The following is a 57,671-nucleotide window of genomic DNA, read 5'->3' on the forward strand; positions in this document are numbered from 1 at the left end:
CTAGAAGCTAGAAGCTAGAAGCTAGAAGCTAGAAGCTAGAAGCTAGAAGCTAGAAAAGCAAAAGGCTTGAACTCTATGAGTCCAAGCCTTTTTTGTATCTATAGGATTTGAAATGTTACTGCCAGAGGCTTTTTACAAGCACTTAGGCTTTACTTCTTAGACTTTGCTTACAGCGCAGCGACTTGTGGGCGAACACCTAGCGTATGGCAAAGTGCGTAAGTCATTTCTGCACGGTTTAGCGTGTAGAAGTGGAAATCTTTCACACCTTCACGGCTCAGCGTACGAACCATATCAATCGCTTGGCTAGCACCTACTAGCTGACGAGTGGTTGGATCATCATCCAAGCCTTCGAACTGCTTCGCCATCCAGCCTGGTACTTTTACGTTGTTCATCGCTGCAAAGCGCGACGCTTGCTTGAAGTTAGAAACCGGTAAGATGCCCGGAACAATCTCCACATCCACACCAGCCGCTACACAACGGTCACGAAAACGTAGGTAGCTTTCTACATCGAAGAAGAACTGAGTGATTGCACGGTTAGCACCCGCATCCACTTTACGTTTTAGGTTAATAAGGTCAGATTGAGCGCTTTTTGCTTCAGGGTGAACCTCAGGGAATGCCGCTACTGAGATATCAAAATCGTGGCGAGATTTAAGTAGCTCAACTAAATCAGATGCGTACATCTCTGGCGCGCCGCCGCCTGCTGGAATATCACCACGCAGCGCAACAATACTCTCGATACCATTTGCCCAGTAATCGTCGGCAATTTGAATCAGCTCTTCGCGGCTCGCATCAATACACGTTAGGTGCGGTGCTGCTACTAGACCAGTTTGGTTCTTAATTTCTTTAATGATTGAGTGGGTACGGTCACGTTCGCCCGAGTTTGCACCGTAAGTTACCGATACAAATTTTGGTTGAAGTGTTTTAAGACGGTGAACAGAGTTCCACAGGGTCTCTTCCATCTTCTCACTGCTTGGTGGAAAAAACTCAAATGACACATTGATGTTGTCAGAAAGCTCAGCGACATTCTGATTTAAAGCGTCGATATGACTAGCGTGTGTGTATCCCATCTTACTCTCCCTGTGGCAAAAGCAACCACTAAAAACTCAAATCCTTAAACGACGTTTAGACGTCTATATGTCTGTAGAATGTATTGAATACGATTTAATGTCAACAGATCCATTATGAATTTTTCTCAAGTAGATCGTGAGTAAAACTCAAGTCGTTAGATGAGTCGCAAAGCAGAAATAATGTAGAAAAAAGGCTGAAAAACACATCGTGCTTTCAGCCTTATTTATCTTAGTGAATAGTATGCCATTTACGCGCTAAACCAATTGATCTGAGTATTAAACCAATCGATCTGAAAATCAAAACAGGCTAGACATTCTATTTAGGTCAGATTGAATTGCACCCGCTGTGACTTCACGTCCTGCACCTGGGCCACGAATCACCAATGGATTATCTTTGTACCATTTGCTCTCAATCGCAAAGATGTTGTCGCAAGGCAACAAGTTCGCCAGAGCATGTTCTTTAGATAGGGCTTCAACGCCTACGGTTGCCTTACCGTTCTTCTCCAAACGCGCTACGTAACGCAGAACCTTCTGTTGAGAGTGCGCTTTCTCTAAACGCTCGGCCAACTCTTCGCTCAGTACAGAAGCTTTGTCGAAGAAGTCATCCACTGATAGCTCTTGCAGCTCTGCAGGCACGAGCGATTCCACTTTTACGTTTTCAGGTTCGATATCCAAACCCGATTCACGCGCCAGAATCACCAACTTACGCATGACATCTGAGCCATCAAGGTCAGCACGCGGGTCCGGTTCAGTTAGACCTTGTTGCCATGCTAAGTCAACCAACTCACTGAATGGTACCGTGCCATCAAACTGCTGGAACAACCAAGACAGCGTGCCTGAGAAGATGCCTGACAACGCAATAATGTCATCGCCGCTTTCACGCAGGTCTCGTACCGTGTGGTTAATCGGCAAGCCTGCACCCACTGTCGCGTTGTACAACCAATGACGGCTGATCTTCGCGAAAGCATCTTGTACTTGATGGTAATACTCGCTCGATGCAGAACCTGCCACCTTGTTCGCCGAGATCAGGTGAATACCTTGTTGTGCGATTTGCAGATACTTTGCTGCAAGCACTGGGCTCGCAGTTACATCGAGTACTACTGCTTCATCGTAACCCTGAATAGAACCCAAACGCTCTAACCAGTCGTTACCGTTGTTGGCAATCGCTTCATCGTCAAAACGCTTGCTCACTGAGGTCGCATCAATGCCTTGATCGTCGAACCAATAGGTTTGGCTATCAACCACCGCAACCAATTCAAAGTTCATTCCACGGCGCTTTTCAAGTTCCGCTTTTTGTTCAGCAAACAGGCTTAACCAACTTGAACCAATATTACCCTTACCACACAAGGCAATCGCAACACGCTTCTGCGCTTGGAATAGTTGAGAATGAATGCCTTTCACTAGGCTTGATGTTTCGCTCTTACGAATCACAGCCACCAAGCTTAAGCCTGAGTTCGCTTCTGAGATGAACTCAACCGGTGAGCTCTTAAGCTGCTGGTAGAAGCCGTAGCAATGGTTCGGGTTCTTAGTGACACCCGCACCCACTGCAGCAATCAGAGAGAAGCCTTCTTTGAGCTTAATCTCAGCTTCAATCGCATGGTCTTGTAGATATTCTAATGCACCACCAGCGATCTCTTCCGTGTAGGCAAGACGCAAACAGTGTTGATCTGGTTCAAGCTCATAGGCAAGCGGCTCAAGTTGAGCACGCTTAAGCCCTTCAAGCACTTCACTCTCTAGACGGTCGAAATCATGGCCGTGACCAAAGGTCAGCTGCACGATAAGCACTTCATCCAGAGAGGTAATGATTTTTGCGCCACGACCCGATGCCAGTACACGCTCTATCTGTGTAGAGCCCGCCTCCGGCTGATAGCTGCAGCGTAAGCTGAGATCCATAGCACTTTGAGCCACAGGCTGTAGCGTTCGGCTGTGAAGCACTGGAGCCGCTAGACGAGCGAGTTCACTCGCTTCATCAAGGCGAAGTAGAGGCAGTAGACACGCATCTGAAACCAGACGAGGGTCAGCGCTGTAAACGCCCGCCACATCACTCCAAATCGTCACGCGTTCAACTTCAGCTAAAGCACCGATCACAGTTGCTGAGTAATCCGAACCATTACGGCCAAGCAATACGGTTTCACCCTCGCAGTTCTGAGCCATAAAGCCCGTAATCACCACGCGGCAATGTGCATGCTGCGCCAAGGCTTCTTTGATCAGAGGGTAAGAACGTGCGCGGTCGACTTCAGGCTGAGCGCCTACTTCTGCACGTAAAAAAGCACGCGCATCTTGAGCAACCGCTTGTAAGTCATGCTGGCACAACAAAGCAGCGAGTAGACGTGAAGACCAAACCTCACCGTGTCCAAGCACTTTTGCTTTTTGTGCTTCGCTCAAGGGAGCCGTTAGCTCACCCAAAGCGGTAAATTCTTGTTGAATGGTTGCAGTAAGTTGTGCGGCTGATTCACCCTCAAGCAGTGCTTCAATCAGATCGAGTTGGAACTGACGAAGTGCTTGCAAACATTCATGGGCAATACGACCATCTTTGTCGAGCGCTTCAACGAACTCAATTAAGCGGTTGGTTGTTTTGCCTGCTGCCGATACCACCACCAAATCAGATGCTGATGAGTATTCTCTAAGAATGTTGACCACACGTTGGTAACATTCAGGATTTGCTAAACTGCTGCCACCAAATTTATGTAACTGGCGAAAGGTTGCCATTATTAACCCTCCCCTTCAGCGATAAAGCGTTGTGTTCTTTCAAACGCTTGCTTGAGGTCATCGATTAGGTCTTCTGCATCTTCCAGGCCAACAGATAGACGCAGTAGTTGCTGAGAAACACCCGCTTCTGCTAAGGCTTCTTCACCCATCGCACGGTGAGTCATCGACGCTGGATGACAAATCAGGCTTTCAACACCGCCCAATGATTCTGCCAAGGAGAATAGCTCTAACTTATCAACAAAGTATTTAAGCGCCTCGAATGAGCCCGCAAACTCAAAGCTGAGCATTGAGCCAAAGCCCGATTGCTGTTTCTTCGCGATATCATGACCCGGATGTTCAGGAAGGCTTGGGTGATAAATAGTGCCGACGAGATCTTGTTGCTGTAGAGACGCCAGAATCTCACGTGAGCTTTCTTCGTGAACTCGCATACGCGCACCTAGCGTACGAATACCACGTAAAGTCATGTAGCTATCAAATGGTGTGCCGGTCGCACCAATACAGTTGCCCCACCATGCTAGCTCTTCAGCGTGCTCTTCTGTCTTAGTGACCACAACGCCACCAATCACATCTGAGTGTCCATTGATGTACTTGGTTGTAGAGTGGATAACAAAATCCGCACCCAGCTCTAAAGGCTTTTGGAACACAGGCGTCAAAAACGTGTTGTCGACAGCAACCAGAGCACCAACCTCTTTCGCTTTACGGCAAGTTTCTGCAATATCAACCACACGAACCAGTGGATTCGATGGGGTTTCAATTAAGATCAATTTTGGCTTAAGCGCGATCGCTGCATCCAGTGCCGCTTGATCCGATTGATCAACGAACAGAACTTTGAAGTCACCTTTTAGCGAGCGAGTGTTAAACAGACGGTACGTACCGCCGTAGCAGTCGTGCGGTGCAATAATAAGATCATCGCCGCCTAAGAAAGCCGAAACCCATAAGTTAAGCGCCGAAGTACCACAGTTAGTCACAACCGCACCTTTGCCTGATTCAAGCTCAAACAGTGCCGTTTCTAATAAACCACGGTTTGGGTTACCAGAACGGGTGTAATCGTACTTTGGCACTTCACCAAAAGCGGGAAACCCATAGTTAGTCGAAAGATAAATGGGTGGGACAACGGCATGGTGTTGCGTGTCTGACTCGATACCAGTACGTACTGCGATTGTTGCTGGCTTCCGGCTGCTCATAGGTGCTTCCTTACAAGTTTTGCGTCTGAGAATCACAGCTGCTTGTCGGCATTTTGCGGCTGTGTTAGATATATGTTATTCACTTTACTTTCATAAACGTGAGACGTCAACACTTCTAGACGTCTATATGTCTTTGCTTATGGCAGTAAATCCCGCTAAAATCACCACTATTAATTTATTCTAACAACTAAAGTGATGAAGGTACGCAATGGCCGACTGGAATGGTGAATACATAAGCCCATATGCTGAGCATGGAAAGAAAAGCGAACAAGTAAAGAAAATTACAGTTTCTATCCCTCTAAAAGTGTTAAAGGTTCTTACTGACGAGCGTACTCGCCGCCAGATTAATAACCTACGCCATGCAACAAACAGTGAGCTACTGTGCGAAGCCTTTCTACATGCGTACACAGGCCAACCACTACCAACGGATGAAGACCTTCGTAAAGATCGTCCTGACGATATCCCTGCTGAAGTGAAAAAACTGATGACAGAAATGGGTATCGAGTTCGAAGCGTTTGACGAAGAATAAAGACAACTCAGTCACTGCCTTCATTATTGATTCGCTATAGCTGACCCTATTTATCACATCACGCATTGCGTTTTTATGACTGCGCTGTGAATGATAGACATAAAAAAACCGACTCCTATGAGTCGGTTTTTTATTATTCTTTTTCGTCTCGATAACGAAACGACGATACCAGACGACTATGTCATCCAGTATCTATGTCTCTATGCCATATAGTTAGCAGGCATCTCGATACGAGCTACGCCAGATTCAACAGCCGCTTCCGCAACTGCTCGTGCTACACGAGGAAGTAGACGTGGATCCATTGGCTTAGGAATGATGTAACCCTTACCGAACTCCAGTGCAGTCTCGCCCGCAGCTGCTAGTACTTCAGCTGGAACTTCTTCTTTCGCCAGTTCACGAATCGCTTTAACCGCCGCCAGCTTCATTTCATCATTAATTTCGCTCGCACGCACGTCTAGTGCACCACGGAAAATGAATGGGAAACAAAGTACGTTGTTTACTTGGTTAGGGTAATCACTACGGCCTGTACCCATGATTAGGTCAGAACGAACTTCGTGTGCAAGCTCAGGCTTGATCTCTGGATCTGGGTTTGAACATGCAAACACAACAGGCTTATCAGCCATCAGCGTTAGTGCTTCAGCAGGCAGTAGGTTAGGACCCGATACACCCAAGAACAGGTCAGCGCCTTCGATAACATCTTCAAGCGTGCGCTTGTCAGTGTTATTTGCGAACAGCTCTTTGTATTCGTTTAGGTCATCACGACGAGTGTGGATCACACCTTTACGGTCAAGCATGTAGATTTTTTCACGCTGAGCGCCACACTTAATCAGCAGTTCCATACAAGCAACCGCTGCTGCGCCAGCACCTAAACAAACGATCTTACACTCTTCAAGTTTCTTACCTTGAAGCTCGATCGCGTTCAGCATACCCGCTGCAGTTACAATCGCTGTACCGTGTTGGTCATCGTGGAATACCGGAACATCACAACGTTCAATCAGGCGACGTTCAATCTCAAAACAGTCTGGTGCTTTGATGTCTTCTAGGTTAATACCGCCGAATGTATCTGCAATATTCGCAACCGTATCAACGAACTCATCGATTGTGCGGTGTTTTACTTCAATATCGATAGAATCTAAACCAGCAAAACGCTTAAACAGGAGCGCTTTACCTTCCATAACTGGTTTAGAGGCAATAGGGCCAAGGTTACCTAGGCCAAGAATCGCTGTACCGTTAGAGATAACTGCAACCATGTTGCCTTTACCTGTGTACTTATAAACGTTATCAACGTTCTGTGCGATCTCGCGAACAGGCTCAGCCACGCCTGGGCTGTATGCAAGTGCTAGGTCTTCTGCAGAGTTTGCAGGCTTCGTCAGTTCTACGGCAATTTTGCCTGGAATTGGGAACTCATGGTAATCAAGAGCTTGCTGACGGAATTGTTCTTGAGGTGATAATTCTTGAGAGGATTGAGCTTGGCTGCTGTCTTCAGACATAGGTGTAGGTTCCTAGGATATTATTATTTGGGGGATCTTGTTCATGTTAATGGATGTACTTCAAAGTTCCTAGGTGGTTGAAGCCTCTGTCTCATTAAAAAACGAGATTTCACTACTAATAAGACCAGTGAGCAGTTGAAATTACTATCGCTTGTTGAACTTTCGTGCGGAATTTTGGTGCAGAGAGATACGCAAGGAATTGCCCTGCAATAGAAAGGTAGACAACTTATCGTTAGAGGGGATTGAAGCTTGAATGAAAGTCAGTGCTTTCTCAAATTACATGCAACAAAAAAGGACACCGAAGTGTCCTTTTTCATGTCTAAATAGCGAGAATTACTTCTTGCTAGAAAGAGCACCGAAACGCTTGTTGAAGCGATCAACACGGCCGCCAGTATCTACGATACGTTGCTTACCAGTGTAGAACGGGTGACATTTGTCACATACGTCTAGGTGGATTGATTCTTTTGCTAGCGTTGAGTTGAACTCAAATGTGTTGCCGCAAGAACAAGTTGCAGTAACTGCTTTGTATTCTGGGTGGATTCCAGCTTTCATGGGATAACCTCAAGTAGGCCGTGTCGCTATACGATTCTAAGCCGCACACCACACGTAGTTTAAAAAAAGAAATAAAGACACCGCATCGACACAAAAGAGTGATGAAGCCATACCTTTAAGGCGCAGTATAGTAATGAATCTATAAGGCAGGATCAACCGATTTGATACATTTTTCACCAATTCTCTCTTTATTTCCTTTATCGGCCTGAGATTTCGGGCTGTCGTTGTCGGTATACGCTAACTCGCCGCCTTCATCCAAACTGCTTCTCGAATTTAACCGCCTTATCCTTTAGACTGTTCGCTCTCGTCAACTCAGATAAAGCCGTCCCTTTATGCGTCCAATGATTGCCCGCGTGGCACTGCCTGTTCCACTCGACAAGCAGTTCGATTACAAGATTCCAAGCCACCTATTTCCGATTATTGGTGGACGAGTCTCTGTGCCTTTTGGACGACAAACCTTAACCGGCATTGTCACGGCTCTGGTTAACGAATCTGAATTCGAGCTAGACAAGCTCAAACCCATTAAAGCCTTATTAGACAATCAGCCTGTTTGGCCGGAATCTGTCTATTCACTGTTAATGTGGTGCAGTCAGTTTTATCAGTACCCTCTTGGCGAAACCTTTGCTAACGCCCTTCCGAGCGCTCTAAGAAAAGGCAAAGCCGCCGACTTCGCGACGCTGGTTGAGTGGCAGTTAACGCCATCAGGCAAAGACCAACTGATGCAAGGTTTTGGTCGCGCGGTAAAGCAAGCCAAAGTAATGCACATGCTTGAGCACGGCCCCGTTCCTCATCAAGAATTCATTGATGAAGAAGTTGGCAGCGCCGTACTCAAGACACTAGAAGAGAAAGGCTGGATTGAATCGGTAGAGAAAAAGCCGAAACGTCAGCCGTGGCCAGTTGATCTTGAAAACGACCAAGACAAACCTAAGCTCAATGCCGAACAAGCCATCGCGATTGCGACCGTAAATAGCCAAACCGACTTCGGTTGTTTCCTGCTAGAGGGCGTTACTGGTTCAGGTAAGACCGAGGTTTACCTGAATATGATTAAGCCGATTCTCGACCAAGGTAAACAAGCGTTAGTGCTTGTGCCTGAAATTGGCCTCACCCCTCAAACGATTAACCGCTTTAAGCGGCGCTTTAATGTGCCTGTTGAGGTTATCCACTCAGGTTTAAACGATTCTGAGCGACTGAATGCTTGGTTATCGGCGCGCGATAAAATAGCGGGCATCGTGATTGGTACCCGTTCGGCTCTGTTCACGCCATTTGCTGACCTAGGCATTATCATTGTCGATGAAGAGCACGACGCGTCTTATAAACAACAAGATAGCCTGCGCTACCACGCTCGTGATGTGGCGATCATGCGTGCTCATAAAGCGCAGATTCCAGTAGTGTTAGGCTCGGCGACTCCGGCCTTTGAAACACTGCACAACGCTCAGATCGGTAAATACAGTTATCTCACCCTCACTTCACGTGCGGGTGTCGCACTGCCGACCACCAATAAGGTGTTGGATGTTAAAGGTGAATATCTAGAAAGTGGTTTGTCTGCGTCGTTAATTGCAGAGATGCAAAGACACCTCAAAGCAGGCAACCAGGTGATGCTGTTCCTCAATCGCCGAGGGTTTTCTCCCGCATTGATGTGTCACGATTGTGGTTGGACTGCCGAGTGTAAACGTTGTGATGCTTATTATACTTATCACCAATACAGTAATGAGATGCGCTGCCACCACTGCGGTTCTCAGCAGCATATCGTGCACAACTGCCAAGGTTGTGGGTCTGCGAACTTAGTGACAGTGGGTGTCGGTACCGAGCAGTTAGAAGCTCAGCTTGGCCAACTATTCCCTGAATACAAAACCATTCGTATTGACCGCGACAGCACCCGCCGTAAAGGCAGCTTAGAAAGCGCACTAGAGTCGATTCGTAAAGGTGAATACCAAATTCTTATCGGCACTCAGATGCTTGCTAAGGGTCACCATTTCCCTGACGTGACACTTGTGGCGTTATTGGATGTGGATGGCTCTTTATATAGCAGTGACTTCCGAGCGTCTGAACGTCTTGCCCAGCTATTCATCCAAGTAGCGGGACGCGCAGGACGAGCAAGTAAACCCGGTGAAGTGATCTTACAGACTCACCATCCAGAACATGGGTTGCTGCAAGCCTTGCTGCACAAAGACTATAACCACTTTGCTCAGACGGCACTGGCAGAGCGTAAGCAGGCAATGTTACCGCCTTATACCTTTATGACGCTGTTTAGAGCAGAAGCCAATGACACACGCTTGGTGGAGGAGTTCTTGCGTCAGGTTCGTCACACATTGGAATCACATCCACTGTTTGACCAATATTGCATGGTGTTAGGGCCAACCCCGGCTCCGTTAGCAAAACGAGCGGGCAAATCACGCTGGCAGTTAATCTTACAAACTCAGACGCGCTCGTTAATGCAGAAACTATTAATGAGTGCCAAGCCGGCCATCAATATGTTACCTGCTGCGAAAAAAGTCCGCTGGTCACTCGATATTGAGCCGCAAGATTTGAGCTAAACCCACTTGGGTTAAAACTAATGATAAGTTTGTTCACAAATATTTCATATTTCTCGTGAGCAACTTCACACTAGTCATGTGATTTTTGTTAATCTAGCCGTAACTTTACACGGATTAAACGAATAAAATATTGCAATAAAAAAAGTGTTAGCAACACTTTCATAATATCTATTCGATTACATTTATTATTCACGCCTTAGATACTTAGGCGACAAAGGAACTTAAAAGAGGGTTTAATTTATGGCGACAATGAAGGATGTTGCCCAGCTAGCAGGCGTCTCAACAGCCACGGTATCACGTGCATTGATGAACCCTGAGAAAGTCTCAGTTTCAACTCGCAAACGAGTGGAAACAGCAGTACTTGAAGCTGGATACTCACCCAATACATTAGCTAGAAATTTACGTCGCAACGAATCAAAAACCATCATCACTATTGTTCCTGATATCTGTGACCCTTATTTCGCCGAGATCATTCGTGGTATCGAAGATGCCGCGGTAGAAAATGATTACCTTGTTCTGCTAGGTGATAGCGGCCAGCAAAAGAAGCGCGAGTCTTCATTTGTTAACTTAGTGTTCACCAAACAAGCTGACGGTATGTTGCTGCTGGGCACTGACCATCCGTTTGATGTCAGCAAACCTGAACAAAAGAATTTACCGCCAATGGTGATGGCGTGTGAGTTTGCCCCTGAGCTTGAACTGCCTACGGTACACATCGATAACCTGACCTCTGCCTTTGAAGCGGTTAACTACCTAGCTCAGCTGGGTCATAAGCGTATTGCTCAAATCTCAGGCCCAGTATCGGCAACGCTGTGTAAGTTCCGTCAACAAGGCTACCAACAAGCGCTGCGTCGTGCCGGTGTCTCAATGAACCCAGCCTACAGTACGGTTGGTGACTTCACCTTTGAAGCGGGCGCTCAAGCGGTTCGTCAATTGCTGGCTCTGCCTGAACAACCAACCGCTATCTTCTGTCACAACGATGCGATGGCGATTGGCGCGATTCAAGAAGCGAAGAAACTGGGCTTACGCGTTCCTCAAGACCTATCGATTGTCGGCTTCGATGACATCCAATTCGCTCAATACTGCGATCCACCGCTAACCACCATTTCTCAGCCTCGTTATGAGATTGGACGCCAAGCGATGTTGATGATGCTTGATCTACTGAAGGGCAACGATGTGCAAGCAGGTTCGCGTCTGCTTGAAGCTAAATTGGTGGTTCGAGGCAGTACAGCGCCACCTCGAATGTAACCCTCAGAAATACCCTTACAAATCTGCGGCACATTTTGATGTGCCGCTTCCATTTCTGCACTATTATCCTCGCGCAATCTGGATTACCATGAGGGCAGAATCAGCAACTATTGAATTGTCTTGTGGCTAATAGAGATTATGTAAAGCGTGGTCGTGGCACGAAAAAACCAACCAAAAAACAAGCCCCTCGCCGTAAACCTTGGCGCAGTGGTCTTTTGGCGATCCTCCTTGCCGGTGGTTTTGGTTACGGACTTTACCTATTGAGTAATGACCCTGAGCCGCCAGCACCAACGCCTGTGGCAACCAAACCAAAACCTAAGCCAAAACCAGCGAAAGTGATTCCGCCGCCTCCTGAAGAGAAATGGGACTACGTTGAAACGCTGCCAAGCCGCGAAATCGAAGTGAAAGCCAAAGAGCAAGAGATCTCGAAGATCCCTTACATCATGCAGTGTGGCGCTTACAAAACCTCGTCGCAGGCAGAAGCTCGTAAGTTGGATATTGCCTTCCAAGGTATCTCGAGTGAGATCCGCAAGAAAAATGGCAGTAGCTGGTACCGTGTGGTTCTAGGTCCATACAAGTTGAAGCGTGACGCAGAGCGAGATCGCCATAAGCTGCAACGAGCGAAAATCGAACCTTGTGCTATTTGGAAAGACACCGAGTAATTTAGATTCAACGGCAGTCTCGGTCTTAGTAAAAGCCGAAAACCAAACACCGAAAGCCTCCCACTGTGGAGGTTTTCTTTTATCCCCCTCCCCTTTAACCAAATTTCCTTACAACTTCCGCCGATAAGTTTGCACGACATCACTCACCCTTCCTTGAATTATCCGAGCACCATCCTCATATACTTTTTATACCCAAAGATAAGAAATATTAAGAGGCCCTACTCGTGACTACCATTGTATCTGTACGTCGTAATAATAAAGTCGTCATCGCGGGTGATGGACAAGTATCTCTAGGCAATACTGTAATGAAGGGCAATGCCCGTAAAGTACGTCGCCTATACAACAACAAAGTACTGGCAGGTTTTGCTGGCGGTACCGCTGATGCTTTCACGCTATTCGAAAAATTTGAAAGCAAGCTGCAAATGCACCAAGGCCACCTGACCAAAGCTGCCGTTGAGCTAGCGAAGGATTGGCGTAGCGACCGTGCTCTACGTAAGTTAGAAGCACTGTTAGCAGTAGCGGATGAGACCGCTTCACTGATCATCACAGGTAACGGTGACGTAGTTCAACCAGAGAACGACCTGATTGCGATCGGCTCGGGCGGTAACTTCGCTCAAGCAGCCGCTACTGCACTATTAGAAAATACTGATTTAGATGCGCGTGAAATCGCAGAAAAGTCGCTGAACATTGCAGGCGATATCTGTGTATTCACCAACCATCACCACACTATTGAAGAACTAGAAAGCACCGTTGAGCTGCCAAAGCCAGAGTAACGACCGCTTCCATCAATAACGTTGTATTCAACAGTGATTAAAGAATTAAGGAAAAACCATGTCTGAGATGACTCCTCGCGAAATTGTTCACGAACTCAATCGCCACATTATCGGCCAAGACAACGCTAAGCGTTCAGTGGCTATCGCTCTACGTAACCGCTGGCGTCGTATGCAGCTTGAAGAAAGCCTGCGTGTTGAAGTATCACCAAAGAACATCCTAATGATTGGCCCAACAGGTGTGGGTAAAACTGAAATTGCTCGCCGTCTAGCGAAACTAGCAAACGCGCCTTTCATTAAGGTAGAAGCGACTAAGTTCACCGAAGTTGGCTACGTTGGTAAAGAAGTTGAGACCATCATCCGTGATCTAACGGACGTTGCAATCAAGATGACACACCAACAAGCGATGGAAAAAGTACAGTACCGCGCTGAAGAACAAGCTGAAGAACGTATTCTTGATGCTCTTCTACCACCAGCACGTGATGCTTGGGGTCAGAACGAGCAATCAACTGAAGACACCACCTCTTCAAACACTCGTCAGATTTTCCGCAAGAAACTGCGTGAAGGTAAGCTAGACGACAAAGAGATCGAAGTTGATGTAGCTGCGCCGCAAATGGGCGTTGAAATCATGTCACCTCCAGGCATGGAAGAGATGACGAACCAGCTGCAAGGCATGTTCCAAAACCTAGCTGGCGACACCAAGAAAAAGCGTAAGATGAAAATCAAAGACGCATTCAAAGCACTGACGGAAGAAGAAGCTTCAAAGCTTGTGAACCAAGAAGAGCTAAAAGAGAATGCGATCTTCAACGCTGAAAACAACGGCATCGTATTCATCGATGAGATCGACAAAATCTGTAAGCGTGGCGACAGCTCTGGCCCAGATGTATCTCGCGAAGGTGTTCAGCGTGACCTACTGCCTCTTATCGAAGGCAGCACAGTATCAACCAAGCACGGCATGGTGAAAACTGACCACATCTTGTTTATCACATCAGGCGCATTCCAAGTGGCTAAGCCATCTGACCTGATCCCTGAGCTACAAGGTCGTCTACCAATCCGCGTAGAACTTGAAGCGCTTTCAGCACATGACTTCAAACGTATCCTGACTGAACCAAAAGCATCGCTGACAGAGCAATACATTGCCCTAATGAAAACAGAAGATGTCAGCATTGAGTTCACTGAAGATGGCATCAATCAGATTGCGGACGCAGCATGGCGCGTAAACGAAACCACTGAGAACATCGGTGCGCGTCGTCTACACACAGTAATGGAGCGTCTAATGGATGAGATTTCATTCGAAGCAACAGACAAGGCTGGCAGCAAGCTAGTGATCGATGAAGCTTACGTAACATCGAAACTTGGCGAATTCGTTGAAGACGAAGACCTAAGCCGCTTCATCTTGTAGCACACGAAACTCCAACTTATTGCTCTATCTCAAAGAAATAGCAGCTAATAAGCGAATTCAAGGCCCACTTTCGAGTGGGCTTTTTATTACCCGAAAAATGGGCGTATACTCAAATCACAGTATGAAACGAAGACTTACAAAGAATTAGACCTACGATGAAACAATCTCTACTGATCTGGCTTGATGCCGCACGACCAAAAACTCTGCCTCTCGCACTTGTCTCTATTCTTACAGGAAGTAGTTTAGCGTTCGCCGGTGGTCAGTTTTCTTTATCGATAGCCCTACTGGCATTTTTAACCGCCACCCTATTACAGATTTTATCGAACCTAGCCAATGACTATGGCGACGCCGTAAAAGGCACAGACAACGAAAATCGTCTGGGGCCAACACGTGCCATGCAATCTGGTGCGGTGACGGCGAAAACCATGAAGCAAGCGATCATCCTCAACATCGTGTTTACCATGGTCGCTGGGCTTATTCTTATTTTTCATGCCTTAACCTCGATTGAAAGTATCTTATCTTTCATTGCGTTAGGCGTATTAGCCATTGTTGCAGCCATCGCTTACACCGTCGGTAATAAACCTTATGGCTATATCGGCCTTGGCGACTTGTCGGTATTTATCTTCTTCGGTTTGTTAGGCGTTTCAGGGACTTACTTCTTGCACACTGGCCATGTTGAACCAAGCCTATTCCTTCCGGCATTGGGCTGTGGCTTGATGGCGGTTGCGGTACTCAATATCAACAACATGCGTGATATCGAAAACGACAGCGAATGTGGTAAGCGCACCATGGCGGTTCGCCTAGGGCAACGCAAAGCCAAACATTATCATTTTGCTCTGCTTGGCCTCGCCCTTGCGTCTTTCGCTATCTACCTGCTTATTCAAGAAAAACCGGTCTGGATCAGCCTGCCGTTTTTGCTGAGCATTATCATTGTTTACAAACATGGCAAAGCTGTTTGGGAAACCGAAAAGCCAGCGCAAATTGCACCAATGATGCCCGTGATTGTGAAATGCTCACTGGTCACTAACCTATTGTTTGCAGGGGTTGTCGTAGCTCAAACTCTATTGAGTTAAATGAGACTAATCATTGCAAAGGGATCAAGCGCCGATATACTCAAAGTAAGCTCATTGTTCAAAAGGTATACTAATGGAATACAACACTTCAGCACTGTGCGACATATATTTGGATCAAGTTGATGTCGTGGAGCCAATGTTCAGCAACTTCGGTGGACGTGCATCCTTCGCAGGACAGATCACGACATTAAAGTGTTTTGAAGACAACGCTTTGATTCGCTCTGTACTAGAGCAAGATGGTCTGGGACGTGTGTTGTTAATCGATGGTGGCGGCTCACTACGTAAAGCGCTGATCGATGCTGAGATTGCCCTACTTGCCGAAGACAATGAGTGGGAAGGGATTGTGGTTTACGGCTGCGTTCGTGAAGTCGATGAGCTTGAAGATATGAACCTAGGCATCCAAGCCTTGGCTTCTATTCCTGTTGGTGCGAGCCAAGAGGGTGTCGGTGAATTAGACGTTCCCGTGAACTTTGGCAGCGTGACCTTTTTACCAGAAGATTACCTCTACGCAGACAACACCGGCATCATTCTTTCTGCCGAGCCTTTAGATGTAGAACTTGATCTGGATGTTGAAGAAGAAGAGGTCGAGTAACTCTCACTCAGCTTCAAATCATAAGAACACAAACAAAAACGCCCGCTACTGAGTAGCGGGCGTTTTTTTAAATCTGAAGAGTCGATTACTCTACTTCATCCATTTTACCAAGAAGGTTACGGATGCGATCTTGCCATGCTGAATGCTCTTCCTGCATTTGCTGAGTTTTTTGCTCTAGCTCGTGACGGCTTGCTTTAAGCTCACCAGCTTCTGTTGCTAGTGCTTGTTTCTCTTCTTTAAGCTCTTCCACTTCCATTTGAAGAAGTGCAATTGTATCTACTGCTGTTTGAATTTTTGCTTCTAGCTGCTCTAGTACTTCAAAAGACATTCTGGCCTACCTTTAAGTTATCCGTTTGATGGTGAAGGTTCACTCCACTTATTTCCCCATTCTACTCAGCAGAGCAAGGATAAACACTCAATATATTCGATATTTTGCGCCATTCGATGAAAAAAACAGCGCTTTTTACCGAATATTGACGTGAACGATTACCGCCACAACCGCAAACCGATTATTTCGATGAATAATAACTGTTTTCCACTGCGAATTGATCGAGAGCAATCTCCAAAAAACAAAAAGGCAAACGTTTCCTTTTGGATATGGTAAAATTCGCCGCGAAATTTCTATTCCCTCTTTGAAAATTTTGGAGTCCGCATGAAACGCGATTTAGCAATGTCATTCTCTCGTGTCACAGAAGGTGCAGCACTAGCTGGTTACAAGTGGCTTGGCCGTGGCGATAAAAACGCTGCAGATGGCGCTGCTGTAGAAGTAATGCGTAGCCTATTAAACAAAACCGAAATTAGCGGTGAGATTGTTATCGGCGAAGGTGAGATCGATGATGCACCTATGCTGTACATCGGCGAAAACGTAGGTGTGGGCGGCGACGCTGTCGACATCGCAGTTGACCCAATTGAAGGGACACGCATGACAGCAATGGGCCAATCAAATGCATTGGCTGTATTGGCGGCAGGCGAAAAAGGCAGCTTCCTTAAAGCGCCTGATATGTACATGGAAAAGTTGGTTGTTGGCCCTGGCGCTAAAGGCGCGATTGACCTAGAACTGCCACTAACAGAAAACCTAGAAAACATCGCTAAAGCACTAGGTAAAACACTCGATACTCTAGTCGTAACCACACTTGCTAAGCCTCGTCATGATCAAATTATCGCCGATATGCAAGCAATGGGCGTTCGTGTATTTGCTGTGCCAGACGGTGATGTTGCGGCTTCTATCTTAACCTGTATGCCAGACAGTGAAGTAGACGTCATGTACTGCATCGGCGGCGCACCTGAAGGTGTGGTTTCGGCTGCGGTAATTCGCGCACTCGACGGCGACATGCACGGTCGTCTTCTACCTCGCCATGAAGTTAAAGGCGACACAGAAGAAAACCGCAAGCACGGTGAACTTGAACTTGAGCGCTGCGCAGAAATGGGCGTAACGGCGGGTATCGTGTTGAAGATGGAAGACATGGCACGCAGCGACAACGTTGTATTCTCAGCAACAGGCATCACTAAGGGTGACTTGCTAGAAGGTATTTCTCGCCAAGGCAATATCGCAACCACAGAAACTCTGCTTATCCGTGGCCGCTGCCGTACCATTCGCCGCATCAAATCTATCCACTACCTAGAGCGTAAAGATCCAGAAGTAGTAGGTCATATCCTGTAAGCCAAAACTCGGTGAAACAGAATATTCGAGGGCTGATACCAAGTATCAGCCTTTTGTTTTATTAGCGCAGCAGAATCTCATCATGGCTGCCGATAGAGTAAAACGCTATCTATAGAGTAAATTACTATCAATATAGTAAATGGTTTGCTTTATAAACACCTTGCCTCATAATAGTAGGGTTCATGAGGTAGGGATAGTATGAAAACAAGCGACAAAATCTTACAGACCATTAAGCGTCAAGGCGCGGTAACCGCGAAACAACTGTCAGAAGAATTTGGCATGACGACAATGGGTGCAAGGCAACATCTGCAAAGCCTGGAAGATGACGGTATTCTTGCGTTTCATGATGTGAAAGTGAAAGTGGGTCGCCCGACTCGCCACTGGTCCCTGACTCAACAAGGCCATAGCCAATTTTCAGACCGACATGGTGAACTCACGATTCAAGTGATTGATGCTGTGGAGAGTCTATTTGGTAAAGAAGGGCTGGCTAAGGTTGCTGCCGAGCGTGAACAACACACACTCAAGCAGTATCAAACTGCATTGTCTAACTGTGATTCACTCATCAGCAAGCTTAAAAAACTTACCCAGCTTCGTGAAGACGAAGGCTACATGGCTGAGCTTCAAGAGCATGATGATCACTACATCTTGATTGAGAACCACTGCCCTATCTGTAAGGCTGCAACTCGCTGCCCTAGCCTGTGCCAATCTGAGCTCAATGTATTTACTGAGTTACTAAAAGATGAGTGCCATGTGAGCCGTACAGAACACATCATTGCTGGCGAACGACGCTGTACTTACACCTTAACACCCGCACTTTGATTGTAACGGTAAGCGATTAATACCGTCTCAATATTGAGAAAATACAAATAGATTAAAATTTGTACAGATTTCTTTCTTAAGCTTAGAGCATATGAAACACGCTTAATGCTAAGGAAGGAATGATGGCGCATCCACAACCCTCTCAAAAACTGCCACCCTTTGATGAACTTGTCCAACTCGCGAAAAGCGATCCGAAAGCATTCAATCAATTCAAACACGAGATGTGCGAACAGATGATCTGTTCGGCTTCAGAAGTAATGCAAGACCGACTTCGCGCACAACAAAGTCACATCGACTTAGTGGTTAGCCGTTGTAAAAACCCACACCATACTAATGTCGTACTCATGCAAGAGCTGCGCTGCCAGGTCTGTAAGTTCCAAGATGCACTCGAAGGGCGCTGCGGCTTTGAAGAATCTCTGCCTGAAAATATTGTGCCTTTTAAGCCGAATACCGAACCTAAAATGTACTGAAAGTAGCAAAGCATTAAAAAGAAAAAAGGGAGCGTAATGCTCCCTTCTTATTGATTCGCTGTTCAATATTTACATGGGTCTTCGCCGTAGTCATTACGGCCTTCTGTGCCTTTCAACAAGCCACACTCAATCAGAATCCACAAACCACACACTAATGCCGCGACGGTTGCCGCCATATGAATTGGCGATACAGGTTCTGTCGTCGTTGCAGCCATTGGCGAAGCCAAACGACCCAAGACTAATGGCACATTCAATAGTAGCCAGTAATTAGACTTATTGCGGTCGTGCCAGCGCTTAGCGGTTACCGCAAGGTCTGGGATCACAAGCATCAATAGGAAGATTGGTAGCAGGATATAAGAGTAGGCAGGGAACAACACAGAGATACCAGAAGCAAAACCGGTAATCGCTATGTAGTAGAAAATATTCCAAATCCAGTAAGTCTTACGACCAATTCTCCCCTTGAAAGAGAGCAGTAATTCTTTCATCGACATCTTAAATACTCAAATTTATACGCCGCTAAAAGTCAGCAGCAATGGTTAGTTTATTACTTTTTGAAAGCAACTTTTATCCATATCACGAATATTCACCGTTAAGCTTCTTACATGACTCGCTTGTTCTTGTAGGACCTGCATTAACGATCGTGACAATTCTCGCTTTTGCTCTTCCGTTCGTCCCGAAAGTAACTCAAAGCTGATATGAATAAAGTCTACACTATCTTCCTCATCACCGACCAACCAATTATGGCAACGCAGTGAACGAGACTTCACTGACGGCACATCAAACAAGCCACACGTGAGAGCGACTTGGTGAAGATCTTCCAGTAAGCCTTGGATATTTACTCGCTCATCCACTGAATTGGAGTACTCTAGAACTAGATTCGGCATTGTTACTTCCTGTTGTTAACGCAATCGTTTGTCCCTTAATAACAACTAACGATGAAAAATCCGAGAAGTTAGCTATTATTCTGTCTGCCGGATCACTGATATATGCTCAAAATCTACTCTGACCATTGAGTAAGATCCAAGAAAGTCATGACCACAGTCATGATCTGTTGATATTAATCTGTTATATTATTTCGTAATAAAGTTTACTTTTTTACATTCGATTTATTTAAATACTTTGGAGATATTCCTATGCGTCATCCTGTAGTTATGGGTAACTGGAAACTAAACGGCAGCAAAGAAATGGTTGTTGATCTACTAAACGGTCTTAACGCTGAACTTGAAGGCGTAACAGGCGTAGACGTAGCAGTTGCTCCACCAGCACTTTTCGTTGATCTAGCAGAGCGTACGCTTACTGAAGCGGGCAGCGCGATCATCCTAGGTGCTCAAAACTCTGACCTAAACAACAGCGGTGCATTCACTGGCGACATGTCTCCAGCAATGCTTAAAGAGTTCGGCGCATCTCACATTATCATCGGTCACTCTGAGCGTCGTGAATACCACAACGAATCAGATGAGTTCGTAGCTAAGAAATTCGCATTCCTAAAAGAGAACGGCCTAACTCCAGTTCTTTGTATCGGTGAATCTGAAGCACAAAACGAAGCAGGCGAAACTGTTGCAGTATGTGCTCGTCAACTTGACGCTGTTATCAACACTCAAGGTGTTGAAGCTCTTGAAGGCGCTATCATCGCTTACGAACCAATCTGGGCTATCGGTACTGGTAAAGCAGCTACAGCTGAAGATGCACAACGCATCCACGCTCAAATCCGTGCACACATCGCAGAGAAATCTGAAGAAGTTGCTAAGAAAGTTGTTATCCAATACGGCGGTTCTGTTAAGCCAGAAAACGCAGCAGCTTACTTCGCACAACCAGACATCGACGGTGCTCTAGTTGGCGGCGCAGCTCTAGACGCGAAAAGCTTCGCAGCTATCGCTAAAGCAGCAGCTGAAGCAAAAGCTTAATTTAAACATCACCGTTTAGATTAGATGAAAGGTCAACTTAGGTTGGCCTTTTTTATTGCCTGTCGTTTCTGAAACCCAAACGGCAGGCACAAAAAAAACCGCTGAACAATCAGCGGTTTTTAAATTCTTTAAGCGAACGCTAAGCGTGGCTTAGAACAACTCTTCTGCAACGCGGAACAGCTCAGAACGGTCTGGGTTCTGCATGTTCTCGATACAATCGATGATGTCGTGGTGAACAAGTTCTTCTTTCTCGATACCAACACAACGACCACCGTGACCTTCTTGAAGAAGGTGAACAGCGTAGTTACCCATGCGAGAAGCAAGTACACGGTCAAATGCAGTAGGACGGCCACCACGTTGGATGTGACCAAGAACCGTTGCACGAGTTTCACGACCAGTTGAAGATTCGATCTCTTTAGCCAGTTCGTTAGCATCCATCATTAGCTCAGTTAGAGCGATGATTGCGTGCTTCTTACCTTTAGCAATGCCATCTTGGATGTTGCTGATAAGCTGTTCTTTATCTAGGCCAGTCTCTGGAGTAATGATGTACTCACAACCACCCGCGATTGCTGACATAAGCGTAAGGTCACCACAGTGACGGCCCATGATTTCAACAATAGAAATACGTTGGTGAGAAGAAGACGTGTCACGTAGACGGTCAATTGAATCAATAACAGTGTTAAGCGCTGTTAGGTAACCGATTGTGTAGTCAGTACCCGCGATATCGTTATCGATTGTGCCTGGAAGACCGATACATGGGTAACCCATTTCAGTCAGCTTCTTAGCACCCATGTAAGAACCGTCACCACCGATAACAACAAGTGCTTCGATACCGTGCTTCTTAAGGTTCTCAATGCCTTTCTCACGAACAGCAACTTCTTTAAATTCAGGGAAACGTGCAGAACCTAAGAAAGTACCACCACGGTTGATCACGTCAGATACGCTTGAACGGTCAAGCTTTTCGATACGGTCTTCAACAAGGCCTTGGTAGCCATCGTAAATACCGTAAACTTCAATGCCAACTGATAACGCAGTACGAACAACGCCGCGAACTGCTGCGTTCATACCTGGAGCGTCACCACCACTGGTCAAAACACCGATCTTCTTAATCATGCTCACCCTCGATTTTTGGGAATCTATTATTCAATTCTTGTTCTTGCTGATTGTATATCAACAAGATTTTAAATCTATATTTGTGCGTTATGTTACATTTCCTCAACAGGAATAGCACTCAAATCGCGTAAAATTATGTAACATTTCTACTTCTGTAAGAGTATTACAGTTTTACTCAATAACTTTGTTGATTCACATCAGAATCAACATTAATTGTTACTAAGGTGGTTTTTGAATCACCTAACAGTTAATAATTTTTACTCACTTTAGTTCAAAAGCCACTCACTTACCATTTGCCCGCTGATTTTTAGCACGCATTACCACGAGTGGAATTTCTGCTGCTTCTCTGGTCCAAATACGACCGAATACGGGTCTTGGTGAATTAATACATCAGCATCAGGGAACACGGAGATAAGCTTAGCCTCTACTTCGTCAGAAATGCGATGCGCTTCAATAAGTGGGATATTATCTTCCAATTCTAGATGCAGTTGAATGAAGCGAATTGGCCCCGAACGACGTGTTCGTAATTGATGCACACCCAACACGCCTTCCACGCTCAATGATGTCTCTTTAATCTGTTTCAGCTCATCATCTGGCAGCTTATGATCAAGCAGAGACTGAACCGCTTCCATCGCCATTTGATAAGCGCTGTACAGAATGTAGATACCAATACCGACCGCGAATACTGAGTCCGCCTGACCAATCCCAAACCAGCTCAATGCCAGTGCCAGCATGATCGCAGCGTTCATATAAAGGTCTGATTGATAGTGCAGAGAGTCGGCCGCAATAGCTTGGCTGCCTGTTTTGTTGACCACATGCTTTTGGAATCGAACCAAACCGAAGGTCATCACCATCGCAAATAAGCTGACATAGATACCAATCTCTGGAGAGTTCAGTTCATGAGGTCGGAAGAAGCGTTCAATACCATTGAGAATAAGGAAACATGCAGAGCCTGAAATAAACATTGCCTGCGCTAATGCAGCTAGAGATTCAGCCTTACCATGACCAAAGGTGTGCTCTTTGTCGGCAGGCTGCAGAGAGTAACGAACCACGATAAGGTTAACGACAGAGGCCGCGATATCCAGCATTGAATCCACGACGGAAGCCAACAGACTCACGGAACCTGTCACCCACCACGCTGCGACTTTCACTATCAATAAAATAGTGGCGATGGTTGTGGCTGCCCAAGCGGCGAGCGTAACTAAACGTGCGTATTCTTGTTTCATAACTTGGCTATAAAGTGACTGATAGCACAAAGTATAACCTGCAAACCACCAATTGAATATGACAGCCATGATGTAAAACATTCATTTTTAAGGATCAAAAAAAGCGACACTCGGCCGCTTCTTTCTAAACACTTTCATTCAACGCTGATTTCTCAAGCAATGAATTACTTGTCTTTGTTCATGCGTTTTTCCATTTTGTCAGCACACTTAGTCATGCGCTCTTGTTGGATTTCTTTCAGTTGAGTCTTTTGCTCAGCCGTTAGTACGCTCATCATTTCGTGTTGCTTCTTAAGCATTGCTACGCGACGCTCAGTTTGCTTCTCAACCATTTGGCTTGCTAGGTCGTTTGCTGCTGCTTCATCGAAGTTGTCAGCCAGTACCAATGCTTGAACTTTCTCTTGGTGCGCTTTCATTTTCGCCATTTTATCGGCTTTATTGCCAGCGTGTTTTTCTTTCATCTCTGCACGATTCGCTTCGCGCATCTGTTTCAATTCTGTTTTTTGTGCATCAGTCAGGTCTAGTTGACGCATCACTTTTTTGTCGAAGCCACCACATTTACCGTGCATGCCTTTGTGATCGCCTTTATCGCCGCCGCCATATGCGAACGCGCTTGCTGTACCTAACATTAGTGGAAGTGCCGCAGCTGCTAGTACAAGTTTCTTAGTCATTTTCATAATTGTTGCCTCAATTCGGTATAATAAGTCATGTGTTGCGTCTGTTTCTCAGCGCTTAGATATAGATTAGTCTTTCCCTCGTAAAGTGACGTTTAGAAAGCGTAAAGAATCGTAAAGAGTGAAAGTTGACGAATAATTAGCAGTATTATTAACCTGTAAATAGTAGATAACCGATTAAGGCTTCCCAATGGCGAACATTCTTCTTATTGATGACGACACCGAGTTAACCAGCTTACTCAAAGACATTCTGAGCTTTGAGGGCTTCACTGTTTCCGAAGCCAATGATGGCTATGCAGGGCTGGAAGCTATCAATGATGAGATTGACCTGATTCTTTTGGATGTGATGATGCCGCGTCTTAATGGCATGGAAACACTAAAGAAACTGAGAGAAAATTGGGAAACACCCGTGCTGATGCTGACCGCAAAAGGCGAAGAGATCGACCGTGTGATTGGTCTTGAGCTTGGCGCGGACGATTACCTGCCTAAACCTTTCAGTGACCGAGAATTGTTAGCGCGTATTCGAGCTATCTTGCGTCGAACTCAAACCGCCACCGCGCCTAAAGCGGCCAGTGATAGAGTTCAATATCAAGACATCGAAGTCTTCCCGGGCAAACAAGAAGCCTACTGCAATGGTGAGCTCATCGACCTCACCACAACCGAGTTCGCACTACTGAGTCACCTTATCCAAAACCCAGGGCAAGTGATCACCAAAGAAGCATTGAGCCTAGATGTGTTAGGTAAAAGGCTCGCAGCGTTTGACCGCGCGATAGACATGCACATCTCTAATCTACGTAAGAAGATTCCTGAGCGCACTGACGGTAAATCACGCATCAAAACTTTACGAGGCCGTGGCTACTTATTGGTAGAGGAAGATTAATGCGTATACCTAAAATCACCAGCTTATATGGACGTATCTTTGCTATCTTTTGGTTCACCATGTTACTGGTGCTTTTGTCGGTGCTGTCACTTCCCCATTTAGACCCTCGAGTCGCGCGAGATGTGCCCGCAGATCACCTCGATAAACTCGAGCGTATCGCTAAAATCACAGAGAAACGCTACGCCAAAGAACCAAATCTGGGCAAAATTGTCTTCCAACTTGAGGCTCCACGCAGCCGCAAGGATTCTCGCGCTCGCATCTATCTGACCGACCTTGAGGGCGCAGTCCTTACCTCAAAAAGGCATTCAGACTACAAACTTAAAGCGATTCGCAACTTTGTTACCTCGATAGATAACCCTGAAGTGCCGAAACAAAAACTGTACGGACACTACATGGTCGCAGGTCCAGTACCGATCAAACTCGCGGGTGAAGAGTTGTTGATGTACGCCGGAATAAAGTGGACTCAACCACCGCCATTCTTGTTACGCCTGTTTGATAGACCTCTGCAGCTACTGCTGGCGGTTATGCTGGCGAGTACCCCACTATTGCTTTGGCTAGCTTGGGCACTGAGTCAACCCGCACGCAGGCTAGAACGCGCGGCACAACGCGTGGCGAAAGGCCAATTCGAGGTCGATCCAACACTCGAAAAAGGTACTTCAGAGTTCAGACAAGCCGGTGAAAGCTTTAACCAGATGGTCGAAGCCGTGAACCAGATGATTTCGGGGCAACAACGCCTGCTATCTGATATTTCACACGAGCTCCGCTCCCCACTGACACGCCTTCGCATGGCCAATGCACTGGCGATTCGTAAACAAGGTGAGAGCCAAGAGTTAGAACGCATTGATACCGAAGCACAGCGTTTGGAACAGATGATCAGTGAGCTGCTGACGCTATCTCGTATGCAGGTCGACAGCCATATTACTCGTGAGGTTCAGCCTATCTCGAGCCTATGGGAAGAGATCTTAAAGGACGCAGAGTTTGAAGCCGAACAGATGGGCAAACAACTGACGTTTTCGGAGATCCCAGAACGCTCTATTTCGGGGAACCCTAAGCTGCTGATGAGTGCGCTAGACAACATTACACGCAATGCGATCTACTACGGTAAAGACCAAGTGGATGTGCAATTCCATGTGGTTCAAGATCAGCTAACAATTTGCGTCAATGATAATGGTGATGGTGTACCTGATGATGAGTTAGATTCTATCTTCAGACCTTTCTATCGCGTTTCCACTGCCCGTGATCGTAATACCGGCGGCACAGGTCTTGGATTAACCATTACTGAAAGTGCGATTCGCCAACACAGCGGAACCATCACGGCGACCCGCAGCCAGCTCGGTGGATTACAACTCGAAATCACCCTGCCTATCTTACCGGTGTAATACCCCCACAAAGATCGCAGTTGATAATGATTGCTATTATCACTATGGTAAATCCTCTAATTAAGGAGGATTTACCATGTCGCACACTTTCCCTGCTTTACCCTACGCTTACGATGCCCTAGAACCTTACATTGATGCTAAAACGATGGAAGTGCATTACAGCAAGCACCATAGAACCTACTACGATAAGTTTGTTGCAGCGGTGTCTGGCAGCGAGCTAGAACAGCAATCTCTGACCGAGATTTTCGCCAACATCTCTCAGCACAGCCCGGCTGTTCGTAACAATGGCGGCGGCTACTACAATCACATCTTGTATTGGAACTGCATGTCGCAAGACGGCGGTGGTGAACCGACTGGCGAGCTTGCCGAGGCTATCAAGAATTCCTTCGGAGATTTCGAGACATTCCAAGATCAGTTCGCCCAAGCGGCGATCAATACCTTTGGCTCCGGCTTTGCTTGGCTAGTGGTAGAGCAAGGGCAACTGAAGATCATCTCAACCTCGAACCAAGATAATCCGTGGATGGATACCGTGGCGAGTGATGGCGAACCGATTCTCGCGCTCGATGTTTGGGAACACGCCTACTACATCAGCTACCAAAACCGTCGTCCTGATTACATCAATGCATGGTGGAACGTGGTGAATTGGAATGCCGTATCTGAAAACTACGCGCAAGCACTAACGAACCAAGCTTAAGCGAATGGTGACGGTGGCGAACTGTACTCACTCAGCTTGCCACCGTATACTCGGGCTATCTTTGATTACTCTTGTGAACCAACATGTTTGATATCGCTCTATACGAACCAGAAATTGCACCCAATACGGGTAACATCATCCGCCTATGTGCTAACTGCGGCGCAAACCTGCACCTGATTGAACCGCTTGGCTTTGATTTTGAAGAGAAGAAGGTTCGTCGTGCTGGCTTGGATTACCACGACCTTGCGCGAGTTAAGCGTCACAAGAACCTAGAAGCTTTCCTTGAGTATCTTGAGAATGAACGCGAGGGTGACTTCCGCATCTTTGCCTGCACCACTAAAACGACAGGTCACCACGTTGATGCAAAATTCCAACAAGGTGATGTGTTGATGTTTGGCCCAGATACTCGCGGGCTGCCTGCTGAATTCATCGAAAGTATGCCAATGGAACAACGCATTCGTATTCCAATGATGCCAGACGCGCGCAGCCTGAACCTGTCTAACGCAGTGGCAATCATTGCTTTTGAAGCATGGCGACAAATGGGGTTTGAAGGCGCAGTATAACCGAACACTCAAGCTTATCTTTTATCTGTTATCTGTTATCTGTTATCTGTTATCTGTTATCGATAGTAAACAGTAAGTAACAGCTAGCGACAGACAATAAAAAAGGCTCTTACCATTATCACTTTCTTGCGAAGGATAAAGGTAAGAGCCTTTTCTGTTTTTCCTCTATATAAAGAGAGAAAAATTAATTAGTTTAAGCGGTTACGATCGTTGTCGTCGTCTTTCTTCTCAAACTCACCTTCAAAGGTGTTGCCGTCTTTTGATTGGTCAGATGGATCGCGATTGAATGGGTCTTGTCCAAATGGGCTCTGACCAAAACCAGCTTGTCCACCGGCATGGAAACCACCAGACATATTGGTCACCACCATTTTTTCCATCATTTTCTTGGCAATCATCGCTCTTGGTGCTGGCAGTAATACCAACATACCGAGTGCGTCCGTCATAAAGCCCGGAGTTAGCAGCAATACACCGGCAACTGCAAGCATCACGCCTTCAAGAATCTGTTGTGCTGGCATTTCGCCTTGTTGCAAGCGACCTTGCACAGACATAAGTGTCTGAATGCCTTGGCTACGAACCAACGATGCACCCACAAATGCAGTGATCAAAACCAACGCAATAGTTGGCCACAATCCTAAGAAGCCACCAACTTGAATAAATAGCCCAATCTCAATGATGGGTACGAAGATAAATAGTAATAATAAGATAGGAAACACACGCCCTCCTTTGTTACTTGCAGTTTACGCTGAAAGCCCTAACAATCTCAAATTCATCCTGTAAATAAGCGTGTTTATTGACCAAGAATAACTTTGCAAAATATTGACTAAACAAAACCGAAAAAGGTGATCCACTTAATATTTTTATGCGCTAAGTACAGTATCATGTGCCACATAAGTCAGGACGGATTTATCAGCCCAATATTCTAGCGAACGGAGTATTTGCACACAGAATAGGCTAATAACTAACTATATAATCAGAATAATTCTCTAAGGATCCTGTTATGGCTACTCAATCAGAAGCTCAAGTTGAAGCTCCTCAAGCTACTCGTCTCGAAGAAGATCTATTAGGTCAACGTCATGTTCCGGCTGATGCTTACTACGGCATCCACACTCTACGCGCAGTTGAAAACTTCAACATCTCAAATGTAACGATCTCAGATGTACCTGAATTCGTTCGCGGTATGGTGATGACTAAGAAAGCGGCGGCTTTAGCAAACAAAGAGTTAGGTGTAATTCCAAGCGAAGTGGCTAAATACATCATCCAAGCTTGTGACCTAATTCTAGACACGGGCAAGTGCATGGATCAGTTCCCATCGGACGTTTTCCAAGGTGGTGCTGGTACTTCTGTAAACATGAACGCAAACGAAGTTGTTGCGAACGTGGCTCTTGAACTTATGGGCAAAGAAAAAGGCCAATACGAGTTCATCAACCCGAATGACCACGTAAACCGCAGCCAATCTACAAACTGTGCTTACCCAACTGGCTTCCGTATCTCTGTTTACAACAGCGTTCGTAAACTGATTGATGCGATCGAATACCTAAAAGGTGCATTCGAGCTTAAGAGCCAAGAATTCAACACGATTTTGAAGATGGGTCGTACTCAGCTTCAAGACGCAGTTCCAATGACGGTTGGCCAAGAGTTCCACGCTTGGGCTGTAACCATCAATGAAGAAATCAAAAACCTAGAATACACTTCAAAACTACTGCTTGAAGTAAACCTAGGCGCAACGGCTATCGGTACAGGTCTGAACGCAGCACCAGGTTACCAAGGCCTAGCAGTTAAACACCTAGCAGAAGTAACTGGCCTAGAGTGTGTAGCGGCTGAAGATTTAATCGAAGCAACATCTGACTGTGGCGCATACGTAATGACGCACGGCGCACTTAAGCGTCTAGCTGTGAAACTGTCTAAAATTTGTAACGATTTGCGTCTGCTTTCTTCAGGTCCACGTACTGGTCTGAACGAGCTAAACCTACCTGAACTGCAAGCCGGTTCTTCAATTATGCCTGCTAAAGTAAACCCAGTTGTTCCTGAAGTAGTAAACCAAGTTTGCTTCAAAGTTCTAGGTAACGACAACACGGTTTCTTTCGCTGCAGAAGGCGGTCAACTGCAACTGAACGTAATGGAACCCGTTATTGCACAAAGCATGTTTGAGTCTCTAGACATCCTAACAAACGCTTGTGTGAACCTACGCGACAAGTGTGTAGACGGCATTACAGTGAACAAAGAAGTATGTGAATCACACGTATTTAACTCTATCGGTATCGTCACTTACCTAAACCCATACATTGGCCACCACGAGGGTGACATTGTTGGTAAGATCTGTGCTGAGACAGGTAAGAGCGTTCGTGATGTGGTTCTAGAGCGCGGTTTATTAACCGAAGAAGAACTTGATGACATTTTCTCTGTTGAAAATTTGATGCATCCTCAGTATAAAGCGAAGCGCTACGAATAAAGTTAGCGAGAAAGGGCTCCAAACGGAGCCCTTTTTTAGGCTCCAATACGGTTAACCATGATTATTTTGTGGATTTCTGTTGGTTGCGCTTTTGCCAAATTGAATCTAAACCATAGAACTATTATGTGAACATTCCAGCAGCGAATGTTCACATAATAAAATCTAAATGAGGTGTTACTTATGATTGCAGTAGAACTGTTTGTCGTCCTGCTCTTTATCTTTTTGGGGGCCAGAATTGGCGGTATCGGTATTGGTTTTGCCGGTGGTGCTGGTGTTATTGCCCTTTCACTTATTCTTGGCGTTCCAACAAGCCAATCTTTCATCCCGATCGACGTAATCTTGATCATCATGTCAGTTATCACCGCAATTGCTGCAATGCAAGTTGCTGGCGGTATGGACTGGTTGGTACAAATTGCCGAAAACTTTTTGCGTAAACACCCTGAACGCATCACCTTTTACGCGCCGATTGTGACCTTTGTAATGACATTAATGGCGGGTACTGGTCACACAGCATTCTCTACGCTTCCTGTTATTGCAGAAGTAGCGAAAGGCCAAGGTGTTCGTCCTTCTCGTCCACTGTCTATCGCAGTTGTCGCTTCTCAAATTGCTATCACAGCTTCGCCAATCTCGGCTGCAGTTGTCGCTTTCGCAGCAATGTTGGCACCATTTGGTGTTGATTACCTAACGCTATTGATGGTTTGTATCCCAACAACCTTCATCGCTTGTATGGTTGGTGCGGTTGTTGCTAACTACATGGGTAGCGAACTGAAAGACGATCCTGTTTACCAAGAACGTCTAGAGAAAGGTCTAATCAAACTGGCAACAGAAGAGAAACGCGAAATTCTACCTACAGCGAAGAAAGCAACGTACATCTTCCTAGCAGCGATTGGTTTCGTAGTTTGTTACGCAGCGGCTATCTCTAGCTCTGTTGGCCTAATTGAAAACCCAGCACTAGGTCGTAACGAAGCAATCATGTCTGTGATGCTAGCAGCAGCAGCGGCTATCGTGATGTTCACTAAGATTGACGCAGCGAAGATTTCTTCAGCACCAACATTCCGCTCTGGTATGACTGCGTGTGTATGTGTACTTGGTGTAGCTTGGTTAGGTTCAACGTTTGTAAACGCACACGTTGCTGAAATCAAAGACGTTGCTGGTGCTCTACTTGCTGACTACCCTTGGATGCTGGCTCTTGTTCTGTTCTTCGCTTCTATGCTGCTTTACTCTCAAGGCGCAACAACGGTTGCACTGATGCCTGCAGCACTAGCGATTGGCGTAGCACCACTAACAGCCGTTGCTTCTTTTGCTGCGGTAAGTGCGCTGTTCGTACTTCCAACTTACCCTACGCTACTAGCAGCGGTTGAGATGGATGACACAGGCTCAACGCGTATCGGTAACTACGTATTCAACCACCCATTCTTCATTCCAGGTGTGGTAACAATCAGCACTGCGGTAGCACTAGGCTTCGCATTCGGCGGTCTGTTTATCTAACATTCGCTGGTGATTGAACATTAAAAAGGAAGCTTCGGCTTCCTTTTTTGTTTTCTGCTCAATGTGTTATTTGATACGCATCAAATAACCATTATAAACTTTAAAAACCGCCTAAAAATAAAGTTTGAATAAAATTCCAAGATTATTCAGACCGATCATAAACAACACCTACCAAATCAATCTCCTCCCACTTCTAGTTAATCCACAACGAATATTAATCCAAGCTAACTAACCAAAAAACCTAGACGATTTTCTGCCATTTTTCAGCCCGTTCATTAGCCATTATTTTTGTGAACAGCACCAAAATTAAATACCAAAGTAAGGAATAAAATAACCGCAGCTAAATTAAATCTAACTTCATTTGGATTAGTAAATATAAAAACAACCTTAATTTAAAGTCAGCAACTTTATATCGTTGAGTGCTTTATAAGTGTCCGTGTATTTACAATCTATAAATCATTAGTCGCTAATTCACATCACTTCTATTTAAGATGATGTAAGGAGATAGCCATGACAACTCAAACGATACCAAGCGAGAAAAAAAAGGGCGGCTTCTTTGCCAACTTTAAATTCCCTTCTGCCTACACCATTCTATTTATTCTGATTGCGTTCGTCGCACTGCTTACCTGGATTGTTCCAGCAGGCCAATACGACCGTGCAATGAATGAAGAGCTAGGCCGAGAAGTACCCGTAACCGGAACCTATCAAGCGGTAGAAGGTAACCCTCAAGGCGTGATTGATGTACTGCTCGCGCCTATTGACGGCTTCTATGACCACAATAGCTATGAAGCGGCGGCTATCGACGTTTCGCTGTTCATCTTAATCATCGGTGGCTTCTTAGGGCTAGTAACCAAAACGGGTGCCATTGATGCCGGTATCGAGCGCGTCACCGCCCGCTTAGAAGGGCGAGAAGAGTTAATGATACCAATACTGATGGCGCTGTTTGCCGCAGGTGGTACCGTCTACGGCATGGCCGAAGAATCACTGCCCTTCTATACATTGCTAGTGCCGGTAATGATGGCAGCTCGCTTTGACCCTCTTGTTGCCGCTGCGACCGTACTGCTTGGTGCAGGTATTGGGGTGCTGGGTTCGACGATTAACCCATTCGCAACCGTGATCGCTGCCAACGCTTCTGGTATTCCATTTACAGACGGTATCGTGTTGCGTATTGCGATGTTGATTATTGGTTGGGGTATTTGTGTTGCCTACGTGATGCGTTACGCAAGAATGGTTCAAGCCGATCCAACAACATCAATTGTCTACGACAAATACGAAGAGAACAAAGCGCACTTCTTAGGTAATGCGAGCGGCGAAAAACTTGAATTCACCGCGACTCGCAAACTGATTCTGACCATTTTTGGTGGCTCGTTCGCTGTGATGATTTACGGTGTATCCGTTGCTGGATGGTGGATGGCTGAGATCTCAGCAATGTTCCTAGCTGCAACCATCATCGTTGGTATTGTGGCTCGCATGAGCGAAGAAGAGTTTACCACCAGCTTCATTGATGGTGCCCGCGACCTACTTGGTGTTGCGCTTATCATAGGTATTGCACGTGGTATCGTGGTGGTGATGGACCGCGGTATGATCACCGATACTATTCTGTTCTCTGCAGAACAGATGGTAACGGGACTTTCTTCAGTTATCTTCATTAACGTGATGTTCTTCTTAGAGATTCTACTGTCATTCTTAGTGCCATCGACCTCTGGCTTAGCGGTACTTACCATGCCAATCATGGCGCCATTGGCTGACTTTGCTGGCGTAGGTCGTGACCTGGTTATCACTGCGTACCAATCTGCATCAGGCTTGGTTAACTTAATTACTCCGACTTCTGCGGTAGTAATGGGTGGCTTGGCGATTGCTCGCGTCCCTTACGTACGCTGGGTTAAATGGGTAATGCCATTAATCGGTATCTTGATGGTGTTCTGCATCATTGTTCTGAGTATTGGTGCGCTTATCTAGACAGCCCTAACCAACAAGCTTCAGATAACAAGCTTCATCTTCTCGTTCAAAGCCGCTTTCTAGCGGCTTTTTTTATCACTATCGAATCTAACTCCAACTCCGGTCTCAGAAACAGCCTCACGAGCTGCGCACACCTCATCTAAAGCCTCTCTATTACCTACTCAGTAGCAAAGCTTAAACGAGCAAAAACCACTTGCGACAAAGAATAAGCCAACGTTTAATCATCAAGGTTAAAGCTAATAAAAAGCCAACTATTCTTCGTTATTATATTTATACAAATATTTAGTCATTTATTAGCGTTAATTATATTTTAAGTAATTCACTCCATAATCACCAAAGGAGAAATAGTAGTGATTTTTATAGAAAATCGGCTTAAAACACCCAATTATAAAGTGTGACCACAATAGATTTATTCGCATTTAAATTGTTAAAGAATAATTAATTCCACGTACAAAATTAAATATCTAAATACTAACATTGCATACTTCCAATCTAAGCTCATTCTTATCAATAAAACTATTTTGCATATAATCCCTCACAAATTAGATTCTAGCTAGTTCAATGAAAAAAGCATGCATAATATTCCCAAGGAGTTAACTATTTAGAAAAGGCTGACAATAGTTGAAAGTGCATAAAGTTTGTTAAAACCCTTGATTTTAAAGGGCTGCAGGATAAAAAACGATTTGTGATAGATCTCTAAGAATACCTGACTAGCAGGCGTAATATTAATTCCAGACAAGAGATATGAATAAAATAATTCATTCTTCTCAACTGGAAATAAATAATTACTCTTAGCGATAAAAGTAATTCAAATATATAAGAGAGAGACGATCATGAGTAAGTTCTATGTAGGTTCTGAAATAGGTCAATTACGCCGCGTTCTAGTTCACCGTCCAAGACGCGCACTGACTCACCTAACACCCTCTAACTGTCACGATTTGCTGTTTGATGACGTACTGGCTGTTGAGCGTGCAGGTAAAGAGCATGACGCATTTACTCAAACGCTACGTGATCAAGGTGTTGAAGTTCTTCTTCTTACTGACCTACTAGCAGACACGCTAGCAGTGCCAGAAGCGAAAGATTGGCTTTTGAATCATCAAGTTTCTGATTACCGCTTAGGCAAAACGTTTGCTAACGACGTGCGCTGCTACTTGGGCGACTTACCAAACCTAGAGCTAGCAAAAATCCTAACGGGCGGTCTTTCTTACGCTGAGATGCCAATGAAATCATCTTCAATGATGCAAGGCATGCACGCACCAACCGACTTCATTATCGAACCGCTACCAAACCACCTATTTACTCGTGACACATCTTGCTGGGTATACGGTGGCGTATCCATCAACCCGATGGCGAAACCAGCTCGTCAACGTGAAACCAACCACGTTCGCGCTATTTACCGCTGGCATCCAACATTCGCAGGCCAAGACTTCATTAAATACTTCGGCGATGAAGAAAACATCAGCTACGACAACTCAACGATTGAAGGTGGTGACGTTCTTGTACTTGGTCGTGGCGCGGTTCTTATCGGTATGTCTGAACGTACAACAGCACAAGGTGTTGAACACTTAGCATCTAGCCTATTCAAACACGGTCAAGCGAAGCAAGTTATCGCAATGCAGCTACCAAAACACCGCTCTTGCATGCACTTAGACACCGTTATGACGCACATGAGCGAAGATACGTTCTCTGTTTACCCTGAAGTAGTGAGTAAAGACGTGCAGTGCTGGAACCTAACTGGTGATGAATCAGGCGCTGTGAAAGTGAAAGAAGAAGGCTACTTCGTAACGGCTATCGAGAAAGCACTGGGCGTAGACAAGCTAAACCTAATCACAACTGGTGGTGACAACTTCCATGCAGAACGTGAACAGTGGAACGATGCGAACAACGTGCTGACTGTTAAACCAGGTGTTGTGGTTGGCTACGAAGGCAACACCTACACCAACGAAAAATACGACAAAGCAGGCATTACGGTTCTTCCGATTCCAGGCGATGAACTTGGCCGCGGTCGCGGTGGCGCACGCTGCATGAGCTGCCCAATTGAGCGTGATGGTATCTAATCACTAAGACGAAAACGGCCAAGTTGAACGATCTGAAATAATCTCAGCTTGGCCAAAATGAGAGAACACAATTATGACTAAGCAAACTGTTGTTGTTGCACTCGGCGGTAACGCCCTACTTCGTCGCGGTGAGCCGTTAGAAGCCGATGTTCAACGCCGTAATATTGAAACAGCGGTTAAAACCATCTCTGAAATCGCGAAAGTGTACAACGTGGTTCTAGTACACGGTAATGGCCCACAAGTTGGTTTACTGGCTCTGCAAGGTTTGGAATACAAAAAAGTAAATCCATATCCGCTAGATGTGTTGGGCAGTGAGACTCAAGGCATGATCGGCTACATGCTGATGCAAGAGTTCAAGAACTATCTGCCTAACCGCAACATCTCATGCATGTTGACGCAAATGACCGTTGATCCAAACGATCCTGCATTCGCAGATCCAACTAAGCCGATTGGCCCGATCTACGAAGAAGCGGAAGCGCGTGAATTAGCGGAGAAATTCCACTGGATCGTCAAACCAGACGGCCAACACTTCCGTCGCGTTGTGCCAAGCCCACGCCCTACTGGCATTGTTGAGCACGAAGCGATCACCCAACTTATCGATGCAGGCCACCTCGTAATTTGTACTGGCGGCGGCGGCATCCCAGTGAAAAAAGAGAACGGCAAATTAGTCGGTGTTGAAGCAGTTATCGACAAAGACATGTCAGCGGCTTTCTTGGCGAAACAACTGGATGCGGATGCGCTGCTTATTTTGACCGACGCGGACGCTGTTTACCTTGATTGGGGCAAACCGACTCAACACGCACTGCGCAGCACCACACCAAGTGAACTGGCGCAATTCGAATTTGATGCAGGCTCAATGGGGCCAAAAATTGAAGCATCGTGCGAATTCATTCAGCAAGGCGGCAAGGTCGTCGGTATTGGTGCACTCGAAGATGGTTTGCAAATCCTGCAAGGCTTGGCGGGCACCAACATCACCAAAGATTAATCTACTCGCGAGCTTTTCAAACCTTGCGAGAAAACTGAATCACCGTTTGAACTGAAATTAATACACAAAAATTGAATCGCGCTTTCTTGAATTTTCTTTCCCTGTAACAAGAAAGCGCCTAAATCTAAGAAGGAATACATCATGGCTTTTAACCTACGCAATCGTAACTTCCTAAAACTACTAGATTTCACTCCACGCGAAATTCAACACTTGTTAGATCTTTCTATGGAGCTAAAAAAAGCGAAGTACAACGGTTACGAACAGCCAACACTGACTGGCAAAAACATTGCGCTTATCTTTGAGAAAACCTCAACTCGTACTCGCTGCGCATTTGAAGTTGCCGCATTCGACCAAGGCGCTCGAGTATCTTACTTAGGCCCATCTGGCTCTCAAATTGGCCACAAAGAATCAATGAAAGATACCGCTCGCGTTCTAGGCCGTATGTACGATGGCATTGAATACCGCGGCTTCGGTCAAGAAATCGTTGAAGAGCTCGGCGCTTACGCTGGAGTTCCAGTATGGAATGGTCTGACTGACGAATTCCACCCAACACAAATCCTAGCTGACTTCCTAACCATGACGGAATACGGCCGTGGTAAACAACTGCATGAAATCAGCTTTGCTTACCTAGGTGATGCTCGCAACAACATGGGTAACTCTCTAATGGTTGGCGCTGCGAAAATGGGTATGGACATTCGCCTTGTTGCTCCAAAACAATTCTGGCCACAAGAAGAGCTACTGGCTCAATGTCGTGAAATCGCAGAACACACTGGCGGCAAAATCACGCTAACAGAAGATGTTCAAGAAGGCGTGCAAGGTTGTGACTTCCTGTACACAGACGTTTGGGTATCAATGGGCGAAGCAAAAGAAGCGTGGGCTGAGCGTATTAACCTAATGATGCCTTACCAAGTGAACATGGAAATGATCAAAGCAACAGGCAACCCACATGTGAAATTCATGCACTGCCTACCAGCTTTCCACGGCGAAGATACAACAGTCGGCAAACAACTTGCTGCTGAATATCCGCAGCTTAAAGATGGCGTAGAAGTGACGGATGAAGTGGTCGAGTCTGAATACTCAATCGTATTCGATGAAGCAGAAAACCGCATGCACACCATCAAAGCAGTAATGGTTGCGACACTAGGCAGCTAATAAATTAAAAAGTTAAGAAGTTAAGAAGTTAAGAAGTTAAGCACGCACTTGTTCGCAAGATATTGACAAGCTAAGTGCAATAACAGGGAAATGCGGGTGGCGTTCTTGGGATTTTGACCTTGGATAAAACCCGCATTTTTTTTCACGCACTAGAAATGATTATTACCTGAAAAGCCTGAGATTCGCAGTTCCAACAAAGGCTTAAATGGAAACTAGAAACGGACGTAATTTCGCATAAAAATCCATTAAATGAATACTTTACAGAAAGTATTGCATGGCCTTTTTATCTGAGTATAATCCTCCGCAATTTGTCTAAAGAGAGCAAAAAATGAACCGCAATTCTGTCGCACATAATTGTCAAACTACACGCCAAAGAGTGGCGGTGGTGTCATTTTTATTTTGCTCTATTGATCGTTTCGAAGCCTCCTATTTTTAGGGGGCTTTTTTTTGTCCGCAATTTGACTGTATGCATAGAAAAAGGAAGACCCGTTATGGCTCATTCGTTATTTAACAAGCACATCATCTCCATTCCAGAGCTCTCTCGTGATGAACTGGAGCTTATCGTCGATACTGCCGCAAGACTCAAAGCAGAGCCAAATCCAGAGCTGCTGAAAAATAAGGTGGTGGCGAGCTGCTTCTTTGAACCTTCAACTCGAACTCGCCTTTCATTTGAAACCGCAGTTCAACGCCTAGGTGGCACGGTCATCGGTTTTGATAATGGCGGTAACACATCGCTGGCGAAAAAAGGCGAAACACTTGCCGATTCGGTGCAGGTTATCTCTTCTTACGTTGACGCCTTTGTGATGCGCCACCCACAAGAAGGCGCAGCACGTTTAGCCTCTGAGTTCTCTAACGGTGTGCCAATTGTGAATGGTGGCGACGGTGCAAACCAACACCCAACGCAAACCTTGTTGGATCTGTTCTCGGTTTACGAAACACAAGGCACGCTTGATAACCTCAATGTGGCGTTCGTCGGCGACCTAAAATATGGCCGCACCGTGCACTCATTGACGCAAGCACTATCAAAATTCAACAACGTGCGTTTCTTCTTTATCGCGCCAGAAGTGTTAGCCATGCCGGATTACATCTGTGAAGAACTGGAAGAGATGGGCATCCAATACAGCACACATAGCAGCATTGAAGAAGTGGTGCCTGAGCTTGATGTTCTGTACATGACTCGCGTACAGAAAGAGCGCTTTGATGCGTCAGAATACGCGCACATGAAATCGGCTTACATTCTAACGGCCGATACGCTGAAAGACGCTCGCCAAAACATGAAGGTGCTTCACCCACTACCACGTGTCGATGAAATCACAACCGACGTAGATAAAACGCCACACGCTTACTACTTCGAGCAAGCTGAAAACGGTGTGTATGCTCGCGAAGCCCTATTAGCCCTAGTTCTAAACGACACTTTATAAGCAGGAGAAACAGTCATGGTTAAACAAACTCAGCTACAAGTAGAAGCCATTCGTAACGGCAGCGTCATTGACCACATCCCTGCTCACCTTGGGATCAAAATCCTCAAGTTGTTTAAATTGCACAAGACCGAGCAGCGCATCACCATGGGATTAAATCTGCCATCATCAGCGCTTGGCCATAAAGATCTGATCAAGATTGAGAACATCTTCCTAACCAAAGAACAAGCCAACCAATTGGCTCTGTACGCCCCGCAAGCGACAGTAAATCAGATTGAAGAGTACAAGGTGGTGAACAAGCTAACATTAGTGCTGCCAGACCAAATCAACAGTGTCTACTCTTGCCCGAATAGCAACTGTATTTCTCACGGAGAGCCAGTAGAAAGCAGCTTTAAAGTGCAGCTAAAACAGGAAAACGTGCAGCTAAAATGTCACTACTGTGAAAAAGTATTCTCTCGCGAGATCATGAGTGAAATTCGCTAACCCTTAGCGCCATTATCACGGTCTACAAAGCACCCTAATACCGATGGATATTTATGCCAAACTTGGAATAAATATCCATTTAACAAAAGAATAAAACTCCAAAATAAAAGCAATTAACTAGAATTTTATTTGGTGATCCCCTTCAAAAAGATAACTATCCTTTAGTGGTAGACTCAATGGATAGACGATCATACATCACGCATACCTTCCCTCTTTATTTCGGGATTCATCGGTAAGCCCTATTTAACAATCGTACTCTACGGCTTTGGGAGTACGCTCGGCGCTATGGACAAGCGATAACCACATGTTGACCTTAAGGAGTTGTTCATGAACCCAATCACTGAGCACGGTTGCTTGTATTCAGCTGAAGATAAAACACTGACTGCAGCGTGCAAACGCTTACTACAACAACAAAGCTTCTCGACCCAAAATCAACTGCGAGAGAAACTCGTCGATATTGGCTATACAGGTATCAGCCAATCGACCGTATCTCGTATTTTGTCACAGCTTGGCGTGGTAAAAATTCAGAATGCTTGTGGTAAAAAGGTTTACTGCATCACGGTTGAAAGTGCACCGGTTCGTGTCGATGCATCCATCTCTTCACAAATCGAATTCATCACTCATAACCAAGCGATGGTCATTGTAAAAACTCATCCAGGTTGTGCGCAATTAGTCGCAAGATTAGTTGATATCGACCCACACACCGAGATTATCGGCACCGTTGGCGGCAACGATACTGTGCTTATTATTCCAAAAGATACTATGAATATTGATGCTTGCGAACAAGTCGTAAAAGCGCGCTTGGGTGTAGCTTAAATGTCTATTTTACAAGGGCAAGTCACTCAAGTTGAATTGCAGCTCCCCTCTCGATTACCCAATAAAATCGCTATCCCGCCTTAGGGGATATTTGTTTGCCGATGAAACTAATAGCAAACTATTACGGTCTGATTGAGTTAAGATACCTTCAACTCCATTTTGATGACTAAATAGTATGCGACGACTTGCCACATTACTTTTTGTTTGTGTTTCCCTATTCACCCAGCCTGCGTGGGCGCTATTTGGGAACGACAACGCCGAGCCAAGCTTCGGAGGCAATAACAATGGTTTTGTCCCTGTAGACCAAGCTTTCCCTTTCAATTACTACCAGCAAGACGACAAAGTCCTTCTCGACTGGCAAGTAAAAGAGGGCTACTACCTCTATCAACATAGCCTCTCGTTCACCGGGCAAAATCTCGCTATCGGTAATGTTGAATTAGAAGATGGTAAGCCGCACCAAGATGAATTCTTCGGTGAGGTGAGCATTTATACTCAACCGTTATTCGTGCAAGTTCCTCTACAGAGTTACCAAGATGGCTCACAGCTGATCGTTAAGTATCAAGGCTGTGCGGACGCAGGTTTCTGCTACCCACCAGAGATTCGTGTCATCGACATTGAACCTTTCACAGCAACAGGCTCTCCTAATTCGCAAGGTAGTGACTCACAAGCTTCATCTTCTGCTAGCAACGAGACCGATGTTTCTACGCAACCAACGTCTCCGAAAGCAGACGTTGTAAGTAACACGACTCAACAGCCAAATGCCCCAGTATCAAAAGAAGCAGGCTTAGCCGATAAGCTCGGTGACAGTTGGTGGACCCCTCTATTATTCTTAGCACTCGGTGTTGGTTTAGCCTTTACGCCGTGTGTGCTGCCTATGTATCCGATTCTAACGGGTATCGTTTTAGGTGGTGGCAAGCTCAGCCAAGGTCGCGCGTTAATGCTGTCCTTCATCTACGTGCAAGGCATGGCGCTGACCTATACCTTATTAGGTTTAGTGGTTGCTTCAGCAGGCATGCAGTTCCAAGCCGCTATGCAACACCCTTACGTACTGATCGCGCTGAGTATTCTGTTTGTGACGTTGGCGATGTCGATGTTCGGCGTTTATAACCTACAACTACCAAGCAGTATCCAAACTTGGCTTAACAACCAAAGTAACAAGCAACAAGGTGGCAATACCTTGGGCGTGTTCGCGATGGGGGCTATCTCGGGCTTGGTATGTTCACCTTGTACCACAGCGCCATTGTCAGGTGCACTGCTGTATGTGGCTCAAAGTGGCGACCTATTAACCGGAGCAATCGCTCTTTATGCGTTAGCGATGGGTATGGGTATCCCGCTGATCTTAGTTGCGGTGTTTGGTAATAAGCTTCTGCCGAAAGCAGGCAGCTGGATGGACAAGGTGAAGATCGTATTCGGCTTTATCTTGCTGGCAGCACCTATCTTCCTGCTAGAGCGAATTATCCCTGAATTATGGGCAACGGTACTTTGGTCTGGATTAGGCTTTATCGCCTTTGGTTGGCTTTACCACAGCAAGAATGCACTGCCATTCGGCGGCTGGAAGCAAAGTGCAGTGGGTATCATCGCGATGCTCGGACTATTCGCTTCAGCGCAACCAGCATTGAATTACTGGTTCGCCGAAAAGAGTGTTGTGGTTGAACAACAAATCCAATTTGCACGCGTCAATACGGTTGAAGAATTAGAAATCCAGCTCATCGAAGCCAAGAAACTCGGCAAGCCAGTGATGCTCGATTTCTACGCCGATTGGTGTGTGGCCTGTAAAGAGTTTGAGAAGTACACCTTCCACCAAGCTGATGTTGAGAACAAGCTTTCTGATTTCGTCCTGCTTCAGGCTGACGTAACGAGAAACATGCCTCAAGACATTGAACTGCTTAAACAATTACAGGTACTCGGTTTGCCAACCATAGAGTTCTGGGATGGCGAGGGTAACCATGTTCCAAATGCTCGTGTAACCGGTTTTATGCCTGCCGATGTATTCTTAAAACACATGCAAAAACACCAGCTATAACGGCAATATTCACTAAAATATAAGCCGAATCGAAAGCCGTACCGCCCCTCCGTAACGAGATGGCAGTGCGGCTTTTTTGCTATTCAGAGTAACGCTTTCTTATTCCGGGGATAAAAGTCGATATGGTTCAGACTTTTAATGCATAGATATTGTCCACATACTCAATCAGGATGATAATAAATATTAACTAAATTGTTAAAAGTATGAACGTCATGGACTCGACCTATACCATCATCATTGCTGATGACCACCCTCTCTTTCGCAACGCCCTGTTTCAGTCAGTTCATATGGCGATCAGTGGTGCGAACCTGCTTGAGGCCGATTCTCTCGATGCATTACTGACTCTGCTAAAGAAGGAAGACGAGCCGGATCTATTACTGCTCGATCTGAAAATGCCGGGTGCCAATGGCATGTCAGGCTTAATTCAACTTCGCGCTGAATACCCTGATCTACCGATTGTGGTGGTCTCTGCCAGTGAAGATGCCAGCGTGGTCACTCAGGTGAAGAGCCACGGTGCCTTTGGCTTTATTCCTAAGTCGAGTGATATGCGTGAGTTGGTGAGTGCACTGAATCAAGTGCTGAATGGCGACCCCTTCTTCCCTGAAGGACTTATCACCAATAATGCAGCGTGTAGCGACCTTGCAGAAAAGATTTCCACACTGACGCCTCAGCAATACAAGGTATTAGGGATGCTTTCTGACGGCTTGCTTAACAAGCAAATCGCGTATGAATTGAATGTTTCGGAAGCGACCATCAAAGCACATATGACGGCCATCTTCCGTAAACTGGATGTAAAAAATCGTACTCAAGCGGTTATCTTGCTACAAGAAGTCCACAATTAAGCTTCACTGATATCCTCTTCTAAAGTCGTCTTAGGTAAACATAAGCCCAACCTGACGACTTTATGATCATCTATCTCTGCAACCACCCAAGTGATGTCATGCCACTCGAAGCTATCACCCAATACAGAGTGTGCGCCAAGCTCTTGAGCAACCAATTGTTTTAGCGTCATTTCTCGCTCTTCTTCCGAGCCAAGTTCAATACCATAACAATCACTCACTGCCGCAACTGATAGCTCAACATCCAAGAAGAAATCACCAAAGAATCGTGCCGCCTCGTCTGCTAGAGGCGCCTCACTGAACAACGAACTTAAGCTGTCCAAATCTTTGTCTTGGCCAAGCACGCATAAGATATCGTTCGCCTCTAACACAGTGCTGCCTGATGGGTGGAGCATCGCATCTTGTCGAAACAGTGCCGTAATGCGCGTCCCTTCTGGCATAGATAAACGCTTAAGCGGCTCGCCGACACACCACTTCTCGTCTTTCAATTTGTAGACAAACATCTCCCACTCACTGGTCGGATAAATCTCCATACCAGTACGAGAAATCGGTGTTGGTGTCGGTGGTAAGGTCACTTGAGCGAGTCTTGCAACTTTCATCAAGCTACCGCCTTGAACAATCAGCGAAACCATAACCACGAAGAAGGCGATATTGAAATACAGCTGAGCATTAGGCAGGCCAGCCATCATAGGGAAGACCGCTAAGATGATCGGTACTGCACCACGCAAACCTACCCAAGAAACAAACCAGCGCTCCTTGGTAGTAAAGCTTCGAAATGGCAGTAAACCTAACCAAACCGACAGCGGACGAGCAAACAAAATCATACCGAAGGCCAGTGCTAGCGCAGGCAGAGCAATGTCCATCAACGTTGATGGCGTCACCAATAAACCCAGCACCAAGAACATCACGATCTGGCTTAGCCACGTCATACCATCAAGAACATTAAGAATAGAGTGTCGAGAGCGCGTCGGACGATTACCAATGAACAGGCCTACAAGGTAGATCGATAAGATACCGCTGCCGCCAAGCATGTTAGAGAACGCAAACAGCGCCACACCACCGCTGAGCACCAAAATAGAGTAAAGGCCGTCAGCTAGTTGCACTCGATTGATGAGACTCCATAGAAGCCAGCCACCGCCAATGCCGACAAGGGTACCGATACCAAACTGCATCGCGAAGCTTTTCAGTAGGAAGTTCATCCCCATTTCAGCATCAGGCGTGCCCAGCAACGCAATTAAGGTCACCGTCAGGAACACCGCCATTGGGTCGTTAGTACCGGATTCAATTTCTAGAGTCGAGCCAACACGCTCATTGAGGCTCTGCCCTTTCAGCAAAGAAAATACCGCAGCCGCATCGGTCGAGCCCACAATCGCGCCAACCAAGATGCCCTGCATCAATGACAAATCGAACAGCCACGCGGCCATTAAACCAGTGAGAGTAGCGGTACATGCCACGCCTATTGTAGCGAGCGAGAGCGAAGGCCAAAAAGCGACCTTGAAACTCGCAACCTTGGTTCGCATACCGCCATCCAGCAAGATCACAGCAAGCGCAAGGTTACTCACCAAGTAAGTGAGTGAGTAATCATCAAAATTAATGCCACCGGGTCCATCTTCACCGGCTAGCATGCCAACGAAAAGGAAGATCAAAAGAATAGGTACGCCCAAGCGAGAGGACACTTGCGAAAAAAGCACACTGATAGCGATGAGCACCGCACCAGTTAAAAATAAGTGGTTAATAGTTATTGCGTCCAATTCGTCCCCCCAAAGAATAAAACCCGAGCTTTAAGCATGTTGATCTTCTGCCGTTAAGCAAGGCGCGGTCGGTAAAAGTGCCGCTGATACTATAACAAACTTATGTTTCGCTTCGTGTCATATGCAGGACTAAATACCGTTTCTCGGTCATTTAGTTGTTAAATTTTATGACTCGCATACTAATTCATGCGCTTTTGTTAGACCTTAGGCTAATTTAACAACATTGTAACATCACATTTTTCTATGGTTATGCCTTCCAACGCCCATATTTCAGTGAATTAGCGCTAATAGTGTCCCGACTAAAGTTGCACAGATCCCTTTACTTATCCTTGCTACATTCTAAATCGTAACATTACGTTAACACAGCCATTTACAAAAACGGTTTCTACGAAAACGGAATAAAGGAGAAGGCAATGGCGTTCGAATCTACGGAACATGCTCAAGCCTACTGGAAGGAAAACTTGGGAATTATGGGAACACTGCTCGCGGTTTGGTTTGCAGTGTCTTACGGCGCTGGCATCTTATTTGTGGATGCCCTCAATACCGTTCAGTTTGGCGGGTTCAAGCTAGGATTTTGGTTCGCTCAGCAAGGTTCGATATACACCTTCGTGGCGCTGATATTTATTTACGTTGTCCGCATGAATGCGCTCGACAAAAAATACAACGTACAGGAAGACTAGAGGTTAGAACATGGATATTCAAACTTGGACGTTTATTCTCGTCGGTATTACTTTCGCAGTATATATCGGCATCGCAATCTGGGCTCGTGCAGGGTCTACTAGTGAGTTCTACGTTGCTGGCGGTGGTGTACACCCAGTAGCAAACGGCATGGCGACCGCCGCTGACTGGATGTCGGCAGCATCATTCATCTCAATGGCAGGTATCATCTCATTCGTTGGTTACGACGGTGCGGTTTACCTAATGGGTTGGACAGGTGGTTATGTACTACTTGCGCTATGTTTAGCACCTTACCTACGTAAGTTCGGTCAGTTTACGGTTCCTGATTTCATAGGTGAGCGTTACTACTCGAAAACGGCACGTATGGTAGCGGTATTCTGTGCAATCTTCGTATCGTTTACGTACGTTGCAGGCCAGATGCGTGGTGTGGGCGTTGTATTCTCTCGTTTCCTAGAAGTTGATATTAACCTAGGCATCATCATTGGTATGGGTATTGTGTTCTTCTACGCAGTACTGGGTGGCATGAAAGGCATCACTTATACGCAGGTAGCTCAATTCTGTGTCCTCATTTTCGCCTTCCTTGTTCCAGCAATCTTTACCTCAATCATGATGACTGGTAACCCACTTCCACAAGTTGGTATGGGCTCTACGCTATCAGGCACGGATGTTTACCTTCTTGATAAACTGGATGGACTGACTGAAGAACTCGGATTTACCGCCTATACCGAAGGTAACAAGAGCATGGTAGATGTATTCTTCATCTGTGCAGCTCTAATGGTCGGTACTGCGGGTCTTCCACACGTAATCATTCGTTTCTTCACAGTACCAAAAGTACGTGATGCTCGTATCTCAGCGGGTTGGGCACTACTGTTCATCTCATTGCTATACACAACAGCACCAGGCGTTGCAGCATTCGCTCGTGTAAACATGATCGAAACAATCAACGGCCCTGACATGCAAGGTGTCGCAGCAGCAGACGCACCGAGCTGGTACAAAAACTGGGAAAGCACTGGCCTAGTAGGTTGGGAAGATAAGAACGGCGATGGCAAAATGTTCTACTCGGGCGATGAGCGCAACGAGATGAAGATTAACCGTGACATCATCGTACTGGCTTCTCCAGAGCTAGCGAAACTACCAAACTGGGTTGTAGCACTGCTTGCAGCCGGTGGCCTAGCAGCCGCACTATCAACAGCCGCGGGTCTACTATTGGTAATCTCAACGTCGATTTCACATGACTTGTTGAAGAAAGGCTTCAGACCAAACATGACCGACAAGCAGGAGCTCTTAGCCGCTCGTCTGGCAGCCATGGTCGCGATTGTCGGTGCCGGTTACTTGGGTATTAACCCACCAGGCTTTGTAGCACAGGTAGTAGCGTTTGCCTTCGGCTTAGCCGCAGCATCCTTCTTCCCAGCGATTATCCTAGGTATCTTCTACAAGAAGATGAACAAGGAAGGTGCAATTGTAGGTATGTTGTCAGGTATTGCCTTCACAGCAAGCTACATCATCTACTTCAAGTTCATTAACCCAGCAGCAAGCACACCTGAAAACTGGTGGTTTGGTATCAGCCCAGAAGGCATCGGTACGCTAGGTATGTGTCTAAACTTCGTAGTATCGATTGCTGTAAACAAAGTAACTGCTGAAGTACCACAAGATGTACAAGATATGGTTGAGAACATCCGTTACCCGAAAGGTGCAGGTGAAGCTCACGACCACTAAACAAAGATGTTTAGCAAAAAATGAATCAGTACTTACATTGTAGGGATTAGGTACTGACTCCAGAAAGCCGATACTTCGTGTATCGGCTTTTTCTTTTTCTGCTCACTTTATAAAAAGAGAAACAAAGGGTTGTTTTTAAAATCTCATTTGATAATAATTATCATTAACATCCAATAAAGAGATGCAGATGATGATGAAAGAGCAGCAGGTTCTCTATTCGAGGTTTTACAAAGCACAGGATCGCTTTGCTTCATTAGAACAAGTTCAAGGCCATGAGCCGTTTGTAATTCGGGAGTATATCGAGTGTGCACTCACGCTTTCGGCTTACTATGAAAAGCATGCCGCTCAAGAAAACATCTTGTTGTGCGAGCTGTATCTACGCCAAGTTTTCTTTCATTTGATTGAAGCGATTGAGTCTCCTGAACGCAGTTTCGCCTTTCGTCATATCTGCCTAGACTCTATTCACTCACCACTATTTTATTTGAAGCGCCACTACTGCCAGCAACCGCAAGGCCAAGCGCGTTTTTTGAATCTCAGCCAAACACTACAACAAGTCCAAGCCCCACTTGGCTAACAAGGATAGAACATGACCCTACAATTTCGGATTGAAAAAGACAGCATGGGCGAAGTGAAAGTCCCTGCCGATGCGCTTTACCAAGCACAAACTCAGCGTGCAGCAGATAACTTCGCGTTTAGCTCGCACAAGATGCCGACCAGTTTTATTCAAGCACTGGCGTTAATTAAACAGGCAGCGGCAGATACCAATGCTCAGTTAGGTTTACTAGAAGGTGATATTGCCAACGCGATAGCCGAAGCCAGCCAAGAGATAATTGAGGGCAAACATCTCGATCAATTCCCGATCGATGTTTACCAAACCGGTTCAGGTACCAGTTCCAACATGAATGCCAATGAAGTGATTGCTACGCTTGCTTCAAGAAGCTTGCAAGGCGACGTGAACCCCAATGATCACGTCAACATGGGCCAAAGCAGTAACGATGTGGTGCCAACCGCAATTCAAGTGAGCGTTGCTTTGATGGCAGAAAACAAGTTGTTGCCAGCACTAACTCACCTTTCTGAAGCACTTACCGTTAAACAGCAAGAGCTTGCTGAAGTAGTAAAAACAGGCCGTACTCACCTAATGGATGCAATGCCAATAACCTTTGCTCAAGAGCTAGGTGGCTGGAAGTTCCAGATAGAACACGCTAAGCAAGCAATAGAGAACACCCTGCCCGCTATCAAGGCTTTAGCACAAGGTGGTACTGCGGTTGGAACAGGGATCAATGCTGACCCACGCTTTGCCGATAAATTTGCGAGTAACCTGTCTCAATCAACAAAGATCAGTTTTAGCTCGAGTGAAAACTTCTTTTTTAACCTCAGCAGTCAAGACGCGATCGTTGCGCTTTCTGGGCAGCTCAAAACTGCAGCAGTTGCGATCATGAAGATCTCAAACGATCTTCGCTGGATGAACTCTGGGCCGTTGGCTGGCTTAGGGGAAATTGAATTGCAGGCGCTACAACCAGGCTCGTCTATCATGCCTGGCAAGGTAAACCCTGTGATTCCAGAAGCAGCGGCTATGGCGGCGGCGCAAGTCATTGGCAACGACACCACCATTACGGTGGCAGGCCAGTCAGGTAACTTCCAACTGAATGTGATGCTGCCAGTGATTGCTCATAACGTATTAGAAAGTATAGAGCTTTTAGCTAACAGTTCAGTCGCGCTAGCAGATAAAGCCATCGCGACCTTCACTGTGCGCCAAGATAACCTCGATTTAGCCTTGTCAAAGAACCCAATCCTAGTGACCGCACTTAACCCTGTGATTGGCTACTTGAAGGCGGCTGATATTGCCAAGAAAGCCTATAAAGAAGGTTTACCAATTCTGGATGTAGCAGAAAGAGAAACCGATCTTAGCCGAGAAGAGCTCAGTAAACTGCTTGATCCAACTACACTGACGCAAGGTGGTATTGCTGGTTAGTTATTGAATTAACAAGCGAATCGGCGTTCGCAAAAAAACAAAGACAAAAAAGGCCTCATCTGAGGCCTTTTCACTATCCGCTCACGAACGTACTAATCCGAACCTGTTAACCCAAACTAACTCACGCGATTCAATACCGCTCTGAGTTTTAACGGTTTCACTGGCTTGGCAATAAAGCTAAAGCTGTTGGCCTTGATCGCTGCCAACATGTCATCGGTTCTATCTGCACTGATGATGACACCTTCAAAAGAATCTCCAAGGCGCAAACGACACTGCTGCAATACTTCGAGACCCGTTCTGCCGTTATCCAGACGGTAATCAGAGAAAATGACATCTGGCAGCCAACCCTCATCTAGGCACTGCAAGCTTTCGACCAGATCAACCGCCGTCTTAACCTCACAACCCCAACGTCCAATCAGATTTTCCATGCCGACTAAGATTTCTCGTTCATTGTCGACACACAATATCTTGAGATGTTCGATGTCGCTGGTCGCCATTGGCGTCGAAGCTTGCACAACTGGAGCCACTTTTTCCGCTCTAGCCAAGGTGATGGAAAAGACACTGCCTTGACCCGGCCATGAGCGCATCGAAATTTGATGACCAAGCACATGAGCAATACCTTTCGAGATGGCTAACCCTAACCCCAATCCTTGATCGGCTCGTACTTGGCTGCCACGAGTAAACTCTTCGAAGATCTCTTGTTGCTTGTCTTCATCGATACCGGTTCCGTTATCCCACACATCGATTCGAACCTGTCCATTCACTCTTCTCGCACCCAGTACCACTTTCCCTTCCGGGTTATAGCGGAACGCATTGGTCAAAAAGTTCTGAATCACACGCCTTAACAGCTTAGGGTCTGAGTGAATAAACAATGACGATGGGATCATCTTAAACTCAATTTTCTGTTGTCTCGCTAAGGCACTAAATTCCGCATTTAAGTTGGTTAGCACATCGTGCACGGCAATCGCGTGAATGTTGGTTTCTAACTTTCCTGACTCCAATCGAGATATATCCAGCAAGTCACCAATCAAATCTTCTGCAGCACCAAGTGCACTCTCGATGTGAGATGACAGTTGCTTCACCTCTTGCTCTTTTGCTACCTCAGACAGTGACGAAGCAAACAAGCGTGCGGCGTTGAGCGGCTGCATCAAATCGTGGCTTACCGCGGCTAGAAAACGACTCTTAGATTGTGACTCTTGATCCGAAATCTGCGTGGCTTTTACCAAACGATGATTGAGTTTTTCGAGCTCTTGAGTTCGCTCATGCACTCTTGATTCCAAACTTTCATTGGCATCTTTTAGCGCTTGCTCTGCTTGTCGGAATACCGTGATATCGGTAAAGCTCATCACAAAGCCACCACTTGGCATTGGGTTACCTTGCACCTCAATTACTCGGCCATCAGGACGAATACGAGAAGAGGTGTGCCGAGTGCCTTGCTCAAGGTGATAAACACGACGGCGAACGTGATCTTCCGGGTCACCCGGGCCACACAAACCTTGCTCAGCATTGTGGCGAATTACATCGGAAATGGGTCGCCCAACCTGAATCAAGCCAGCAGGAAATTCAAACAGCTCTAAATAACGTTGATTCCACGCCACCAGCCTCATTTGTTTGTCGATTACTGCGATGCCTTGGCCAATATGTTCAATCGCGCCTTGCAGTAAACCACGGCTGAAATCGTACAGTTCCGAAGCTTCATCCACGATGGTCGCGACTTCTTCAAGCTGCATGTTTCTGCCCTGCAAAGCAGAAGTAAGTACTAACTTAGCAGACGACGCACCGAAGACACCAGCGAGCACGCGCTCTGCGTGTCGAATCAGACTGGCAGGCGCTTGTTGATTAGGAAGCAGCGGCTGACCGTGTTGTTGCCAATAGCTGTGTAAGGCACTTTTCGCACGCTTACGCCCCACAAAACGCGATGCCAACATCTCTAATTCAGCGACTGTCACACGGTTCTGATAGAGGCTGATATTCTCGTTCTCAGGCAGTGGTGTGCCAACAAATGCCGCTGATTGTAAGCGCTCACTTAGGCTTGGTCTGGTCGTCATCGAAACCACGGCATAGCACAAGGTATTGAGCACAATACTCAGCACAATTCCCCAGTTTGAGCTGCTGATATCCCAACTGCTGAGTAACTCTGGTGGCGTAATAATCCACAGCAAAAGGTTACTTTCACTATCACCCGCCAACATGCTGGTTTGGCTCATCAAGGTAATCAGCCAAATCAACGAACCAACCATTAAGCCGACATACACGCCCTTGCGGTTACCCGGACGCCAGTACAAACCACCGATAAGTGCGGGCGCGAATTGAGCAATCGCAGCAAAGGAAAGAAAGCCAATCGCTGACAGTGAATGGATGGTATCGAGCGCCTGATAAAACAGCCAAGCACCCAGTAACAGCAGTAAAATTAGCCCGCGGCGAATCACCAATAGCAGGCCAGAAAAATGTCGATGGGTTCTTTGGGTTAGACGCATACGGCGCAATAACAATGGCATCACTAAATCGTTCGACACCATGATCGCCAAGGCGATGGTCGACACTATCACCATGCCACTTGCCGCAGACGTACCACCAAGGAAAGCCAGCAAAGCAATGTGATTAGCGCCTTCTGCCATTGGCACGCTGATCACGTAGGTATCCGCTGGCATGCCAGTAAGTAGCCCTTGCCCTGCCCAAGCAATTGGCAGCACGAACAGTCCCATCAAAATCAGGTAAAGCGGAAACAACCAACGAGCGGTATGCAGGTCTTGAGGACGCTCGTTCTCTACCACCATGGTATGGAATTGTCGCGGCAGACAGACAATCGCCAACATGGTCAAAACGGTATGAATAATTAAGGTCGGAATATTCGGTGATTCGTAGGTGGAAGCCGCTACATCAAGCAGGTCGATTTTGTCGCTGCTCATCGCCAGATACATGATGAACAGGCCAACAATCAAGAATGCCGCGAGCTTAACGATGGATTCAAACGCCACCGCCATCATCATGCCACGGTGATGCTCTGTGTTATCAATATGCCTTGTACCAAACAGCATGGTAAAAATGGCCAAAGCACCGACCACAAACCAAGACACATGATAGTCCTGATAACCAAAGTCAGCCGCTAGGTTGGGCGCAACAATATCCAACCCCATGGTTATACCACGCAGTTGCAGAGCGATATAAGGAAGGATACCGACCACGGCGATAACCGTCACAGCCACCGCTAATCCCTGAGATTTTCCGTAGCGAGCCGCTATAAAGTCGGCAATGGAGGTGATGTGTTCCCGCTTCGCAATCAGGATCAGCCGCGCCAAGATCCGCCAGCCTAGTGTAAAGACCAGAATCGGGGCGAGGTAAATGGGTAAAAAAGACCAAGGGTTATTACTCGCCTGCCCGACCGTTCCATAGAAGGTCCAAGAGGTACAATACACGGCAATCGAAAGGCTATAGATCCACGGACGCCAACGCGATAGCCAACGAACCTGCCTGTCTCCATACCAAGCGATCAGAAATAACACGCCCAAGTAGGCTAAAGAGACTGGAATTACTATCCATCCTTGCATTGAAAACCCTTTTCTCATCCATAAAAAAACCTCTCCATAAGGGAGAGGTTTCATTTAACTAAGGATGGGTGATTAACTCAATCGCATCGCTTAAATTCTGTGCTTTAGACTCTAATTATCAGCATTTGCTGTGAGATTCTGACTGTTCCGAATCTGATTGATTAATCTCAACCACTGAACTTCTTTCATCCAACTTAATGAACAGAGCAAGTGCACCCATTGCAGCCATACCCCAGAAGATATTTGCGCCCCAAAGCTCATAACCCCAACCACTTAAGGTAGTCATTAATGCAATAAAGGCACCTAATGGAATCGCGTTATACAGGGCTTGTAGCGCAACCATCTTGTTTTGTTCTTCAGATTGGATGTATTGAATCGCGGCGATGTGTGCCATGGCAAAGGTCACACCGTGCAGTAGCTGTACCATAACCAGAGCGAAAATCGCCGTGGTTGATGCGGTAATACCCCAACGCGCCATCACCCCAATAGCTGCGACAACAAACAAAGTACGCAGTGACCAGCCTGAGAATAATCGCTTACTCAGAGCAAATACGGCCACTTCAGCAACAACACCTAAACTCCACAAGTAACCGATGATCGCTTCTGAGTGACCCGCTTCTTTCCAATAAATCGCACTAAAACTGTAGTAAGCCGCATGACTACCTTGCAGCAGCGCCATCAAGGCTAAAAATTTTACCACTGACGACTCACGCAGCAGTTCACCTAGTTTTGGTCGCGCCGCTTGTTGCTCAGATTGCGTTACTGGCATCACGTTAGGATTTCTCATAGCCAGCATCAATGACAACAACACGCCCGCAAGTGCAGTATACAAAATCATGTCGGTGCCAAATTGTGCCACCAAATAGCCAACTACCGTTGAGCCTGCGATAAAGGCAATTGAGCCCCAAAGGCGAGTTCGGCCGTAGTCGAGCATTTTCAAACGACTGTAATGGTTAGCCATCGCATCAGAAAGAGGAATGATCGGCCCACAACAGAGGTTAAACAGTACCGTTGCCAACAACATCAGTACAAAACTGCCACCGGTGAAGAAGTGGAAACCGACAAACAGCAGCGCAGCGAAACTCAAACAGCGTAGCGCTGGCATCAAGTGTTCCACTTTATGGATACGCGGCGTAATCACTAGGTTAGCCACACAACGAGTCGCAAAGCCGATACCAATCAATACACCAATATCACCAGCAGACACGCCTTGGTCTTCAAACCACAACGCCCAAAATGGCAAATACACGCCATACGCAAAAAAGAAACCAAGAAAATACTGAGAGATCCAGCCATAGGGTGAAGGGCTAAACATAAATGACCTATAAAGTGTGCGGAAAAAGGCAGCACCAATTATGCCTATCTCGCATACGATGAAAAAGGGAATTATTACTGGGATAGTATTCCCATATTCAATGGGTCTGGATATCGCATTTCAACAAGAGATTTCACGCTCATCGATACCCATACTCGCATTTAGACTAAAGTCGTCTGGAGCTTCGCTGGTATTTTGTCAGACTGATTAAAGACTCCCATTTCTTCTTGTGATGCTTATGCCTGACAAATTTAATATGCAGCACCCGCCCTTCGATAGTCTGTCCGACACCGAACAGTTGAAGCTTCGCTCTTCATTAGACGTGGTGTATTACCGATCCCAAGAAGTGATACTGGAAGCTGAAAGGCCGAGCCGACACCTGCACATTTTGATCAAAGGGGCAGTTGAAGAGCGCGCGAGCAGTGATGGCGAGATTTACGCACACTATGCCAATGACGATATTTTTGATGTCCGCAGCCAGTTTGAACCTCACACCAAACACCAATATATCGCACTCGAAGATACATTAAGTTATCTGCTGCCCACCGATATTTTTCTTGAGCTTTACCACGCCAATGGCCAATTCGCTGCCTACTTTGATAGCAACCTATCAACACGAAAAGCTTTGATAGAAGCCGCCCAGCAGCAGCAAAATCTTGCCGAGTTTATATTGACCAAAGTGGATGACTCTATCTATCACCCACCACTGATACTTAAACCAAACCAACCGATCAACCAAGTCACTCAAACCCTTAAAGAACAAGGGTTAGACTCGGCTCTAGTTCATTTGGAACATGATGATCCAAAAGCTTTTGGATCATCATGTTCCTTACCATATGGAATCGTCACTCGAACCAATTTATTGCATGCTGTGATGCTCGATAATTTCCCACTGGATGCGCCTGTCGGTGAGATAGCAACGTTTCCGGTGATGCACGTGAACCAAGGCGATTTCTTATTTAACGCCATGATTACCATGACCAGAAATCGAGTAAAAAGGTTGATGGTTTGTGATGGTAAAAATGCGGTCGGCATGGTGGATATGACACAGATCCTCAGTGCATTCTCCACACACTCCCACGTTCTTACTTTGCGTATTGCGCGCGCCACCAGCGTTGAAGAATTGGCAATGGCATCCAACAAACAACGTCAACTGGTCGAGAGCTTGCTCAGTAATGGGATTCGCACACGCTTTATCATGGAGCTGATTTCTGCGGTCAACGAACAGATCATAGAGAAGGCTTTTGAGTTGGTGATCCCACCGGCACTGCATAATCATTGCTGCTTAATCGTGTTGGGTTCCGAAGGCCGCGGGGAACAAATTCTCAAAACCGATCAAGACAACGCACTAATAATTCAAGATGGTTTGGAGTGGCATCAATGCCAAGGTGCCATGAACGACCTCACCCATACCCTTCAACAATTGGGTTACCCAATGTGCCCGGGCAACGTGATGGTCAACAATCCGAAATGGGTGCATTCAGAACAAGAGTGGAAACAAACCCTCACCCATTGGGTAAAAAAAGCCACGCCAGACACCGTGATGGATATCGCGATCATGGCAGATGCACACGCAGTGGCGGGGAATAGAGAGTTATTAAAACCAGTCAAACAGCACCTCAGTGATTTGATGCTCGGACAAGAATTGATTCTGACGGAGTTCTGCCGCCCTGCCCTTAACTTCTCAGTTCCCCTGACCCTGTTTGGTAATGTGAAGCAATCCAAGTCAGGGCTCGATATAAAACAAGGCGGTATTTTCCCTATCGTGCATGGTGTGAGAGCGCTTTGCCTAGAGCATGGTGTCACCGTAAACAATACCTTCGAGCGCATTGAACAATTGGTCAGCAAGAAGGTGTTAGAGCAAAGCACCGCCGATAATCTCAGTGAAGCGCTCAAGCAATTCTTTAAGTGGCGCTTAGCCCAAAGGCTTTCTCAGCAGCACAGCAGCAACAAGATTAACGTCAAACTGATGGAGCGAGCAGACAGGGATCTGCTTCGTCATAGCCTGCACGTAGTAAAGAAATTCAAACAATGGCTCGGCTACCACTATCAGATACGGGATTAGGCGATTGAACGATGAATAGGTTGGTTCGCTATTACTGGCATCACAAGCTCAAAGGCTCTCTCTATCAGCCTCTGTTTACTGCGCCTATTGATCATGAATATGTATCGCTCGATTGTGAAACCACCAGCCTAGACCCCAATCAGGCAGAATTAGTTACTATTGCCGCGACCAAGATCATCGGTAACCGAATCATTACCAGCCAACCTTTTGAAGTCCGGTTGCGCGCCCCGCAATCGCTCGATTGCAATTCAATAAAAATCCACCGCATTCGTCATCAAGATCTAAAACACGGCATCGAAGAAAAGCAGGCTTTAATCGAGCTACTGAACTTCATTGGAAATCGTCCTTTAGTCGGCTACCACATCCGCTATGACAAAAAAATTCTCGACCGCGCCTGTTTAAAACAGCTTGGATTTCCACTGCCTAACCGATTAGTCGAAGTGAGCCAACTCTATCAAGACAAACTTGAAAGACAGCTGCCCAATGCCTATTTTGATCTCAGCATGGATGCCATCTGTCGCCAGCTCGATTTACCCATCCTGGTCAATAAACATGATGCATTACAAGACGCTATCTCCGCTGCGCTGATCTTTGTTCGCCTGAAACATGGTGACCTACCCCGTTTCAACTCTTCTTATTCTTAATTCAACCACTGGCGCTTCACATAGAGAGCAACATCTCAAAAATGAACTTAACTCGCTATTTTGTAAGTGAAAAGCAGCGTCTCATCCTAAAGTCTAATTGTGGAAATCGCCGTCCTAGCCGAGAGTGATAACACAAAGACGGTTCTGTAATAGACCTAGAAACTGAACACAAAGGAAGTTGCCAGTTCATTAGGAATGTAGGCACAAGGAGAGATGCAATGAGTGAAGCCCACGTTTATCCGGTAAAAGAAAATATTAAATCAACCACACACGCGGATAATGACACTTACCTAGCCATGTACCAGCAATCTGTTTCTGACCCTGAAGGTTTTTGGGGTGAACACGGAAAAATCGTTGATTGGATCAAACCTTTCACACAAGTAAAAAACACCTCTTTCGACCCTGGCCACATTGATATTCGCTGGTTTGAAGATGGCACGCTTAACGTTTCGGCTAACTGTATCGACCGCCACCTTGCTGAGCGCGGTGATGAAGTCGCTATCATCTGGGAAGGCGATGACCCGGCTGATGACAAAACTCTAACTTTTAATGAACTACATAAAGAAGTGTGCCTGTTTTCAAATGCTCTAAAAGAGCAAGGCGTACGCAAAGGTGATGTGGTTTGTTTATACATGCCAATGGTGCCAGAAGCGGCAGTAGCCATGCTGGCGTGTACCCGTATCGGTGCAGTTCACACGGTCGTATTTGGTGGTTTCTCACCAGAAGCACTGTCTGGTCGTATTATCGATTCAAATTCTAAAGTCGTTATCACTGCCGATGAAGGCGTGCGTGGCGGCCGTGCGGTTCCACTGAAAAAGAATGTCGACGAAGCGCTGACGAATCCTGAAGTGAAAAACATCGAAAAGGTTGTTGTATTCAAACGCACTGGCGGTGATGTTGCATGGCACGAACACCGCGATGTGTGGTGGCACGATGCTATTGCTAATGTATCTGAAGATTGCCCACCAGAAGAGATGAACGCAGAAGATCCACTATTCATCCTTTATACTTCAGGCTCAACAGGTAAACCTAAAGGCGTTATGCACACTACAGGTGGCTACCTTGTTTATGCAGCGATGACCTTCAAATACGTGTTCGATTACCAAGAAGGCGAAACTTTCTGGT

Annotated in this window: 49 protein-coding genes (1 of these 49 running past the window's edge); 34 read left to right on the plus strand and 15 right to left on the minus strand. The window is 46.2% G+C overall.

The annotated features are described in order from the left end of the window. Nucleotides 1–167: 167 nt before the first annotated feature. From metF to AB6E85_RS20100, 3 genes are all read right to left on the minus strand, one after another. Entirely contained in the window at nt 168–1,067 is a 900-nt protein-coding gene (gene metF, locus AB6E85_RS20090) for a methylenetetrahydrofolate reductase (RefSeq protein WP_372143915.1), read from the minus strand. Between the two features lie 297 nt (nt 1,068–1,364). Continuing rightward, a complete protein-coding gene (locus AB6E85_RS20095; protein ID WP_048612372.1) occupies nt 1,365–3,776 on the minus strand; it encodes a bifunctional aspartate kinase/homoserine dehydrogenase II in 2,412 nt (803 codons plus the stop codon). Between the two features lie 2 nt (nt 3,777–3,778). After that, nucleotides 3,779–4,960 carry an O-succinylhomoserine (thiol)-lyase gene (locus AB6E85_RS20100; RefSeq protein ID WP_017061143.1) on the minus strand — a complete coding sequence of 394 codons (1,182 nt, stop codon included), beginning with the start codon at nt 4,958–4,960 and terminating at the stop codon, nt 3,779–3,781. A gap of 208 nt (nt 4,961–5,168) precedes the next feature. Here AB6E85_RS20100 and metJ point away from each other — a divergent pair, with 208 nt between their 5' ends. After that, complete coding sequence (metJ, locus tag AB6E85_RS20105) at nt 5,169–5,489, plus strand: met regulon transcriptional regulator MetJ (protein WP_004415993.1); 321 nt, start codon at nt 5,169–5,171, stop codon at nt 5,487–5,489. A 200-nt stretch (nt 5,490–5,689) separates the two neighbouring features. On the opposite strand, the gene AB6E85_RS20110 is transcribed toward metJ, so the two are convergent. Together AB6E85_RS20110 and rpmE are read right to left on the minus strand one after the other, a co-directional pair. Next, a complete protein-coding gene (locus tag AB6E85_RS20110) occupies nt 5,690–6,979 on the minus strand; it encodes a malic enzyme-like NAD(P)-binding protein (protein WP_017061144.1) in 1,290 nt (429 codons plus the stop codon). Nucleotides 6,980–7,312: 333 nt separating this feature from the next. Next, a complete protein-coding gene (gene rpmE, locus AB6E85_RS20115) occupies nt 7,313–7,531 on the minus strand; it encodes a 50S ribosomal protein L31 (protein WP_004737142.1) in 219 nt (72 codons plus the stop codon). Between the two features lie 332 nt (nt 7,532–7,863). Between rpmE and priA the strand changes: the two genes are divergently transcribed. The 7 genes from priA to rraA all read left to right on the plus strand — a co-directional run bounded on the left by priA (nt 7,864) and on the right by rraA (nt 15,809). After that, entirely contained in the window at nt 7,864–10,065 is a 2,202-nt protein-coding gene (priA, locus tag AB6E85_RS20120; protein ID WP_372143917.1) for a primosomal protein N', read from the plus strand. A 240-nt stretch (nt 10,066–10,305) separates the two neighbouring features. Beyond that, a complete protein-coding gene (gene cytR, locus AB6E85_RS20125) occupies nt 10,306–11,310 on the plus strand; it encodes a DNA-binding transcriptional regulator CytR (RefSeq protein WP_017103629.1) in 1,005 nt (334 codons plus the stop codon). 122 nt (nt 11,311–11,432) lie between these two features. Next, nucleotides 11,433–11,972: an SPOR domain-containing protein gene (locus AB6E85_RS20130; RefSeq protein WP_372143919.1), complete on the plus strand. Its 540-nt coding sequence runs from the start codon at nt 11,433–11,435 to the stop codon at nt 11,970–11,972. A 224-nt stretch (nt 11,973–12,196) separates the two neighbouring features. Continuing rightward, entirely contained in the window at nt 12,197–12,745 is a 549-nt protein-coding gene (gene hslV, locus AB6E85_RS20135; RefSeq protein ID WP_004729692.1) for an ATP-dependent protease subunit HslV, read from the plus strand. Nucleotides 12,746–12,803: 58 nt separating this feature from the next. Next, nucleotides 12,804–14,144 carry an HslU--HslV peptidase ATPase subunit gene (gene hslU, locus AB6E85_RS20140; RefSeq protein ID WP_048605412.1) on the plus strand — a complete coding sequence of 447 codons (1,341 nt, stop codon included), beginning with the start codon at nt 12,804–12,806 and terminating at the stop codon, nt 14,142–14,144. A gap of 155 nt (nt 14,145–14,299) precedes the next feature. Next, nucleotides 14,300–15,217 (plus strand): 1,4-dihydroxy-2-naphthoate polyprenyltransferase, encoded by a 918-nt coding sequence (locus AB6E85_RS20145; protein WP_050632401.1) that lies wholly within the window; start codon nt 14,300–14,302, stop codon nt 15,215–15,217. 73 nt (nt 15,218–15,290) lie between these two features. Then, nucleotides 15,291–15,809 carry a ribonuclease E activity regulator RraA gene (gene rraA, locus AB6E85_RS20150; protein ID WP_017071322.1) on the plus strand — a complete coding sequence of 173 codons (519 nt, stop codon included), beginning with the start codon at nt 15,291–15,293 and terminating at the stop codon, nt 15,807–15,809. A gap of 85 nt (nt 15,810–15,894) precedes the next feature. Here the strand turns inward: rraA and zapB are convergent, their stop codons facing one another. Beyond that, the gene (zapB, locus tag AB6E85_RS20155) at nt 15,895–16,137 is read right to left on the minus strand and encodes a cell division protein ZapB (protein WP_008219652.1); all 243 of its coding nucleotides are present in this window, start codon (nt 16,135–16,137) and stop codon (nt 15,895–15,897) included. A 324-nt stretch (nt 16,138–16,461) separates the two neighbouring features. On the opposite strand from zapB, the gene glpX reads away from it, so the two are divergent. The 3 genes from glpX to AB6E85_RS20170 all read left to right on the plus strand — a co-directional run bounded on the left by glpX (nt 16,462) and on the right by AB6E85_RS20170 (nt 18,758). Further along, nucleotides 16,462–17,469 carry a class II fructose-bisphosphatase gene (gene glpX, locus AB6E85_RS20160; protein ID WP_048614956.1) on the plus strand — a complete coding sequence of 336 codons (1,008 nt, stop codon included), beginning with the start codon at nt 16,462–16,464 and terminating at the stop codon, nt 17,467–17,469. A 198-nt stretch (nt 17,470–17,667) separates the two neighbouring features. Next, nucleotides 17,668–18,288, plus strand: a complete 621-nt coding sequence (locus AB6E85_RS20165) for a helix-turn-helix transcriptional regulator (protein WP_372143922.1) — start codon at nt 17,668–17,670, stop codon at nt 18,286–18,288. Nucleotides 18,289–18,410: 122 nt separating this feature from the next. Beyond that, a complete protein-coding gene (locus AB6E85_RS20170; protein ID WP_372143970.1) occupies nt 18,411–18,758 on the plus strand; it encodes a DUF3135 domain-containing protein in 348 nt (115 codons plus the stop codon). 62 nt (nt 18,759–18,820) lie between these two features. Here the strand turns inward: AB6E85_RS20170 and AB6E85_RS20175 are convergent, their stop codons facing one another. Further along, a complete protein-coding gene (locus tag AB6E85_RS20175; protein WP_048605424.1) occupies nt 18,821–19,249 on the minus strand; it encodes a DUF805 domain-containing protein in 429 nt (142 codons plus the stop codon). A 45-nt stretch (nt 19,250–19,294) separates the two neighbouring features. Next, nucleotides 19,295–19,642 carry a 5-carboxymethyl-2-hydroxymuconate Delta-isomerase gene (locus AB6E85_RS20180; protein ID WP_050632402.1) on the minus strand — a complete coding sequence of 116 codons (348 nt, stop codon included), beginning with the start codon at nt 19,640–19,642 and terminating at the stop codon, nt 19,295–19,297. 249 nt (nt 19,643–19,891) lie between these two features. Between AB6E85_RS20180 and tpiA the strand changes: the two genes are divergently transcribed. Then, complete coding sequence (gene tpiA, locus AB6E85_RS20185; RefSeq protein WP_017061158.1) at nt 19,892–20,662, plus strand: triose-phosphate isomerase; 771 nt, start codon at nt 19,892–19,894, stop codon at nt 20,660–20,662. A 150-nt stretch (nt 20,663–20,812) separates the two neighbouring features. On the opposite strand, the gene pfkA is transcribed toward tpiA, so the two are convergent. The 3 genes from pfkA to AB6E85_RS20200 all read right to left on the minus strand — a co-directional run bounded on the left by pfkA (nt 20,813) and on the right by AB6E85_RS20200 (nt 23,675). Beyond that, nucleotides 20,813–21,775, minus strand: a complete 963-nt coding sequence (pfkA, locus tag AB6E85_RS20190; protein ID WP_372143924.1) for a 6-phosphofructokinase — start codon at nt 21,773–21,775, stop codon at nt 20,813–20,815. A gap of 317 nt (nt 21,776–22,092) precedes the next feature. Then, the gene (fieF, locus tag AB6E85_RS20195; protein WP_029235400.1) at nt 22,093–23,001 is read right to left on the minus strand and encodes a CDF family cation-efflux transporter FieF; all 909 of its coding nucleotides are present in this window, start codon (nt 22,999–23,001) and stop codon (nt 22,093–22,095) included. Between the two features lie 164 nt (nt 23,002–23,165). Beyond that, nucleotides 23,166–23,675 (minus strand): CpxP family protein, encoded by a 510-nt coding sequence (locus AB6E85_RS20200; RefSeq protein WP_052880309.1) that lies wholly within the window; start codon nt 23,673–23,675, stop codon nt 23,166–23,168. A gap of 187 nt (nt 23,676–23,862) precedes the next feature. Here AB6E85_RS20200 and AB6E85_RS20205 point away from each other — a divergent pair, with 187 nt between their 5' ends. From AB6E85_RS20205 to trmL, 4 genes are all read left to right on the plus strand, one after another. Further along, nucleotides 23,863–24,552, plus strand: a complete 690-nt coding sequence (locus tag AB6E85_RS20205) for a response regulator (RefSeq protein ID WP_017063670.1) — start codon at nt 23,863–23,865, stop codon at nt 24,550–24,552. After that, nucleotides 24,552–25,931, plus strand: a complete 1,380-nt coding sequence (gene cpxA / locus AB6E85_RS20210) for an envelope stress sensor histidine kinase CpxA (protein WP_050619837.1) — start codon at nt 24,552–24,554, stop codon at nt 25,929–25,931. The genes AB6E85_RS20205 and cpxA overlap by 1 nt, the downstream gene beginning before the upstream one ends. A gap of 76 nt (nt 25,932–26,007) precedes the next feature. Next, a complete protein-coding gene (locus AB6E85_RS20215) occupies nt 26,008–26,625 on the plus strand; it encodes a superoxide dismutase (RefSeq protein ID WP_372143926.1) in 618 nt (205 codons plus the stop codon). An 83-nt stretch (nt 26,626–26,708) separates the two neighbouring features. Beyond that, the gene (gene trmL / locus AB6E85_RS20220) at nt 26,709–27,188 is read left to right on the plus strand and encodes a tRNA (uridine(34)/cytosine(34)/5-carboxymethylaminomethyluridine(34)-2'-O)-methyltransferase TrmL (RefSeq protein ID WP_372143928.1); all 480 of its coding nucleotides are present in this window, start codon (nt 26,709–26,711) and stop codon (nt 27,186–27,188) included. A 188-nt stretch (nt 27,189–27,376) separates the two neighbouring features. Here trmL and AB6E85_RS20225 read toward each other — a convergent pair whose 3' ends face one another. Continuing rightward, nucleotides 27,377–27,901 carry an FxsA family protein gene (locus AB6E85_RS20225; RefSeq protein ID WP_012604974.1) on the minus strand — a complete coding sequence of 175 codons (525 nt, stop codon included), beginning with the start codon at nt 27,899–27,901 and terminating at the stop codon, nt 27,377–27,379. A gap of 284 nt (nt 27,902–28,185) precedes the next feature. Between AB6E85_RS20225 and aspA the strand changes: the two genes are divergently transcribed. From aspA to AB6E85_RS20280, 11 genes are all read left to right on the plus strand, one after another. Next, the gene (gene aspA / locus AB6E85_RS20230; protein WP_019821539.1) at nt 28,186–29,637 is read left to right on the plus strand and encodes an aspartate ammonia-lyase; all 1,452 of its coding nucleotides are present in this window, start codon (nt 28,186–28,188) and stop codon (nt 29,635–29,637) included. A 180-nt stretch (nt 29,638–29,817) separates the two neighbouring features. Then, on the plus strand, nt 29,818–31,125 hold the full coding sequence (locus tag AB6E85_RS20235) for an anaerobic C4-dicarboxylate transporter (protein ID WP_017061168.1): 1,308 nt from the start codon (nt 29,818–29,820) through the stop codon (nt 31,123–31,125). 510 nt (nt 31,126–31,635) lie between these two features. Then, a complete protein-coding gene (locus AB6E85_RS20240) occupies nt 31,636–33,084 on the plus strand; it encodes a YfcC family protein (RefSeq protein WP_372143930.1) in 1,449 nt (482 codons plus the stop codon). Nucleotides 33,085–33,917: 833 nt separating this feature from the next. Next, nucleotides 33,918–35,141: an arginine deiminase gene (gene arcA / locus AB6E85_RS20245; protein WP_372143932.1), complete on the plus strand. Its 1,224-nt coding sequence runs from the start codon at nt 33,918–33,920 to the stop codon at nt 35,139–35,141. A 73-nt stretch (nt 35,142–35,214) separates the two neighbouring features. Beyond that, entirely contained in the window at nt 35,215–36,126 is a 912-nt protein-coding gene (gene arcC / locus AB6E85_RS20250; RefSeq protein WP_019821541.1) for a carbamate kinase, read from the plus strand. Between the two features lie 141 nt (nt 36,127–36,267). Beyond that, nucleotides 36,268–37,278, plus strand: coding sequence for an ornithine carbamoyltransferase (locus AB6E85_RS20255; RefSeq protein ID WP_017063666.1), 1,011 nt, complete (start codon nt 36,268–36,270; stop codon nt 37,276–37,278). Between the two features lie 491 nt (nt 37,279–37,769). Further along, nucleotides 37,770–38,699, plus strand: coding sequence for an aspartate carbamoyltransferase (gene pyrB / locus AB6E85_RS20260; protein WP_372143934.1), 930 nt, complete (start codon nt 37,770–37,772; stop codon nt 38,697–38,699). Between the two features lie 15 nt (nt 38,700–38,714). After that, nucleotides 38,715–39,179 carry an aspartate carbamoyltransferase regulatory subunit gene (gene pyrI / locus AB6E85_RS20265; RefSeq protein ID WP_048605441.1) on the plus strand — a complete coding sequence of 155 codons (465 nt, stop codon included), beginning with the start codon at nt 38,715–38,717 and terminating at the stop codon, nt 39,177–39,179. A gap of 327 nt (nt 39,180–39,506) precedes the next feature. Beyond that, nucleotides 39,507–39,995, plus strand: coding sequence for an arginine repressor (locus AB6E85_RS20270; protein WP_017063664.1), 489 nt, complete (start codon nt 39,507–39,509; stop codon nt 39,993–39,995). 175 nt (nt 39,996–40,170) lie between these two features. Further along, the gene (locus tag AB6E85_RS20275; RefSeq protein ID WP_372143936.1) at nt 40,171–42,018 is read left to right on the plus strand and encodes a protein-disulfide reductase DsbD; all 1,848 of its coding nucleotides are present in this window, start codon (nt 40,171–40,173) and stop codon (nt 42,016–42,018) included. 212 nt (nt 42,019–42,230) lie between these two features. Further along, a complete protein-coding gene (locus AB6E85_RS20280) occupies nt 42,231–42,860 on the plus strand; it encodes a response regulator transcription factor (RefSeq protein WP_048605445.1) in 630 nt (209 codons plus the stop codon). Here AB6E85_RS20280 and AB6E85_RS20285 read toward each other — a convergent pair. Beyond that, nucleotides 42,857–44,608, minus strand: a complete 1,752-nt coding sequence (locus AB6E85_RS20285; protein ID WP_372143938.1) for a potassium/proton antiporter — start codon at nt 44,606–44,608, stop codon at nt 42,857–42,859. The two genes, AB6E85_RS20280 and AB6E85_RS20285, sit on opposite strands and share 4 nt — an antisense overlap. A gap of 413 nt (nt 44,609–45,021) precedes the next feature. Here AB6E85_RS20285 and AB6E85_RS20290 point away from each other — a divergent pair, with 413 nt between their 5' ends. The 4 genes from AB6E85_RS20290 to AB6E85_RS20305 all read left to right on the plus strand — a co-directional run bounded on the left by AB6E85_RS20290 (nt 45,022) and on the right by AB6E85_RS20305 (nt 48,974). After that, entirely contained in the window at nt 45,022–45,288 is a 267-nt protein-coding gene (locus AB6E85_RS20290) for a DUF4212 domain-containing protein (RefSeq protein ID WP_010435433.1), read from the plus strand. A 10-nt stretch (nt 45,289–45,298) separates the two neighbouring features. Further along, on the plus strand, nt 45,299–47,002 hold the full coding sequence (locus tag AB6E85_RS20295; RefSeq protein WP_372143940.1) for a sodium:solute symporter family protein: 1,704 nt from the start codon (nt 45,299–45,301) through the stop codon (nt 47,000–47,002). Nucleotides 47,003–47,189: 187 nt separating this feature from the next. Continuing rightward, nucleotides 47,190–47,576, plus strand: a complete 387-nt coding sequence (locus AB6E85_RS20300) for a hypothetical protein (protein WP_081090254.1) — start codon at nt 47,190–47,192, stop codon at nt 47,574–47,576. A 12-nt stretch (nt 47,577–47,588) separates the two neighbouring features. After that, on the plus strand, nt 47,589–48,974 hold the full coding sequence (locus AB6E85_RS20305) for a lyase family protein (protein ID WP_122082763.1): 1,386 nt from the start codon (nt 47,589–47,591) through the stop codon (nt 48,972–48,974). Nucleotides 48,975–49,090: 116 nt separating this feature from the next. On the opposite strand, the gene AB6E85_RS20310 is transcribed toward AB6E85_RS20305, so the two are convergent. After that, the gene (locus AB6E85_RS20310) at nt 49,091–52,522 is read right to left on the minus strand and encodes a PAS domain-containing hybrid sensor histidine kinase/response regulator (RefSeq protein WP_061039573.1); all 3,432 of its coding nucleotides are present in this window, start codon (nt 52,520–52,522) and stop codon (nt 49,091–49,093) included. A gap of 118 nt (nt 52,523–52,640) precedes the next feature. Further along, a complete protein-coding gene (locus AB6E85_RS20315; RefSeq protein WP_372143943.1) occupies nt 52,641–53,837 on the minus strand; it encodes a 3-phenylpropionate MFS transporter in 1,197 nt (398 codons plus the stop codon). 232 nt (nt 53,838–54,069) lie between these two features. Between AB6E85_RS20315 and AB6E85_RS20320 the strand changes: the two genes are divergently transcribed. The 3 genes from AB6E85_RS20320 to acs form a co-directional block, all read left to right on the plus strand. After that, a complete protein-coding gene (locus AB6E85_RS20320) occupies nt 54,070–55,902 on the plus strand; it encodes a DUF294 nucleotidyltransferase-like domain-containing protein (RefSeq protein WP_372143972.1) in 1,833 nt (610 codons plus the stop codon). Between the two features lie 11 nt (nt 55,903–55,913). Next, a complete protein-coding gene (locus AB6E85_RS20325; RefSeq protein WP_372143945.1) occupies nt 55,914–56,546 on the plus strand; it encodes a 3'-5' exonuclease in 633 nt (210 codons plus the stop codon). A 218-nt stretch (nt 56,547–56,764) separates the two neighbouring features. Beyond that, nucleotides 56,765–57,671, plus strand: the 5' end (the start) of a protein-coding gene (gene acs / locus AB6E85_RS20330) for an acetate--CoA ligase (protein ID WP_050647083.1). It continues 1,043 nt past the right edge of the window; 907 of the gene's 1,950 nt are visible here — the first part of the coding sequence; the start codon lies at nt 56,765–56,767; its stop codon lies off the right edge, out of view.

It is taken from the genome of Vibrio sp. 10N.247.311.51 (assembly GCF_041467855.1).
Classification (GTDB): Bacteria; Pseudomonadota; Gammaproteobacteria; order Enterobacterales; family Vibrionaceae; genus Vibrio; species Vibrio coralliirubri.

What these genes read in the sequence shown, in the direction of transcription:
- metF (WP_372143915.1), bottom strand. Translation starts at nt 1,067, where the DNA reads ATGGGATACACACACGCTAGTCATATCGACGCTTTAAATCAGAATGTC.
- AB6E85_RS20095 (WP_048612372.1), bottom strand. Translation starts at nt 3,776, where the DNA reads ATGGCAACCTTTCGCCAGTTACATAAATTTGGTGGCAGCAGTTTAGCA.
- AB6E85_RS20100 (WP_017061143.1), bottom strand. Translation starts at nt 4,960, where the DNA reads ATGAGCAGCCGGAAGCCAGCAACAATCGCAGTACGTACTGGTATCGAG.
- metJ (WP_004415993.1), top strand. Translation starts at nt 5,169, where the DNA reads ATGGCCGACTGGAATGGTGAATACATAAGCCCATATGCTGAGCATGGA.
- AB6E85_RS20110 (WP_017061144.1), bottom strand. Translation starts at nt 6,979, where the DNA reads ATGTCTGAAGACAGCAGCCAAGCTCAATCCTCTCAAGAATTATCACCT.
- rpmE (WP_004737142.1), bottom strand. Translation starts at nt 7,531, where the DNA reads ATGAAAGCTGGAATCCACCCAGAATACAAAGCAGTTACTGCAACTTGT.
- priA (WP_372143917.1), top strand. Translation starts at nt 7,864, where the DNA reads ATGCGTCCAATGATTGCCCGCGTGGCACTGCCTGTTCCACTCGACAAG.
- cytR (WP_017103629.1), top strand. Translation starts at nt 10,306, where the DNA reads ATGGCGACAATGAAGGATGTTGCCCAGCTAGCAGGCGTCTCAACAGCC.
- hslU (WP_048605412.1), top strand. Translation starts at nt 12,804, where the DNA reads ATGTCTGAGATGACTCCTCGCGAAATTGTTCACGAACTCAATCGCCAC.
- AB6E85_RS20145 (WP_050632401.1), top strand. Translation starts at nt 14,300, where the DNA reads ATGAAACAATCTCTACTGATCTGGCTTGATGCCGCACGACCAAAAACT.
- rraA (WP_017071322.1), top strand. Translation starts at nt 15,291, where the DNA reads ATGGAATACAACACTTCAGCACTGTGCGACATATATTTGGATCAAGTT.
- zapB (WP_008219652.1), bottom strand. Translation starts at nt 16,137, where the DNA reads ATGTCTTTTGAAGTACTAGAGCAGCTAGAAGCAAAAATTCAAACAGCA.
- glpX (WP_048614956.1), top strand. Translation starts at nt 16,462, where the DNA reads ATGAAACGCGATTTAGCAATGTCATTCTCTCGTGTCACAGAAGGTGCA.
- AB6E85_RS20165 (WP_372143922.1), top strand. Translation starts at nt 17,668, where the DNA reads ATGAAAACAAGCGACAAAATCTTACAGACCATTAAGCGTCAAGGCGCG.
- AB6E85_RS20170 (WP_372143970.1), top strand. Translation starts at nt 18,411, where the DNA reads ATGGCGCATCCACAACCCTCTCAAAAACTGCCACCCTTTGATGAACTT.
- AB6E85_RS20175 (WP_048605424.1), bottom strand. Translation starts at nt 19,249, where the DNA reads ATGTCGATGAAAGAATTACTGCTCTCTTTCAAGGGGAGAATTGGTCGT.
- AB6E85_RS20180 (WP_050632402.1), bottom strand. Translation starts at nt 19,642, where the DNA reads ATGCCGAATCTAGTTCTAGAGTACTCCAATTCAGTGGATGAGCGAGTA.
- tpiA (WP_017061158.1), top strand. Translation starts at nt 19,892, where the DNA reads ATGCGTCATCCTGTAGTTATGGGTAACTGGAAACTAAACGGCAGCAAA.
- pfkA (WP_372143924.1), bottom strand. Translation starts at nt 21,775, where the DNA reads ATGATTAAGAAGATCGGTGTTTTGACCAGTGGTGGTGACGCTCCAGGT.
- fieF (WP_029235400.1), bottom strand. Translation starts at nt 23,001, where the DNA reads ATGAAACAAGAATACGCACGTTTAGTTACGCTCGCCGCTTGGGCAGCC.
- AB6E85_RS20200 (WP_052880309.1), bottom strand. Translation starts at nt 23,675, where the DNA reads ATGAAAATGACTAAGAAACTTGTACTAGCAGCTGCGGCACTTCCACTA.
- AB6E85_RS20205 (WP_017063670.1), top strand. Translation starts at nt 23,863, where the DNA reads ATGGCGAACATTCTTCTTATTGATGACGACACCGAGTTAACCAGCTTA.
- cpxA (WP_050619837.1), top strand. Translation starts at nt 24,552, where the DNA reads ATGCGTATACCTAAAATCACCAGCTTATATGGACGTATCTTTGCTATC.
- AB6E85_RS20215 (WP_372143926.1), top strand. Translation starts at nt 26,008, where the DNA reads ATGTCGCACACTTTCCCTGCTTTACCCTACGCTTACGATGCCCTAGAA.
- trmL (WP_372143928.1), top strand. Translation starts at nt 26,709, where the DNA reads ATGTTTGATATCGCTCTATACGAACCAGAAATTGCACCCAATACGGGT.
- aspA (WP_019821539.1), top strand. Translation starts at nt 28,186, where the DNA reads ATGGCTACTCAATCAGAAGCTCAAGTTGAAGCTCCTCAAGCTACTCGT.
- AB6E85_RS20235 (WP_017061168.1), top strand. Translation starts at nt 29,818, where the DNA reads ATGATTGCAGTAGAACTGTTTGTCGTCCTGCTCTTTATCTTTTTGGGG.
- AB6E85_RS20240 (WP_372143930.1), top strand. Translation starts at nt 31,636, where the DNA reads ATGACAACTCAAACGATACCAAGCGAGAAAAAAAAGGGCGGCTTCTTT.
- arcA (WP_372143932.1), top strand. Translation starts at nt 33,918, where the DNA reads ATGAGTAAGTTCTATGTAGGTTCTGAAATAGGTCAATTACGCCGCGTT.
- arcC (WP_019821541.1), top strand. Translation starts at nt 35,215, where the DNA reads ATGACTAAGCAAACTGTTGTTGTTGCACTCGGCGGTAACGCCCTACTT.
- AB6E85_RS20255 (WP_017063666.1), top strand. Translation starts at nt 36,268, where the DNA reads ATGGCTTTTAACCTACGCAATCGTAACTTCCTAAAACTACTAGATTTC.
- pyrB (WP_372143934.1), top strand. Translation starts at nt 37,770, where the DNA reads ATGGCTCATTCGTTATTTAACAAGCACATCATCTCCATTCCAGAGCTC.
- pyrI (WP_048605441.1), top strand. Translation starts at nt 38,715, where the DNA reads ATGGTTAAACAAACTCAGCTACAAGTAGAAGCCATTCGTAACGGCAGC.
- AB6E85_RS20270 (WP_017063664.1), top strand. Translation starts at nt 39,507, where the DNA reads ATGAACCCAATCACTGAGCACGGTTGCTTGTATTCAGCTGAAGATAAA.
- AB6E85_RS20275 (WP_372143936.1), top strand. Translation starts at nt 40,171, where the DNA reads ATGCGACGACTTGCCACATTACTTTTTGTTTGTGTTTCCCTATTCACC.
- AB6E85_RS20280 (WP_048605445.1), top strand. Translation starts at nt 42,231, where the DNA reads ATGGACTCGACCTATACCATCATCATTGCTGATGACCACCCTCTCTTT.
- AB6E85_RS20290 (WP_010435433.1), top strand. Translation starts at nt 45,022, where the DNA reads ATGGCGTTCGAATCTACGGAACATGCTCAAGCCTACTGGAAGGAAAAC.
- AB6E85_RS20295 (WP_372143940.1), top strand. Translation starts at nt 45,299, where the DNA reads ATGGATATTCAAACTTGGACGTTTATTCTCGTCGGTATTACTTTCGCA.
- AB6E85_RS20300 (WP_081090254.1), top strand. Translation starts at nt 47,190, where the DNA reads ATGATGATGAAAGAGCAGCAGGTTCTCTATTCGAGGTTTTACAAAGCA.
- AB6E85_RS20305 (WP_122082763.1), top strand. Translation starts at nt 47,589, where the DNA reads ATGACCCTACAATTTCGGATTGAAAAAGACAGCATGGGCGAAGTGAAA.
- AB6E85_RS20310 (WP_061039573.1), bottom strand. Translation starts at nt 52,522, where the DNA reads ATGCAAGGATGGATAGTAATTCCAGTCTCTTTAGCCTACTTGGGCGTG.
- AB6E85_RS20315 (WP_372143943.1), bottom strand. Translation starts at nt 53,837, where the DNA reads ATGTTTAGCCCTTCACCCTATGGCTGGATCTCTCAGTATTTTCTTGGT.
- AB6E85_RS20320 (WP_372143972.1), top strand. Translation starts at nt 54,070, where the DNA reads ATGCTTATGCCTGACAAATTTAATATGCAGCACCCGCCCTTCGATAGT.
- AB6E85_RS20325 (WP_372143945.1), top strand. Translation starts at nt 55,914, where the DNA reads ATGAATAGGTTGGTTCGCTATTACTGGCATCACAAGCTCAAAGGCTCT.